Here is a 57,671-nt window from a genome sequence, read left to right on the forward strand (position 1 = left end):
AATGCTTCTTTAAGTCGACTCGTATTACGAAAATAAAGTTCACTGATGAAAGCCTTGCCTTTGAATACTGGTTTTAAAATAGAGAAATCAATAATATCAATAATAAATAGCTTTTCTGTGACTTTTTGAATAGTAATGAAGTTATTTGAATAAATTACTTCACCTTGAGTTTTGTGTTTTTTTTTCTTTAATAATACTTCTAAGAATAAAGTAGGACGATTAACAATAATAACTTTATTTTTACTGTTATCAATTGTCTGACTATAGATGTGAGCATCTCGAGTCCTAAAGCCTTCAACAAGACTTAATTTATAATCATGGAATGGGAAAAAAACAATTGGCATTATTTAATCCTCCTTTTTTTTGTATAAAACATAGCCATCTTTTATAGCTTTGAAAAATAATTTTATATTAGTAAACTTACGAGAAAATAAGAACTGCAATGAAAAAAGAGTCGTGCATATAGATAGGTTTAATAAAAAAATACTCTTTGATTTATTTCGCTTTAAACCTAACCATGTATTATTTCTAACAGAATAGTAAAGTTGCATAGTAGATGCATGACTGTAGCGATTGCTTAATAACCTAGTACCTGTTTTTAAGTGGTAGCTTTTCTCTAAATCTTCAATAGAAACCGCATCAGAAAAAATAATATCAAAACCAAACATGGTGACTAATCTATAGGTGTATTCGTAATCATCAGCGTATAAATACAATTCTTTTTTAGGAAGTACTCCAGCATCGAGCGACTTTCTATTTAATAAAAGCCCGCCGTAGGGAGCAGCTGCTAAATCACCTTGGTATATGTGTTTACCTGTTTGGAATATCGAAAAAAAGTCACGGCCTAAGAATGAGTTAGCACCGCCTATAATCGCCTCGGGTTGTTCTAAGTCCTTTACTTGTTTTGCTCGCGCTCTGTCTGAACGGTGAAAAGAATACAGTTCATTATCCTTAATGTTTAAATCACTAATTATTTTATAGCAATTTTGCGGGACTAAATTATCGTCGTCTAACAGTAAGACATAATCAGAGGTGTTATACTTAGTAACATAATCTAATAACTCATAATAGCCACCTGCAGAGCCTAAATTAGTTTCTGAAAATAATATAATGACACGATCATTTTTATACCTTTCTTTAATTTCAGTTAAGTTAGCTAAAGTCAGCCCATTACAATATACATATATATCAGAAAAATTCTGGCTTAATAGCCTATCTACTACCTGATATAGAAATGTTTTTCTTTCACCATAAGTTAATGTGGCTACTGAAACATTCAACGCCATAAAATTAAACCTTTATTGAACTTGATTAAATACAGCATTTATAAGTCTAACAGTATAAATGAAGAGAATGTTTTAGTGCTATAAGTTGATATTATCCCTAAAAGACAAACAGAAAATACAATTAAGCTTCTTATCGTTCCCGAAAAATATTTATCTAAAATATAAGAGAACATTAATACTTGTAATGGGAAAGCTAAAAACATAAACCGATAAGAGTATTCGCTAAATGAGAACAGTGCGTATACAAATTGAACTGATAAGGTAATGAAAGCCATTCTGGTCAGTATATTATCATCTTTAGCCTTTTCATTAAATTTTAAAGCAAAAAAGTAAATAGATGATAAGAAAATTGACAGTAACATAAAGTATAACTTTACAGTAAGTGACATTAGTTCTTTTTCAATAATTAGGTAGCGAATTAATCGCCCTACAGAGTTAACTTCTCTTGATGTCCCTTGAAATACTCCCATAAACGATAAGGGACTTACGACTAGCCATAAGGCAAAAAATATAAGGCTACAAATGAAAATGAACTTATTCATTTTTTGACTTGAAAAAAACTTCGTAAACAAACTAATAAAAGCAATAATCATATATGATGCGTGTATCAGGGCAGGGGAAAAATTCAATATGGCTAAGCGATTATGGTTGATCACCGTTGCTACTAGAAGAATTAACCCTAAGGATAGTGCGACCCCACCGCGCAGTCCATTGGTTATAAGGTCAAACCCTGGTACAAAGGATAGGAAAAGTACAAGAGAAAGTAATTTATTATCAATTTTTAATGTTTTAGATGATAAATAAAGGAAAATAAGCTGACTAGAGCTCAAGAAAAAAATATAAATTTCAACATTCGAAATTTCGGTAAATATATTGGTTAAAAATGTAAATCCTGGCTCAAATGTGAACTTGGGTTCTATTCTATGGTAAACATTATTAAAGTATTCATAGTATGCTGTGGTATCTACACCTGAATATCTGCTTCTAAAGCCAATAAGAATAGAAGTAACATAAATAAAAAACCACGAAAAAGGCGCATTTAACCTTTTTAGTTTATTTGACCAGCCAAATCCACTTATAAGCAACGCAAGCACTAATAGAAGTATATAAAAAAGGGTCAAAAATAAATCCAATTAACTTGTTATTGATTAAATAGTGCCGAAATATTTTAGAGTTAAAATGGGTTGCCACTAGCAAATTTTTTAACGCATTATTATGTGTTATCGGTATGTGTCTTTTATTTTATATAATACCTAACTAACACGAACAAAACAGATAAAAAGCCACCTAGTAATGTACCAACAATAACTATTAAAGCACGTTTAGGTTTAGCCTTTATTTCAGGTACTTGTGCAGGATCTATTGTTTTAAGTACATACTCGTCTCTAACGTGTGCAAGCATCATGTTTTTTGTTTGTTCTTCAATGAGTTGATAGAAAACAGTTTTCATACTGGCTAACTTGATATTTGACAGTTGTTCGTTTAAATACTCTATAGAGGCTTCAGCTTCTTTTTGATCTTGTATTTTCATAAATTCGTTAATGTCAGCCACTAACCAAGATAACCACTGTTTAGCTAATTCAGGCGAATAAAACTCTATTGCGATAGTGACCATTGATGTTTTTTCATCTTGAGAAACAGTCAATAATTCTAAAAAAGCAGTGTACGCTTCCCAATCAGAAGGAACTTGTTCTTTAGGTGGCTTAACCTGTCTGATCCATTTATTATTACTCTCATCATATACTTCAGTATTTAATACCAACTTATTGGATGAAATATTCCATTTTTCTGCTGCAATTAATGGTACTCGTAGGTCATGTTTGATAATGAATTTTTCAAGGAATGAACGAGAGCGAATTATTTGCAAGGCAAGTGCGGTATTGTCTGCGCCACCGCCACTAAGATTAATACCAGCCATACTCGCTAGCCCACCAAATTGTCCTGCTAATGCTGATAAGCCACCAGCGCCACCATCGGATGAAACAGGAGATAATAACGTAGTGGCTCTATAAATATCGGGTTTTGAAAGTGCAAAAAATATTGATGCAACCGCAAATAAAAAGCTTACTATTATGATAGTTAATTTTTTTGCCCAAATAATGCGCCACAATATTTCCTCTTCATCATACTTTGAAAGAGGTTGAGATGTTTTTTTCATAGCTTGGGTATCTAATGTATTTGGCACGGTTCGGGTACTTTCATTATGAGGGTTGTATTGGTGGTATTTTGAGATTATCTCGAAAAATAATTCCATATTATACGAATAGATAGCAGATTATGTAAAGAGTTTAGTTATCAGCAGTACCTCAATATATATTGAGGTACTGCTGATAACACCTAAGCTTGTTTGCCTTTGTTTTTATTTAGAGATATTTTAAAGAATATAACCGTTTTGGAGCTACATTTATCAATAAAACCCTAAGGGGGAAATGTTTATAACTACTTGTTTTTTTTAAGTTGTCGCGATTATTTTTGGGTGGACTACCAAAGATAAGCCTATTGTTTTTTCATTATTTCTCGTTATGATGTGTTCATAATTTTTAAACCTTGATCGTGATGAGAAAAATGACCTCTAGAATAACTAAAGCAGTAATCCCTGTGGCAGGTTTAGGTACCCGGATGTTACCTGCAACTAAGGCTATTCCTAAAGAAATGCTGCCTATTGTTGATAAACCCTTGATTCAATACATTGTCGATGAGTGTGTCGCTTCGGGTATTAAAGAAATTGTCTTAGTCACTCATTCCTCAAAAAATGCTATTGAAAACCATTTTGATAAGTCGTTTGAGTTAGAAACAACTTTAGAAAAGCGTGTAAAGCGTCAATTACTGGATGAAATTCAGGCTATTTGTCCTAAAGATGTCACTATTATGCATATCAGACAGGGTGAAGCTAAAGGGTTGGGGCATGCAGTACTAAAAGCTTACCCTATTATTGGCGATAACCCTTTTGTGGTTGTACTTCCAGATGTGATTTTAGACGATGCTAGTAGTGATTTAAAGACTGAAAACCTGTCTGCCATGCTAGGTCGTTATCATGAAACAGGCGTAAGCCAAATTATGGTTGAGCCTGTTGCTATTGAAGATGTTAGTAATTATGGTGTTACTGATTGTGGTGGAACAATGCTGTTAGCTGGCGAGTCTAAAGCGATGACGGCGGTTATTGAAAAACCGAGTATTGATGAAGCTCCGTCAAATTTAGCGGTAGTGGGGCGTTATGTTTTATCTGAGAAAATCTGGGGGCTACTTGAGCAAACAAGACCTGGTGCGGGGGATGAAATTCAGTTAACTGATGCTATTGCTAGTTTAATGGCATTAGAGCCTGTTGATGCTTTTCATATGACTGGTAAGTCGCACGATTGTGGCTCTAAATTGGGTTATATGAAGGCCAATGTTGAGTATGCGCTGCGTCATGATGAACTAGGTGAAGACTTTAAAGCTTTTTTAAAGGCGTTAATTTGAATGAGCCTAACTAAACTAAGCTAAATCAAACTAAGTTAACTTAAGCAAAGCAAAGTTAATTAAACAAAAAACGAAACCTAATTGGTTTCGTTTTTTGTTTAATTATCGCTCTCAAGTTCGTTGTTAACACTAAGGTTTTTTGAATTGAAGGGCTTAAAGCTGAAAAGCTATTTAACCTGAACTCGGTTTGAAAAATATTTAATTTATTGAAATATCAGTAAAAAAACAATTTTATGAATCGCTAGTTTGATAGTTTTTCTTTTTTCATATGATAAGCAAGGCAAATTTCCCGAATAAGTTAGGGAAAATAGCTGCTAGAGAAATATTCGTTAAGCCGAGCTCAGGTTGTTTATTGTGCTTTTAAGGTGCTGCCATTTTCTTTAATGCTGTCATCAGACATTAAATAAGCATATACAGGCATAATATCGTCAGGTGTTGCTAATAGTTCTTTATCTTCAGCAGGAAAGGCGCTTGAGCGCATACTGGTTCTGGTTGCACCTGGGTTTATGGCATTAACACGCAAAGTGGTTCCTTCATACTCATCGGCAATCACTTGCATCATACCAACGGTTGCAAACTTAGATATTGCATAAGGCCCCCAATAAGCACGGCCTTGTGAACCAACTCCCGAAGATGTAAATACCATAGAGGCATTCTCAGCCAATAATAACGTAGGTATTAACGCTTGTGCTAATAAATACTGGGCAGTAACGTTAACTTGCATAACATCATTAAAGGTTTGCTCGTGTATTTGGTTAAACGGGGTTAACTCGCCTAAAACTGATGCATTTAATAACACACCGTCTAGTTTGCCAAATTGCGCTGCGATGGTGCTCGACATATCAATATAGTTTTGCTTTGTTGCACCTTTTAAATCTAAAGGGATAATTGCAGGCTCAGCTAAGTTAAGCGCAACAATTTCATCGTATACCGCTTCAAGTTTTTTGACGGTTTTACCAAGTAGGATAACAGTAGCACCTAGTTTTGCGTAAGTAATCGCTGCACTACGGCCAATACCAGCACCAGCGCCGGTAACTAAAATTACTTTGTTGTGTAAATCTGCGTCTTTTATTGAATAATCAAACATGTTGGGATCTTTTAGGTCGGGCGTTGAATCAGAGAAAAATATATACGGTTATTCTACGCGTTGGTATTTTCATTGACGAGTAAAAGTTAAATTTTTAAGAAAAAATATGCTAATTATCGACAATATTTAAGCACAATTGTAAAAACCACTAGCGAATTAATAAATCTTACGTTAAGTTTAACTGGTCTAACAAGTGAAATTACCTAAATAAAGTGATTGATGTGCGTTAAACTAACCTACAAGTTAACTTGTTCATATATTAGGGGTAATACCATTGGGTTTTTACGCTTTTAATGCTTTACTTAAACGGTTGCAGTTAACAAACATCAAATAAAAATTAATAAAACTAATAAAATTGGGCATGGGGAAACTACATGAAAAAGCTAGCACTTAGTATTGCTATTATTAGCGCACTTGGTTTGAGCGCCTGTAATAACGAAACAATTGAAGATGTAAAACAAGAGGTAATAGATAATGGCAGTGCAGTTACGCCATTAGCTCGTATTGTGTTTGATCCCGGTGCCGATGAGCCTAGATTATCTGTGCCGAACGATTTAATGTTCTCTGGTAGCGTCGATGGTACATTAAATATACCTGTGGCCGACTCAAGTGACTTTTCTGACCCTAGTGTTTCAATTAATGGTCTTGATGGTTGGTCAAATACACACCCGTTTAAACTCGCGATAGATTACCCAGAAGGTGTGTCTTTAAATGCTGAAAGTGTTTATAACCCAGAAGCTGTGCATATTTATGAAACCTTGATGGGAGGGGATGCAAGCGACGCTGACTGTCAGAGCTTAACACGCGGCTTAGCATGTAAGGTTGTGAATAAGTTAACATTTGGTGTTGACTATATTACTCAGTTATCAGATGGCCAAATCGCTATTGTTCCTCTCAAACCGCTGAGCGGAAAAACCAGTTACGTCATCGCGTTAACTAATCATATTAAAGATAATAATGGCAACTCGCTGGCGCCAGCTATTTCTTACGAACTGGTACGTCAAGATATTACAACCGCTCCATTAGCGACCGAAAGCCAATTATTATTACAAGGCTTAACGAACAGTTATGAAAATGCTGTTGTTGCTGCTGGCGCTGATAAAGATAGCTTAATCTATACTTTTGCTTTAACTACCCAATCGACTAATGATGTTCTATTTACCGCTAAAGCATTATTAGCTGCGCCATTAGCACAAGGCGGTTTACCGCCAGTAATTGCAGTGGCTGATACTGGTATTTCAGTAGCACAAGCCTTTGAATATTCAGGTATACAGCTGCCAGATAACTTAAAAGCTTTATATTCAACCGGTAATTTATATAAGGGCAGTGTTACATTACCTTATTATTTAGGGGTGCCTTCTATTGCTAACCCTACAGCACCAGTGAACTCACGATGGAAGAGTTTATGTGACTCAGGAGCTATGCTCGCAGGTCTTGCTGCAAGCAACCCAGAAGCTATTCCTGAAGGTCCACTGAGTGAGTCTGACGCTACATGTATGGCAGTGTCTCAAAGTGCGGGTTTACCTGCTCCAGGTTTACGTGATTTAAGTTCAGTGATGCCTGTTGATGTTGAACGTCACTTAACTAAATACAGCCCAGTACCAGCACCAAGCCCGGTAAGTGATATTCCATGGATACCTGATCCGTCAGTACTTGAAGTACAAATGACTACACCAGATATTTCTCCTACTACTGATGCAGTGCGCGCAAGCTTTGGCTTACCAGCATTAACCGAAAAACCAGAATCAGGTTGGCCAGTTATTATTTTACAACACGGTATCACTTCTAAAAAAGAAGATATGCTAGTACTTACCGGTATCTTATCTGCTTTTGGCTTTGCAACAGTAGCTATTGACCACCCGTTACATGGTAGTCGTGGTTTTGATTTAGATAATGTTACCGATGAAAATGGTATGAAGCATGATGAAATTAGTGCTTCAACGGTTTCTGCAACTCACTACATGAATTTAGCGAGCTTATTAACTAACCGCGATAACTTAAGACAGTCAACAATTGATATGCTTGGTCTTCGTTTAGGCTTAAATGTCGTGGTTGGTGCTGATATAGATGCATCTAAAGTGCAAGTGGTAGGTCATTCATTAGGCGCTATTGCCAGTGTTAATTTTACAGCTTTAGCTAATACGCCACTAAACCCAGCCCTTGATGGTTTATTTAAAGTATCGAGTGCTTCTTTAGCAATGCCTGGCGCCATGATTGCAAACTTCTTAATGGAATCTGGCGATTTTAGTCCATTAATTAAAGGCAATTTAACGTATAAAGCTTCACCTGCCTTTAAAGCTATGGTTGATGCCGCTTACCCAGAAGGTGCAACAGAAGCCGAGCTTAGAGCGGCATTTAAGGCTTTCTATAGTGCGCTAACTCCTGAACAGCAAGCTGGTTTAGATGCAACTTTTGCTCAGTTTGGTTTTGCGGCGCAAACGGTTGTCGACTCGGCTGACCCTGTGAATTATGCTGGTATTATGGCAATGACTAATACACCAACTCATTTAATTGAAGTGGTAGGTAATGGTGTCGATGTCGGTAATCCTACATGTACGGATATTGCGTTAACAGATAACTGTGCTGATCAAGTGATTCCAAATAGAGTGTCAGTATCACCACTTGGTGGTACTGAAGGGGTTATTGCTTTATTAGGTTTACCTAGTGTGAGTAGTACAACACAAGGCTCTGGTGCTGTTAGGTTTGTATATGGCCACCATAGCTCTATTTTAACACCTGCAGCAGTACCTGCGGCACCTGATGCTGTTAAAACAGCGCAAGCGACACAAGAAATGCAAACCCAAGTTGCTGCTTTCTTTGCAACAATGGGACAAGCAATTACGATTACTAATACTGAATTAGTTAAGTAATTTGATATGAGTTTATAGTCACTCACCGTTTGGTGAATACTGATTAACTCATGAATAGAAACCCTCGTATGAGGGTTTTTTTTATATGTCTGATAAAAATTTTAACCTCAAAAAACGACAAGCCTGTGCAATAAACTAAATTAGTGTAAAATCTTCGATAACTTTACGATTAACTCAATTAATTTTCAGGAGCTCTTTTGGAATTTTTATATGAATACGGACTTTTTTTAGCTAAAGCGGTAACCTTTGTTTTAGCTGTTGTCGCCATTATCATTGCCATTGCTGGTGCAGCAATGAAGCAACAACACAAAAAGGGTGAGCTTGATATCACCGATCTTTCTGAACAGTTTGAAGATACAGAGCAAGATATTATTCATGCGCTATTAACGAAAGAAGAACTTAAAGAAAAAGAGAAGCAAGATAAAAAAGCGGCCAAAGAAAAAGCCAAAGCCGATAAAAAATCAGCTAAATCAGGCGATGAAGTAAAACCGAGTAAAGCTCATGTGTTTGTTGTTGATTTTAACGGCAGCATTGATGCTAAAGAGGTAAGTTCACTACGCGAAGAGATCTCAGCTATTTTATCGGTAGCCACTAAACAAGATGAAGTGTTTTTACGCCTTGAAAGTGGTGGCGGTATGGTTCACGGTTATGGTTTAGCGTCATCTCAACTTGACCGTTTACGCCAGCAAGAAATCCCATTAACAGTTTCGGTTGATAAAGTAGCGGCAAGTGGCGGCTATATGATGGCTTGTGTCGCGAATAAAATAATTTCAGCGCCTTTTGCTATATTAGGCTCTATTGGGGTTATTGCACAGGTGCCAAATTTTAATAAGCTATTAAAAAAGCATGATGTGGAGTTTGAGCAATTTACCGCAGGTGAGTTTAAACGCACAGTTACCATGTTTGGTGAGAACACTGAAAAGGGTAAGCAAAAGTTCATTGAAGAGCTAGAAGAAACCCACGTATTATTTAAAGACTTTGTTAATGAACATCGCCCAAGCCTAGACATTCAAAAAGTGGCAACGGGTGAGCATTGGTTTGGTACAACCGCGTTAGCCTTAGGTTTAGTTGATGCGATTCAAACTAGTGACGATTACCTTCAAGCGAAAAGTAAAACCCATAAAGTGGTTGCTATAAAATATGAAGTAAAAAAAGGTCTAGCTGATAAATTCTCAAAAGCTGCGTCGTTATCTGCAGAAAGCTTTATTGGAAAACTGCTACAGCGTAATCGTATATTTCCTAGTTAACCTGAGCTCGACTTAACAAATGTTTCTCTAGCAGCTACTTTTCCTAACTTCTTCGTTAAATTTACTTGCAATAGGCTAGCTATTGACGCGAAATTTGCCTTGCTTATCATATGAAAAGAAGAAAAACTATCAAGCTAGAGACTCAGAAAAGTAATTTTTACTGATATTTCAATTTGTTAAATATCTCTTAAACCGAGTTCAGGTTAGTTAGTTTGAAGGTTTGGATAACTGCTTGAATAATTACTTAGATACAGGGTAGATATACTACTTTATCTATCTTATCTATTAAAGGATGCTTTAGCAGTATCATTACAAATAAAAAATTACAAATAAAAAGGGTTAAAGCATAATGCTTTAACCCTTTTTAATTTATAACCTTTAATAAGTTAAATATTACTGTGGTTTATCTAAGTGATTGAAATCAATGTTCTCTATATTTTGCCCAGCATTAGGATCTAAATACATCTCTTCATCGAACTGATTTTCACTTTTAGCGACAATAACACTGACCATGCTATCACCCGTAACGTTAACCGCGGTACGTGTCATATCAAGTAATCTATCAACACCAATAATTAATGCTATGCCTTCAACCGGTAAGCCAACTTGATCTAATACCATTGCCAGCATAATTAAACCGACACCAGGAACACCCGCTGTGCCAATTGAGGCTAAAGTGGCAGTTAATACAACCGTAATATAATCAGTTAAAGTTAAATCTTGGTTGAATACTTGTGCGATAAATACAGTAGCAACACCTTGCATAATCGCGGTGCCATCCATATTAATGGTTGCACCCAGCGGTACGGTAAATGAGCCGATAGAGTTTTTTACACCCAATTTTTTAGTGGCGGTTTCTAAAGTTACCGGAATGGTTGCATTAGAGCTTGCGGTTGAAAAAGCGAAAATGGCAGCATCACGCATTTTTTTAATGAAAATTAACGGGTTCAAACCAGTTAATAACTTCAAAATAATAGGGTAGGTAAGTAGAGCGTGCGCAATTAATACAAAAAATACAACGCCAAAATACCAAGCTAGATTTTCTATTGTTTCAAAGGATGTTGTGGTAAATAAGGTCGCTAATAGTGCAAACACACCATATGGAGCTATATTCATTAAAATAGTTACTAAGCGCATAATTACCACGCTTAAATCTTCAAATAAAGTGGCGACACGCTCACCCGACTTACCTGATAATGCAATAGCTACTCCAAAAAGTAAGGCAAAGATAATAACTTGCAGCATATTTCCTTCTGCAAATGAAGCAAAAGGATTGGTAGGGAACATTTGAATTAATACTTGTGCTAAAGAAGGCGCTTCTCGGCTCTCAAAACTACTGCTGGTTGGCATATTGACGCCTTCACCTGGGCCAACGAGTAATGCAACAAAAATAGCTAAGCTGATGGCAATAGCGGTCGTTGCTAAATAAAGCCCTATAGCTTTACCACCAATACGGCCAAGTTTAGTGGTATCTTTGAGTGAACAAACCCCACAGACTAACGAGACAAAAACTAATGGCACCACTAGCATACGTAAGCTGGCCATAAACACTTGACCTATTACTTCAAGCACACCATCAACTAAAAAGCCTTGTAATGATAATTGGAAGAAGTAGAGTTCAAAAGTTTTATCTTTACCAGCAGGCATTAACCACTGGAGAAATGTACCGAGTAAAATGCCGCTGATCATGCCAATCACTATACGGCCAGTTAAGCTCATTTTTTTATTTTCAGCAGGAGTATTTGAGTTTGTTGTCATAAGAATAAATGCTTACTTTTATTGTTGAACGTTATATAGCACTAAGGTTACCAATAATTGCGCTTATACAAAACCACTTTATCAATAAGCCTTATGATATAGGTAATAAAAAATACCAGGTGCTATCAACGCTTATGTTCATTATTGTGTACTTGATTTTTTTCTAAAAATTTATTTTCAACTAAATGCTTATCTTTTGGCTTACTCAATAGTTAAGTAATTACAGTCTTTAACTTTTTTTAATTTAGCAGTACCTTTTTGTTATTTATCAGTTAATATGGGGGAATAATACTAATAGAAATAAACAGAGGATGCATTTATGCAGCGACTTCGAAAGTTGAGTTTTAGCCTACTACTGATGTCTTTAATGACCTTGGTAGCTTGTGGCGGTGGTGATGGAGATCTTACTGGTGGTAATGATGGTGGTGGTACTACTTCCCCTGATCTCGAAACGATAACTATTGCAATAAGTAAATCAGACGGTGATCTTTCAGGTGATAATGATATCACGTTAACGGCGACCGTAATGCAAGGAACAGAAGCGGTTGCTAGTAAATTAGTTACCTTTGAGTTAAGTGATGAGACGTTAGCGGTACTTGAAAATGCAGCAGGCACTAAATCAACCGATAGTAGCGGTGTTGCAACTATGGTGGTTAAAGCGACTAACCTAACGGGTGGTATTAATGTAACGGTTTCAATTAATGATGAAGACGTTGCCCCGGTTGAAATTGCTTTTGATAGTGTTGGTGGCGGCGCTGGTGGCTCAGTTGGCGACCCAGTAGCTGACAATATCACTCTACTTGCAAGCTCAACACAACTTGCGTCAAGTGGTGCGCAAAAAATCACCTTAACGGCAATCGCAAAAGGTAGTAATAATAACTTACTCGAGGGCGTTAAAATTGCTTTTAGAGCTACATCAGGTGATTTAGGTTATGTATTAGATGAGAGCGGCCAGGTTGATAAATCTACTACAACTGATGCAGAAGGTAAAATAAGTCGAACTTTAACGACAGAAACAGATAGTAGTAATCGTACTATCTCTATTACCATTACAAGTGGTAATGTTACTGATACTCTTAAAGTAGATGTTGTTGGTACAACCGTGTCTTTAAACGGCTCATCGGCGTTAGCTATTAATGATATTAATAACTATAACGTTAAGGTACTCGACTCTGATGGCAATGGTATTGCTAATGCAGAAGTAAATCTCTCACTTGAGGATAGTACTGCAAATGTTGAATTACCTACTAGTGTTACTACGAATAGTGTTGGTCAAGCTACTATTCCAGTTAAAGGGGTTGCTGGAGGTAGCAATACTATTATTGCCAGCTCATTAGGGGCGATGACAACTAAAAAAGCAACTATTCAATCGGATTCATTTTTATTCTCAAGCTTTAGTAATGGTACAAGCAGCGTTAATCCAGCAGTAAGCGAAATTCCTGATGTGTTACTTTCTAATGATGTGTTACTTTCTAATAATATGGCTTCAATAACGTTAACTTGGAAGCAGCTTGATGCACAAAGTAATCTTGTGCCGGTACCAGATGGCACAGTAGTTAAATTTAGCACTACACGTGGTACATTAACGACAAGTTCAGCAACAACGGTTAATGGTAAAGTAACGGCTACCTTAACTTCACAAAATGCTGGTAAATCATTAGTAACTTTTATAGGTGAAAATGGCGCAATAGAGTTATCTAATCAGCTAGAGTTTGAGTTTGTTGCTCATGAAGAACATCGGTTAATTGCTCAAGCATTTCCAAAATCTATCGGCCCTAATGGACAATCCTCCACAGTATCAGTTGTAGTTCGCGATGAAGCAGGTAACTTAGTCAAAAATAAAACTATTGATTTTAGTTTAGACGATGTTACTGGTGGTGAAATTAATCCTGCTTTTGCTATTACAGATAGTAACGGTAATGCATCAACAGTATATACCTCTAATAGCAACTCAGATCATGATGCTATTTCTATTACAGCTACCGTAAGAGGTTCAAGTCCTGAGGTTTCTGATGAGGTGAAATTAACCGTTGCGGATCGAGAAGTATTTATTAAGTTAGGTACAGGCAATACTATTTTACAAGAAGACAACAATACCTATAACAAACAATACTCTGTATTTGTGACAGATATAGATTCAAACCCTGTTTCGAATGTAACACTTACGGTTTCTGCTATACCCAAAGAATACCATAAAGGTTATTGGGTTGTGGTTGAAGATAAAGGAGAGTTCTCTCATTATGCACCTGTTTATACTACAACCTGCGCAAATGAAGATATTAATGGAAATGGTATTTTAGATGATATTGCAGTGCCGGTACCAGAAGAAGATACAAATAACGATGGCCAATTAACACCAGGTAACATTGTTAATGCTCAAGGGACAGTAACAACTAATGGGCAAGGCTTTGCAACTATTGATATTCGATACGCTGAAGTTTTTGGTTATTGGGCGAATATTGATTTAATTGTTTCAACGGAAGTTAATGGCACAGAAAGTTTTTCTCGAGCATTATTTAACTTACCAGTGAATAGTGAAGATGTTACCAATGAAGATAACGCTCCAGCAGCATTTCTTTGGCCAAGCGGCCCGTTTGGTATGTCTGCTTTCTGTACAGACCCTAACTAAGTTTTTTAATTTGATTACTTAGTTATTATAAAGTTAAGAAAGGCTCCATTTGGAGCCTTTCTTGTTTTTAATGATTTATAGTTAGTCACTATTTATTAGAATCAAGTAGAAAAATTGATTAGTCCAATATGTATAACTCGTTAGCGGTAATTATTACTTCGACATCTCTTTAAGTAGAAACGCAGAAATTTCAGCGCCAACTTGTAAAGTTTTATCACGTCCTATTTCACCTTGCCCTGAGCTATCGGTGAATGGGGCTATTTCCATCATGTCTGCGCCCGTAATAGGGTACCTTGCCGCAAGAGCTTTAAGTATTTGCATTGTCTCTGTAGGCATTAATCCACCTGGTTCTGGTGTACCAGTGGCGCTGGCAAAGCTATCATCAATGGCGTCAATATCAAAACTTACGTAAAGCTCATCAATATTTTCATTGGCTAACTGCGCCAAAATCTTGTCAATGGTTTGGTTAACACCTTGTGCTTTGATTTCATCAGCCCAGTGTTGTCTTACGCCAAAAGTACCTTCCCAGTGGCTTTTCGGCTTGCCGCTTGAGCGAATGCCTACTTGTATTAAATGATGGCGCTCATGTAAATCATCTAATATGTGAGTACACCAAGAGCCAAAACATAAGTCGATACCTAAACGCTCAACGAGTAAGTCTGTATGAGCATCAAAGTGAATAATAGCGGCACGTTTTCCTTGTTTTTTCTTTGCTTGTAAATAGGCTTTAGTGAGTGGGTAACTTACGCTGTGATCACCACCAATACCAAAAATACCTTTGTCAGGAAATTCAGCATAAAAGTCATGTAATACATCTTCAGTAATGCTTAGCGGGCTAACGCAGTATTCGCTATTTTCATTGTGATATAGCGCTTTTCTACAGTTTGCTAGCGTGCTTTCGTTGAGGTATTTATCGCTTAATAAGTGCGGAATAACTCTTACATCACCTAAGTCAAAAGCCGTCAATTCTGGATATTGTGTTAATAAACTTGAACGTAAAAATAGTGGTCCCCAGTTAGCGCCACGTAAAATGCCGCCACCACAGTCTGAGGCAACACCTAAAATAACTGCTTTTGGAGCCTTAGGCAGTTCATGTAAATAGGCTTTCCATAAATCATCAATATTAGTGGTTTGACCGAAAATAGTTTGGTGTAGTTGCTCTTTACGCTCTTTAGCGGTATTAACCGTAAAAACGCCATTTCCCGGAGGGCATAGGCATTGTTCTAACTTGTGTTGAAAGTTTGAAGTAAGTGTACTCATTGGTTATCCCGATGGTTAAATTGTGTTGTTTTAATAAGTTATACCAACCAGACCAATTAATTGCTCATTTAGTGAGAGTTAAAAGGTTTAGAGGCAGGCATTGATTGAAGAGAATGGTTAATCCCTTGTCACAACCAATACCTCAGCATGTAGGCCTTTTAAACTCACCCTTTGGTAGTTCATCAGCAAGCGAGTAACAGCACAAAATGAATGAAATATAGCGTAACTATGTTTAACTCATCTCGTTTGTTCTAAGCTTGCTAATGTCGCTCTAAAGTTGGTCAATTAATTAATCCACTTGGTATTAATGAATTAAGTGACGACTGCATGTGAATTATTATATTTACTCTTTTTCACGATCAGCCCTTATGTTTTTCGGTAAAGTCTATTATGATTGCCGCTAAAAATAGGCTAAATCTGATTATTTGTCATTAGATAGTAAATAAAGCCTTATTATAGCTAAAATGAGCAAATGGGTGAATAGCGTCAGCTCATGATGAGCTTTATATAAAAAGAATTACTTGTCAGCTTGCATATTTATAGATATACCTATAAATAGTTATGCGTTTGTTTTTTTCATATTTTATTGTTTTTTTTATTGCTAGCTAAGTCATTATAAAGAAGCTCGCACTTTTTTAACTTAATTTAGTATTTGAATAAAAAGACAATAAAAAAAATTGTCTTTATCGTAGGATTAAAAATTTTTATGGCAAAATCATTAGTTATTGTCGAATCGCCAGCCAAAGCGAAAACAATTAACAAATATTTAGGTAAAGACTTTATTGTAAAGTCGAGTGTGGGTCACGTACGTGATTTACCTCACAGTAGCACCGGCAAAAAGGTTGCCGCTAAGTCGCCTGCTGAGGTGCGTAAAATGGCACCTGAAGCAAAAGCCAAATATAAAGCTAAACGCGATAAACAAGCACTTGTTAACCGTATGGGTATTGATCCAGAAAATAATTGGGCAGCTAATTATCAAATATTACCCGGTAAAGAAAAGGTCGTAACCGAGTTAAAAAAACTTGCCGATAATGCTGACACTATCTATCTCGCAACCGATTTGGATCGCGAGGGAGAAGCGATTGCTTGGCATTTAAAAGAAATTATTGGCGGTAGTGATGATAAATTTCGCCGTGTAGTTTTTAACGAAATAACCGAAAGCTCTATTCAACAAGCTTTTGCTACACCGGGTGAGTTAAGTATGCCTGGGGTTAACGCACAACAAGCTCGACGGTTTTTAGATCGCGTTGTTGGCTTTATGGTAAGCCCGCTATTATGGAAAAAAGTAGCGCGTGGTTTATCTGCTGGGCGTGTGCAATCTGTTGCAGTAAAACTGGTTGTTGAAAAAGAGAGAGAAATTAAAGCGTTTGACCCTAAAGAATTTTGGGAAATTAGCGCTGATACTCATGCGAGTACAGGCGAAGTTTTAGCGCTTGATGTTACCCATGAAAACGGTAAAGCGTTTAAGCCAACTAATGAAGCGGACACCAATAAAGCATTAGCGGTTTTACAGCCTGCCGATTATTCGGTAACTAAGCGCGAAGACCGACCTTCTAAAAGTACGCCGTCAGCTCCTTTTATTACTTCAACACTACAACAAGCCGCTAGTACTAAACTCGGTTATGGCGTTAAGCGTACTATGGGCCTAGCACAGCGTTTGTATGAAGCTGGTCACATTACTTATATGCGTACCGACTCAACTAATTTAAGTAAAGATGCTGTAGAAATGTGTCGTAATTTTATTAGTAACAGTTTTGGTGACGACTACTTGCCAGAAAAACCGAAAACTTATGGTTCTAAAGCGGGCGCGCAAGAGGCTCATGAAGCTATTCGTCCATCTAATGTTAAACTTGAGGCCGCTTTACTTGAAGGAATTGAACCAGATGCGAAAAAACTCTATGAGTTAATTTGGCGTCAATTTGTTGCCTGTCAAATGACTGCTGCGCGTTATACTGTGAGTACATTAACTATTGGTGCCGCGCAGTTTGAATTAAAAGCGAAAGGCCGAGTGATGCAATTCGATGGTTGGACAAAAGTTCACCCTCAATTAAGTAAAGGTGATGATAAACACTTACCTGACTTACAAGTTGGCGAAAAAATTATTCTCGACAAGCTAGAGCCTACTCAACACTTTACTAAGCCACCTGCACGTTATGGTGAAGCTTCATTGGTAAAAGAGTTAGAAAAACGCTCTATTGGTCGCCCATCAACCTACGCATCTATTATCTCAACGATTCAAGATCGAGGTTATGTTCGTTTAGATAAAAAACGCTTTTATGCAGAAAAAATGGGTGAAATTGTTACCGATAGCCTTTCAACCAGTTTTGAAAAGTTAATGAGTTACGACTTTACGGCAAACATGGAACAAGAGCTTGATGGCATTGCCGAAAATAAGCTTAATTGGAAAAGTGTATTAGATGATTTCTATAAGAGTTTCACTAAAAAGTTAGCGCTTGCTGATACTGGTGTTGAAGATGGTGGTATGCCAACTAATGATCCGGTATTAACGGATATTGATTGTCCAACGTGCGGTAGAAAAATGGGTATTAGAACAGCTACAACGGGTGTTTTTCTGGGCTGTTCAGGTTATGCCTTACCACCTAAAGAGCGTTGTACTACCACCATGAACCTAACGTCAGGTGAAGAGGCTGTTAGCGTTTTAGCGGAAGATCAAGAAACCGAAGCTCTGCGCGCTATGCATCGCTGTAAAAAGTGTAATACTGCCATGGATAGTTACTTAATTGATGAAACACGTAAACTGCATGTTTGTGGTAATAACCCTCTTTGTGACGGCATTGAAGTTGAAAAAGGTGAGTTTAAGATTAAAGGCTATGATGGTCCAATTCTAGATTGTGACCGTTGTGAATCGCCAATGGAGTTAAAGTCAGGTCGCTTTGGTAAGTACTTTGACTGTACTAATAGCGAGTGTAAAAATACGCGTAAGCTGTTAGCTAATGGTGAAGCCGCGCCGCCAAAAGAAGATCCTGTTCATCTACCAGAGCTCGAGTGTGAAAAATCTGAAGCGTATTTTGTATTACGTGATGGTGCGGCGGGTATTTTCTTAGCAGCTCATACTTTTCCGAGATCTCGTGAAACTAGGGCACCTAAAGTTGCTGAATTGAAGCGCTTTAAAGATAGAATTTCAGAGAAGTTTTATTATTTAGCGGATGCACCTGAGCAAGATAATGAAGGTAACTTAGCGGTTGTTCGTTATAGTCGTAAAACTAAAGAGCAGTATGTTATGACTGAGCTAGAGGTTGATGGTAAGGCTAAAGCAACCGGTTGGACTGCGAAGTATATAGACGGCAAGTGGGTTGAAGATACTCCTAAAAAGAAGCCTGCTAAGAAGAAAGCTGCGGTAAAGAAAACCGCTACTAAAAAAGCACCAGCTAAAAAAACAGCAACGAAAAGTAAAGATTAATACTTCTTAAAGTGCTTAACAAAAAAACCGTTGCAATGAGGTTGTAACGGTTTTTTTTATAATCAATTCTTTATAGTTAATAAGTTAATAAGTTAATAAGTTAATAAGTTAATAAGTTAATAAGTTAAAATTAAAGTACACTTTTACTTAATCTAATCCTTCTAGCTCATCTATTACCCTTCTTGCTTGAGCAAGCGTGCAGTCTGTTAAGGCGATTAACTTAGTTACCGTATTGATGTTTTGACGTGCGGCCAAAGCCATTAAGCTAGCGTGATTGAGTTGCTGGTATTGTTGCTTTAAATGTTTAGCTAACCATAGCCAACTCGCTTCATTTTCCGATTCGATGAAGTTAACGATATTATGCAGCTGTTCGGTGTTTGCGGTAAGTAACCAATTTCTAGACCTACCTTGGCGTTGTAAGACACAGCCTTGCTCTCTAATCATGGCCTTGAGTGCATATGCTCTCAAGGTTCGTCGTAAAAATGAGGGTAAAGCAATGGTTTTATCTACGTCCACAATATTCCCTATCTAATCTGAACTCGGGTTATATATTTCAAAATAAAAAAACCAGCATCTGCTGGTTTTAAGTAAAGTATTGTAATAAATAGCTACCACTTCTTTTTTGGCTGAAACAGCATATCAAGCTCGTCTTCTTCATTCTTAGCTTTTTTAGCGGCATCTTTTGCATTGGTATTTTTCAAGGCACTAGTAATTTCTTCAAGCTGTTGAGTAACTTCCTCTTGCTTAGTTGTAACGTACTCTGTTTTTATCGGACTATTTGCCAAACTCTGCAGTGCTTTTTCAAAATACTGTCTTGCTGAGCCAAGCATTTCTTTACTGTAGGCTTGGTTGCCGCGTTTAACTAAGCTTTCTATATTAATTTTTAACTGCATCGCAGCCAAACGCTGCTCTTCTTGAGTAAAGGTTTGAGCATCTAATGCACCTTTAGCTTGCTCAGACTTTAATACCGCACGAATTTTTTTGATGCACTGTAATATGCCAACGAGTTGTTGCTCATTATCCGGTAAGACAAAAGCCTCTTCACTAGGAGGCTGATTTGCTAACTCTTCCGAGGCCGTTAATCGTGATTTGAGTTCTTGCACTCTATTTTTAATGCCTTTTACGTCAGGCATTAATTGTTGCATTGCTTTAGCCGCATTCAAACTACGCTTATTTAATATTTTAATTATATTAGGGTTACTAGGTAGGTTGGCTAAATTCAATATCAATTCTTCACTTTCATCGATAATTGCTTTTTGTTTTGCAACCTTAATACGCTTTTCTGTTTCAAGCTTTTCTTTATGTTGTTGAATAGAGCTAACCACTACAACAAAAATAATTAAGGCGATGATTAGACCAATAATAATAGCTATCATGTAAAGTTCTCTTGGTTTTACTGGTGAAGTAAAATAAATCGTTTTATGCAGTCTACAAAAAATGCTTTGTTTAGCATAGAGCTAGTTGTCATTTTGCTAAATTATTCCTGTAAATGAGTAAAGTATAGTGAAATATAACTAATACGAAAAAGTTATTAGTGGTTTTATTTGTAAGTGTTGAAATTTATTTACAAAAAAGAAAAAAGGTTATGGAATAAATGCTCGATTAAGTATATTATTTTGATATAAGAAACCGTGTAAATTAAGTCCTGTTTATGAAATTACAACAACTGCGTTATATTGTCGAAGTATTAAATAATAACCTTAATGTTTCAGCCACTGCTGAGGCTTTGTATACTTCCCAACCGGGGATATCTAAACAAGTAAGGATGCTTGAAGATGAATTAGGTATTCAAATTTTTGGCCGAAGTGGTAAGCATTTAACTCATGTTACCTCTGCGGGACAAGAAGTTATTAATATTGCAACGGAAATACTGTCAAAGGTTGAAGGGATTAAAGCCGTTGCTCGTGAGCACACTCAACCCGATGAAGGTAAGCTACGTATAGCCACAACGCATACTCAAGCAAGGTATGCTCTACCTGAAGTTATTCAAGGTTTTGTTAAAAAGTACAATAAAGTGTCTTTGCAAATGTCACAAGGAACGCCTGCACAAATCAGTGATGCTGCAGCTAAAGGTGAAGCTGACTTTGCTATTGCAACGGAGTCGCTACATTTATATAACGATTTAGTGATGCTGCCATGTTACTACTGGAATAGAAGTATCATTGTTAAGGCTGATCATCCGCTTGCTAAAAAACAAAATATCACGATTAGTGACATAGCTAAGTATTCGTTAGTGACTTACGTTTTTGGTTTTACTGGTCGTTCAGAGTTAGATGCTGCTTTTGAGGCGGAAGGGGCAACACCTAAAATTGCGTTTACGGCAACTGATGCTGATGTTATAAAAACTTATGTGCGTTTGGGGGTTGGCGTTGGCGTAATTGCATCGATGGCAATTGACCCGCGCATTGATAGTGATTTAGTCGCCATTGATGCGAGTCACTTATTTAAGGCTAGCACTACTAAGATAGGCTTTAGACGCGGAAGCTTTTTACGTGGCTACATGTATGACTTTATTGAACGCTTTGCACCACACTTAACTAAAGATATTGTTACCCGTGCCATGCTATTAAAAAATAATACCGAAGTAGATGAATTACTTGCGGATATAGACTTACCTACGCGTTAATGTATTTTTAGGGGAGCTAATCTTTAGTATAAAAACGCCAATTAATCATTAATTGGCGTTTTTGTAGCGAGTTACTCATTAAGCTAAGCGCTACTCAATCATATTATACAAATTGATAAATTTATTGAGTAATTGAGAGTGTGTTTCTCTGTGGTTTTCATCAGGCTTAACACTGTCTATTGGGCAAACATTAACACAAGTTGGTGCATCATAATGACCAACACACTCAGTGCAGTTATCACTATTTATTTCATAAATCTCTGCACCTAATGTAATCGCTTCATTAGGACACTCTGGCTCACACATATCGCAATTAATACAGGTATTTAATATTTTTAATGCCATAGCTTTCTCTTACGCTACTATTTTACTGAGTTATTTACTGAGTTATTTACTGAGTTATTTACTGAGTTATTTACTGAGTTATTTACTGAGTTATTTACTGAGTTATTTACTGAGTTATTTACTGAGTTAGTGATTGATTTAGTAAAGTAATAGTCATTTAATCCGGTTGTTGGAAAGGCTGCCTTGTTGTTCCTTTTTCTGATAAGTAGCGCATAATAATTGCAAAAGATAAATCAATAGAGCATTCAAGGGCAATTAGTACTTTATGCCCCGAGCCTTTAGCATCTGTTATAACTTCGTTATTTTTTGCATTAAGCATATGGCTTAATGTAAATGTATGATTACCTGTGGGAGTCATTAGTTCAAGCTTATCGCCAACTAAAAACTTATTCTTTACATCAATTTCAACTAAACCTGTTGTCTGGTTTCGTCCTATGACTTCACCAACAAATTGCTGCGTATCACTTTTTGAATAACCATAATCATAATTTTGAGTATCACCATGGCGATGACGCTTAAGAAAGCCTTCGGTATAGCCGCGGTGAGCTAGGTGCTCTAAATCGTTATTTAACTTAGGGTTAAAGGGCTTATTTGTCATGGCGTCGTTAATTGCCTGTGCGTATACCTGTGCTGTTCTTGCACAATAATAAAAAGACTTAGTACGTCCTTCAATTTTAAGCGAGTGTACTCCCATATTGACTAATCGTTGTACATGTTCAACTGCACGTAAATCTTTAGAGTTCATGATGTAGGTGCCGTGCTCATCTTCAAAAGCCGGCATATATTCGCCAGGCCTACCTTGCTCTTGTAATAAAACAATATCATCTATTGGGTTATTTTGAGTTGTTTCTATTTTGTTCGAAGGAAGGTAAATACCAACATCGTTAATACTTGTTTCTATTTCGTTGGCTGGGGAGCAAGCGATAATATCACCTGTTTCAGTTTCTTTAGCTTCGTGGGTATCGTACTTCCAGCGACATGAATTAGTACAAGTGCCTTGGTTAGGATCTCGTTTATTAATATAACCAGATAGTAAACAGCGACCCGAGTAGGCCATACATAATGCACCGTGAACAAATACCTCTATTTCCATTTCGGGGCAGTGTATGCGAATATCTTCTATTTCATCGAGTGATAGTTCACGCGACAATATAACCCGCTCAACCCCTTGTTGCTGCCAAAACTTAACCGTTGCCCAGTTAACCGCATTAGCTTGTACAGAGAGGTGAATAGGCATATCGGGAAAATTTTCTCGCACCAGCATAATTAAGCCTGGATCTGACATAATTAAGGCGTCAGGCTTCATGGCAATTACTGGTGCGATATCTTTTAAGAAGGTTTTTAATTTTCCGTTATGTGGCGCTATATTATTAACAAGATAAAACTTTTTCCCTAATGCATGCGCTTCATTAATACCTATTTGAATATTCGGTAGAGTAAATTCGTTATTACGTACCCTTAAAGAGTAACGAGGTTGTCCTGCATAAACAGCATCAGCTCCATAAGCAAAAGCATAGCGCATATTTTTAAGGCTACCCGCAGGGGACAGAAGTTCGGGTTTCATCATTGCGTAACTCGTTAATAATAGTGAGGAGGAAAAGTAGGGCGCGAATTATACTGGTAATAGCGGTTGGCAACAATTTAAAGGCGACGATGTGATGATCTAGATCAATGTTTTAGTAAGGCTCTCAATACCCCAAGTAGGTCAATAAAGACCTTATAGAACATTGCCTTATTTAGTTGAAAAATATTATAAAAAAAAACTAGGATTACATTATTTTGTGCTACTTTTAAAAGTAAGGATAATAAAAATAAAGGTGAATTCATGGCAGCATCAAATGCTTTATATACAATTTTAACGGAAAAAATTAATCAAGATACTTTAGTCTTACCGACATTACCTGAAGTCGCCTTAAAAGTCAGAGCTGCAGCAGATGATCCTGAAATTAATTTAAGTCAGATGAGTGATATTATCGCACAAGATCCTGCGTTATCTTTAGGGATGCTCAAAGTCGCTAATAGTGCCATTTTAGGACGGAGCGTTAAGGTTGAAACGGTGCCTCAAGCAGTAACTCGTATCGGTTTACAACAAATTAAAAGTATTGCTACAGCAATGGCGTTAGAGCAAGTTTTTGTGTCAGATAATGATATTGTAAAGCTGTATATGAAAAAATCGTGGGCAAAAACGATTGATATCGCATCGGTTGCCATTAGTCTTATGACATTATATTTAAAAGAGAATAAACGTACTTCATTAAGCTTAGACACAATAACTCTTGCCGCGTTAGTTCATAATATTGGTGTTTTACCTATTTTAACCGAAGCTGAAAATCATCCTGATGTTTTTGCTAATCCAACGTTTTTACAACAAGCGATCATTAAATTGTCTGGGAGAATAGGCGGAGCTATTACAAGGGCTTGGGGGTTTTCTGATGAATTTACGTTACTTGCAGAAAGCTGGAGTGATTTAACCATTTTACCAAACGAAGTTCATTATTTAGACTTTATTCGTGCTGGTGCTATTTACCATGACGTATTCAAAAACGAAACAACGAAAGAAGCATTACTTGCGAATTATACTAAAAAGGGGATTTTACCTGAGGTTGACTATATGCAGTGTGATGAGTTTTCAGCTATGTGTGCTGAAGTGAAAACGATGTTTACTTAATGAGTAAGCGTTAATCTACGGCTGAGTTAAAGTGAATTGGATTGAGTCAAGGTAACGAATAAGTAAAAGGGAAGTCATAACTTCCCTTTTTTAATAACTCAGCAACAGTTTAACAATAACTAATCTTTATCTAAATAGTCAGTCGTTTTTAATGAGAACTCAGCAAGCAAATCAGTAATAAAGCGGTTTAGCTCTCCTGACATTAGAGCAAAATCTGCGTCAAGTTTTGCAAGTATGTCATCGCTATCGATATCATCATTTTGCTCTTGTAGTACATCGTAAAACTTAAGGCGCTTAACGGCTAAATCGTCACATAAAATAAATGATAATGACTCATCCCATTCTAAAGACACTTTAACAACGTATTTATCAGCATCTAAATGGGCATTTATTTCATCGCTGGTTAAGTCTTGGTTTTTAACACGTACTACAGCGCCATCATCACCTAATGCATTAAATTCAGCTTCCATTCCTAATTGAAAATTAGCACCTAGATTGCGCTCAGTTAACCAATCAGTCATGGTTTCATCAACGCCTACTTCAGGTTGAAAGCTTGTTACTGGCAGTGTACCTAATACTTTTCTTAATAAAGCTAATAAATCTTCAGCTTTACCGCGAGAGCTAGAATTAATAACGATAATATTATTCGCAGGGCTTATATAAGCATGCGTGTCGGTAATACGTGAAAAAGCTCGAGGTAAAAGTTCAAAAATAATATCTTCTTTAAATTGCTCTTTTTCTTTCTTGGTAGCACCGCGGCCTTGTTCTTGTTCTAATAGGTTTACTTTTTCTTCTACCATATCTTTAATAACGGGGGCAGGTAAAATTTTCTCTTCTTTACGTGCGCAAATCAAGAAGTTACCGTTAGCATGATGTAGTACTGAGTCACCATGTTTTCCTAAGGCATTTACCCAACCAAAGTGCGCTATTTCAGTTGACCCTAATGGGGTGAATAGGTGTTCTGATAAGTGCTTTTCTAAATCTTGCTCAGACCATTCAAATGGGCGAGTGAATGCAAAAAAGTATAGGTTTTTAAACCACATATATAATTCCTAGGGAATGAAAAGACATTTTGGCGAATATCATACCTGAAAAATATTTTTCAGGCATTACTTTTGCCATAATGCCTATGGGAGTCGGTGATAATTACGAGTAGCGCATATCAGGTAATTCAATATGATAATGTAACCCGCCGCTGGTTAGGTTTTTAGCCGTTATAGTGCCATTAAGTGTATTAAGAACAAGGTTTTTAATAATATGAGTACCTAAACCTGTACCACCTGACTCTGCTTTAGTTGTGTAAAATGCATCAAATAGTTGCGGTAATTTTTCTTCGGGTACTCCACAGCCATTGTCTTGGTAATCAATAGAGAGTCGTTGTTCATTTAAATTAACCGCGATAATTATTTTTCCATGCTCAATATGCTCTAGACCATGAAGTATTGAGTTCATTATTAAGTTAATAATGATTTGTGCTATTGCACCAGGGTGGCTATATAATTCTATAGACTTGTCGCACAGTATATCAATGGTGTGCTGAGTTTTCTTTAGTTTAGGGTGTATGGATTGAATTATTTCATCAATATACTTTGCCACATTAATCAGTCTAACTTTATCGTTGGCTTGATCAACGGCAACTTGCTTAAAGCTGGCAATGAGGTCTGAGGCTCGATGTAAGTTACCTAATAATAGTTCAGTGCTATTATTCGCCTGCTCAATAAATCCTTCAATTGAACGTTTTGATATAGTTTTTGCCTGAGTTTCTTTTTCTAAATTATGTATCAAATCTAATAAGCAGCTTGCCGAGGTAATACTTACGCCGATAGGCGTGTTAATTTCATGTGATACTTCAGCGCTTAATAACCCTAGCGATGCCATTTTTTCAGACTCAAGTAGCCGATCCTGTGCTTTACTTAGCTCTGTAATTGAGTTTTTTAACTCATTGTTAGTTAACATTAAGGTACTTTCGGTTTTACTACGGCGTGTATTTTCAGCTTGTAGTTGCTCTTGCTGTTGAAACATTTCTTTTTGTTGTCGTTCCATTTTCAGCATCATACTACTTAATGATGAAGTTTTTTTAGCGACTTCTTGCTCTAGCAACAAATTTTGTTCATCAAGTTTATCATTGGCGGTATTGGTTTCACGTTGTGATAGAGCAAGTTTATCTTTAAAGTCGATTAATTCATCAATAAGGTTGTTATAAGCATCTTCAAGAATATTCAACTCGTTTTTTTCATAATTCATTGTATGTAGCTTTGATACTTCAGGGTCGTTAATATCAAGTTGCTTTATTTGTTCTGTAAGCTCTTGCAAAGGTTCAGTTAAAAATTTATTGAATGCTAATAAAAATAAAAAAACGAGAAAGGCTGTTTTAAGCATGGCATTACCAATTAAAAAGTAAATACCTACCTCAATACGACTAAAAATAACGTGGTTACTCGATAATAGCGTTACGGTACCAACGGTTGTGGTTCTACCTGAAAATTCAAATATTAAAGGAAATGAATGACCAAATAAACCTTGGCTTAGTGAGTTAATGCTTTGATGTTCATTTTTTACTTCGCTATCACCATTTTCAGACGGGGTGTTTTCAGGCAGTATTTCACCGAGCTGAGTAATAATATTATTAGACTCATCGGTAACCGTGATCCCTTTAATCATTGGGATTGCAATTAACCCTTCAGAGATATCAATTGCTTGTTGAGTATTAAGCTCCCAAACCGCGCGAGTTAAGCTACCACTAATGGTTTTTTGTAGTGTTAATAGCTCGCTGTTGATATGGCTTTTTGTATTAAAGTATTCAGCAATAATTTGAATGCCAGTAACGCTGACCGTTAAGACAAAATAGACCGATAAAACTCGGGTTAATAATTTTCTCGAAATGCTAGTTACTTTCATTGAGTTTACTTACTTCTCTGATCTCATTTAAGTTGTACTAATTTTAGCTAGTTTTCATTAATAATGCGCGAAAATAAAAACAATGGTCTAAAATTCTTTAAGTAACCACTGTACTTGATCCAAATGTTATTGAAAACATATTGATAGCGATAATTTATGTCTCTATTTTTAGATGTGCAATAAGATTAATTAATACGGTGTCATATTACTGTAATGAAACAGTCATAAAATCATTATTAATTAGTCATCTTTACTTAATATTTGATGAGTCAACAAGTAAAATAGTTAGTATAATTAAGGTATAGCGTATGAAATTATTAAAAAAGTATATGGTATTAGCGATGAGCTCAGCTCTTTCTCTTTCGGCAATTGCAGCTGAAAAAGAACAAGAAGAAGAGATCATTGATTTTTACGGTAAGTTAAATATTTCTATTCAGGCAACAGAAGAAGGTGATGATTCTTTTAATGAAATGAAAAGTAATGCCTCGCGAGTTGGTGTAAAGGGGCAATACACATTAGATCACGGCCTAACCGCTATTTATCTATTAGAATGGCAAGTGAATGTTAATGATGATGATAAAGATACCTTAACGGCAAGAAACCAATGGGTTGGTATTAGAGGGAGCTTTGGTGAGTTAACCGTAGGTCGTTCTGATACCGCGTTGAAAGTGTCACAAGGTAAGTTTGATTTATTCAATGACTATGAGGGGGACTTAAAGCATTTGTTTATTGGTGAAAATAGAGTATCCGATGCAATTACTTATAAGTCACCCGTTTTTAGTAAGCTGCAGTTTTTAACGAGTTATATTATTTCAGATGATCGTGATGCTGATGACCCTTATTCAGTTGGTGTTTTTTTTGGTGATCTTAACTTGAAAAAAGATGATTTCTTTTTATCAATTGCCCACGATGAAAATATGCCCGTTGGCTTTAAACGTACAGATGGTACAAAGTCAACAGAGGCATTAGCGAATACGCGTATTACAGGTATGTATCAATTGGGCGATATGCGCCTTGGTGCTATGTTTGTTGATAGTGAGGTTGGCTCAACAGGTAAGGCTGAAAACGGTTATGCCGTGAATGCCTCGTACAAATTAGGTAAAGTTCTGGCGAAAGTAGAGTATCAGGAATTTGCTGGCGCAGACTCTATTAGTGTGGGAGCAGATTATAAACTAGGTAAAAATACTAAGGTATATGCTTGGTATACTGATAGAGAAGGCAATAATTATCTCGCCGATGATGGTTTTACTTATGCTTTGGCTGAAGAGGGAACGTATTTCGCGATAGGTATGGAACAAAAGTTTTAATGATACTGATGTAAGTATGAGATCTTTGTTTATTTGAATCGTTAATAACATTGTTATTAACGATTTTTATATTTTACGGGCGAGTAGAAATTTAATTCTTGCTAGAAAGCATAAAGTTTTACTTTTGTCATAAAAGTGTCATCTAGTTTTTGCACAATGTTATTACTAAGCTACTACCAAGTTATTATGTTAACGGGTTAGACCAGTTATACTAAACATATTAAAGTATAGCCAACTTACTCGTACGGTAATATTTATCAGGATGTGTATATGAGTCGTCAAATTTTAGTTGTGGAAGATGAAACCCCGATCAGGGAAATGATCACTTTTGTGCTTGAACAAAATGGTTTTAATGCGATTGAGGCGTGTGACATTGACCAAGCCTTACAGAAAGTAAATGAGCCCTACCCAGATCTAATTTTACTCGATTGGATGCTGCCAGGGGGGACAGGCGTAAAATTAGCTAAAAAATTAAAACAAAGTGAGTACACCCGTAATATTCCTATTATTATGTTGACCGCGAGAGCAGATGAAGATGATAAAGTTGCAGGGTTTGAAGCGGGAATTGACGATTATATTACTAAGCCTTTTTCACCGAAAGAGCTTATTGCGCGTATTAAAGCGGTAATTCGTCGTGTATCCCCAACCTCATTAGAGGAAGATGTTGAGTTTCATGGTTTGAAGCTAGACCCCGTTGCTCATCGCGTTGCAATTAATGATGAGCATTTAGACTTAGGACCAACTGAATTTCGTTTATTGCACTTCTTTATGACACACACTGAGCGAGTTTATTCTCGTGAACAATTACTTGATAATGTTTGGGGGACTAATGTTTATGTTGAAGATCGTACCGTTGATGTGCATATTAGACGCTTAAGAAAAGCCATTTCTGGTAATGGTCATGAAGACTTTATTCAAACGGTACGTGGTGCTGGTTATCGCTTTTCTGGAAAGCTCACTAAAACAGCGTAGTTGTAATTCACAACGCTGTTTTACTTTCACTCAATAAGATAACCTTTAGGCAACTATGTATTTCCGTTTATCTATGCGTCGTATTGTTTTACGACTAATTTATCTCTTTATTATTAGTGCCGCTCTTGGTTATCTTATTGGGCATACTTTACTGGTAATGCTATTGGCAACTGTCTTTGTATTAACATGGCATTACCATCATCTCTTTAAACTGATTAATTGGCTATGGCAGTCAAAGGCTATTTCTCCTCCGCAATCTCAAGGGATATGGGGCGTTATTTATGACGGCTTATACCGACAAATTAGGCAACAAAGAGCTAAACAAAAACAACAAAATGAAAAAATACGCCGTTTTCGTGATGGTGCTGAGGCATTGCCTGATGCAGCTCTCATGTTGACACAAGAGTTAACTATTGAGTGGGCAAATAAAAAGGCTCAACGAATTCTTGGAGTTCGTTGGCCAAGTGATTTTGGGCAACGTATTGATAACTTACTACGAGCGCCAGAGTTTGCTGATTACTTAAGTAAGGCGTCTTTTGATTCACCTTGCTTGGTTGTGTCTCCTGTAAATGCTGAAGTGCAACTAGAAATTCGATTAATGGCCTATGGTAGCGAAAATATTTTGTTACTTGCTCGAGATATTTCAAATATTCATCGCTTAGAGCAGATGCGTCGTGATTTTGTTGCTAATGTTTCACATGAGTTAAAAACCCCACTAACGGTTGTTCGTGGTTATGTAGAAATGATCCAGTCATCGGAAGAGGACTTTGACGCACATTGGCAAAAAGCGTTTTCAACCATCGAGGGGCAAGTATCTCGAATGGACCGACTTGTTGAACAGTTGCTTAACTTGTCTAAAGTTGAAAATAATAATGATGATGAGAAGCAGCCAGTTAATATGGCGTATTTAATTAGTACGCTCGTTGATGATGCTAAATGGCTTAATCAAGAAAAACAGCATAAAATCACGTTAAATATAGCGACTGATGTTGCCGTTATGGGAATCGAAACCGAGCTTAAAAGCGCATGTTCTAATTTATTATCTAACGCTATTGCCTATACGCCTCCTCATGGAGAAATAGCGGTCAGTTGGGAAAAAGAGGGTAATAAAGCGAAATTTTCAGTGAAAGATAATGGCGATGGGATAAAGCCAGAGCACTTAAACCGACTAACAGAGCGCTTTTATCGTATTGATCGTTCTCGCTCTCGCGATACCGGTGGCTCAGGTTTAGGCCTTGCGATAGTTAAACATGTTTTACACCATCATCAAGCAGAGTTGGTGATTAATAGCCATTGGGGACAAGGTAGTGAATTTACGATTTTTTTTGATCCTAGTACACTTACCGCTACTAATAAAACCAAGTAACTATATTACCTATTCTTAATGCTGGGCATGCCGTTCAGTATCGTTTTTACTTAAGAGTAACTTAAAGCCAACCAGCACTAAGTTACTCGTCTATTTATTATAAAAACAACATCTCGTCATATTAGTGTCATATTGTTTAAATATAATTGTCACATAAAGTTCTTATAGTGTTGTTAATCAAGACATAGAAAATTCTTATTGGAGATAACCATGGGTTTAAAGAAAATATTTACTGCAATGAATTTGGCAGCAATGACATTAGCAAGTAGCGTAAGTTTATCAGCAGCTGCCTTAGATGAAGCTTTACCTGAATATAAAAAAGTAAGCGGTATTTCTGGCAATGTATCATCGGTTGGCTCTGACACATTAGCGAATATGATGACTTTTTGGGCAGAAGACTTTAAACGTATATATCCAAATGTAAATATACAGATTCAAGCGGCTGGATCATCTACTGCGCCACCAGCCTTAACTGAGGCTACATCAAACTTAGGCCCAATGAGTCGTAAAATGAAGTCGCGAGAAATAGAGGCATTTCAAAAGCGTTACGGTTACAAGCCAACTCGCGTCAGAGTTGCCATTGATGCTCTGGCAGTTTTTGTACATAAAGACAATCCATTAGAAGGTTTGTCGATAGCACAAGTTGATGCCATTTTTTCAAATAATCGTAAATGTGGTTTAAATGAGAGTGTTGAACGCTGGGGAGATTTAGATTTAACTGGTGCTTGGGTTGGCAAAGATATTCAATTGTATGGTCGTAACTCAGTATCAGGTACATACGGATATTTTAAAAAGAAAGCACTATGTAAAGGTGACTTTAAAAATAATGTTAATGAACAACCTGGCTCAGCTTCTGTAGTACAGTCTGTTTCGGCATCACTTAACGGTATTGGGTATTCAGGTATTGGTTATAGAACATCAGGCGTAAGAGCACTACCTTTAGCTAAAAAAGGCGGTGAATTTATTGAGGCAACGACAGAAAATGCGGTTTCAGGTAAATACCCATTATCGCGTTACTTATATATTTATGTAAATAAACACCCTAATAAACCATTAGCACCAATGGAAGCTGAATTTTTGAAGCTGATTTTATCTAAGTCAGGTCAAAAAATAGTTGAAAAAGATGGCTATATTCCTTTGCCTAACTCAGTGGTAGAGAAAGAGTTCAAAAAATTAGGGCTAACACTTTAAGTTTAGTAAAGTAAGTTTATTAATAAACTCACTCTACTAAAAAATGCCACGTATTAACGTGGCATTTTTGTTGGTCAATCACTTAAATAATGCGCTAAATTAATGGAAGCTATTAATAGAGCCTATAGGTGAAGCTAGCGGCTGATGTCTACCATTAAGTCATCTGCAGTATCTTCTAGGGCACTAATTAACGGATCTATATCATGCTCAGCTAAAGCTATTTTTACTTTCGCTTTGAAGATGGCTTGTCCAGTATGGGGAGCGTTATCTTGTGCGCTAACTAATTTTAATAAATTACCACCGTTATGGTGAATTACTGAAGAAAGCTCTTGAATAATACCTGCTCTATCATTGGCAGTAATATCAAGCACTAAGTTACTTTCAACGGTTGGAATATTAGGCTCTGCAAGCTCAATTTGACATGATAAGCCCGGTATTGCTTTTAACGCTAAAGTTAATGCTTCGCTATATTGCTGCTCTACTGCCACTTCGATAACACCAGCAAAAAAACCAGAGAGGTGATGTAAACTACTGACCTGCCAATTACCATGATTTTCACGGACTATTTTAGATAAAGTATCAACTAGACCGGTTTTATCTGGGCCAATACAAGAAATGATAAGGTGATTCATTCAGTGTCCTTAATTATTTGAGAGTATATTCTTTGATAAGTGATTGTCTGATAAATTAATTGTCAGGTAAACGTGATAATTGGCTTAGCTCTCTACTCAGTTGTTCATCATTACCTAAATTGAGCTCTACTAAGCGTCTTAAGTGCGTGACGCTGTCAATATCGATAGCGTTGCAACGTATGCCTGTTTCGTGTTCATGCTCATGAACAACGGCAATGTGCATGGTTACTTTAGACTCACCATCAGAAAGGAAGAACTCTAAGGTGCCAAGTTTACCTTTTAAAACATCACTTGAGTCTTTAACCGTAACTAATGCGCCATTAAGTGATATATCATGAAGCGCTACTTCATAAACCCTGTCTTCAATGTGTAGCGCTGCTTTGATCGAAAATAATATTCGTGTAAATTGTCGTCTATTTTCCATTGAAACCAATACATACTAAGGAAGTGTGTATTTAGCATAGCTGGCTTTTATTAAAAAGTAAAAATTAAAAAGGCAGGTAAAATAATGATTTTACCTGCCTTTTTATCGGTTTTATTGAGCTATATTATGCGCTGATTTTTTTATACTTTATTCTGTGCGGTTCAGTTGCTGCAGGGCCTAATGTTTTCTTTAACCATGCTTCATAATCGGTAAAGTTACCTTCATAGAAGTTAATTTTACCTTCATCGCGGTAGTCTAAAATATGTGTGGCGATACGGTCTAAGAACCAACGGTCATGAGAGATAACCATTGCACAACCAGGGAACTCGAGTAATGCTTCTTCAAGTGCACGTAACGTTTCAACATCTAAGTCGTTGGTTGGCTCATCAAGTAATAATAAGTTACCACCGGTTTGTACAAGCTTTGCTAAATGAACACGGTTACGCTCACCACCTGATAAATCACCAATGATCTTTTGTTGATCGTTACCCTTAAAGTTAAAACGACTTACATAAGCACGACTTGGAATTTCAAAGTTACCAATTTGTAAAATATCGTGGTCTTGAGAGATTTCTTGGTAAACTGTTTTGCTATTATCCATGTCATCGCGGAACTGATCAACGCTGGCTAATTTTACGGTATCACCTAAAGTTACTTCACCTGAGTCTGGTTTTTCAGCGCCTGACATCATTTTAAATAAAGTTGATTTACCCGCGCCATTTGGTCCAATAATGCCAACAATCGCCCCTTTAGGGATACTAAAGCTTAAATCGTCGATAAGCACTCTATCACCGAAAGATTTAGTTAAATTCTTAACATCTAAAACTTTATCACCTAAACGTGGGCCAGGTGGAATATAAAGTTCATTAGTTTCGTTACGTTTTTGATGATCTTGGCTATTAAGTTCTTCAAAACGATCCATACGCGCTTTACTTTTAGATTGACGAGCTTTTGGATTTGAACGTACCCACTCAAGCTCTTGCTTAATGGTTTTTTGTAGAGCACTCTCTGCTTTGCTTTCTTGTTCTAAGCGAGCATCTTTTTGTTCAAGCCATGATGAGTAGTTACCTTCCCATGGAATACCATGGCCACGGTCAAGCTCTAAAATCCAACCCGCAACATTATCTAGGAAATATCTATCATGGGTAATGGCTACCACAGTTCCAGAATAATCGTGTAAGAAACGCTCTAACCAAGCAACAGACTCTGCATCTAAGTGGTTGGTTGGCTCATCAAGTAATAGCATGTCGGGTTTTTGCAGTAATAAGCGACAAAGTGCAACACGGCGACGCTCACCACCACTAAGTACCTTTACTTGCTGTTCCCAAGGCGGCAAACGTAATGCGTCTGCAGCACGCTCTAATACGTTGTCAATATTATGGCCATCTTGAGTATTAATAATGTCTTCAAGCTCACCTTGTTCTTTTGCTAAAGCGTCAAAGTCAGCGCCTTCAGCTGCATACTCGTTATACACTTCATCAAGGCGTTTTAAGGCATTTTTTACCGTAGCAACGGCTTCTTCGACAATTTCACGAACTGTTTTTTCTTCGTCTAAAACCGGCTCTTGAGGTAAATAACCAATGTTAGTACCGCTTAGTGCTTTAGCTTCACCTTCAAAATCGGTGTCAACACCAGCCATAATGCGAAGTAGGGTAGATTTACCTGAGCCATTTAAGCCTAAAACACCGATTTTAGCGCCAGGGAAAAATGATAACGAAATGTCTTTTAAAATAGTACGTTTAGGAGGCACCACTTTACTAACGCGGTGCATCGACATTATGAATTTGTCTGGTAGTGGCTGAGCCATAAAAAACCTTTTACTTATCTAAGTTATTGTTGCGCTCATTTTAGATTAGTTAAGGTGATATAAGCAAATTGATTTGTTGTAAGTTGTTAAGAAGATTAACAACCGTTAGCTAATTATTTACTGATGTGGTTATTGCTTAAAAGCTATAAACCAAAACGGCTGCGGTTTGTGTGTCAGTATTTTCTTTTTCGTCATCAACTTTTGAGTTGTAATCAATAATAAAACTAAGCTTTATTTGTAATGAGTCGATGAGTTTACTGGTGATTGAAGTTTCGGTTTTATATAAACTATTTTCACCCTTTTCAATAGCATGTTTTGCGATAACTAATTGCTTAAACTCAATATGCTCATTAATCTTTCTAATATACAGGGCTTGTGCTTGTAACATTAAGGTATCACGCGTTTCACTATGTAAACCATTATCAAGCTCTTCTTGACTAATTCTTGTGACATCTCGTTTAAAGCCTGGGCCTATATCGGCATCTAAGCTTGCTTTACTGGTTTCAAACCAACGTCGCCCCCAGCCTGTTGATAATGACGCCTGTGATTTAAAACTAGAAAAGCGATTATCTTCATAAGATAAGTTACCGTAAAGGTAGTTGCGTTTTGCGGTATTGATAGTGTAGTTAGTTTGCGTGACTATGCTCCACTTGTTGTCGGTAGTTTCAAAGTTTTTACCCCCTTCGCTGTCGGTGCTTTCTGTTTTCTTTATTAATGAGTCAAATGAGACCAAGCTACGCCATAAGTTTTTTTCAAAGCGAAAATCAACACCGGCTTTCATATCGGCGCTGCGAGTATTGCCCGTTAAATAGAGAAAGCCTAGTTGCGCAGATGCGGAGAAAATAGGAGCGACTTTGACCGGCTGTTGTTGTGCTTTTTCTAAACTTGATAAAATGTCTGCCGTTGTTGCAATACTTGCATGATTACTTTTTATGGCCTTCGATGACTTAGAATAACCTTTAGCGGCAATAGGTGTAGAAAGTAAGCTAATGAAGGTGAGTGATATTAGTGATAATGCAATACGGAACATAAGACTTCTAATTAGTGTTTTTATGGTTTTAATAAATGGCTATTTTAAGCGTGGAGTTAAACGGTTAATTTTTAAGTATACCTAAGAGGCATTTAACAGTGCAATGGCACGTAATGATAAAAGTGATTAATTTCGATGAAGTACAATAATATTACGTTGTAGTGTTAAATAATAACATTTGCTTAACAATTTTGAGGGAGTAGTGTTGAGTTAGCTAAAGATAAAATAAAGGCAACTCGTTAAGCTGCCTTTATTTTTTATTTCTTTCTTTAATAAGAAACTAAAAGCCTTTAATCAGTGGCTTTAATTTTCCTTGCTGGTAAAGATCAAACATACTGTCTAAGTTGATAGGTTTAATTTTACTTGCATGACCCACGGTATTGAAAGCTTCATAACGCGCTTTACAAATATCATACATAGCATTGGTTGATACTTGTAAGAATTTTCTCGGATCAAATTCGCTAGGGTTTTGTGCTAAAAATTGTCGTATAGCGCCTGTCGCTGCTAAGCGTAAATCAGTATCTATATTAACTTTACGAACGCCATTTTTAATGCCCTGTTGGATTTGCTCAACCGGTACACCATAGGTTTCAGGTATTTCACCGCCAAACTCATTAATGATAGCAAGCCACTCTTGTGGAACAGAAGAAGAGCCATGCATAACTAAGTGAGTTTGTGGGATACGCTGATGAATTGCTTTAATGCGATCAATCGCTAAAATGTCATCGGTAGGTGGGCGAGTAAATTTGTACGCGCCATGTGATGTACCACAAGCAATAGCTAAGGCATCTACTTGTGTTTTATTAACAAAGTCAGCAGCTTCTTCAGGGTTAGTAAGCATTTGCTCTTTAGTTAATACACCCTCAGCGCCAACGCCATCTTCTTCGCCGGCTAAACCTGTTTCAAGTGATCCTAAGCAGCCTAATTCACCTTCTACTGAAACGCCACAAGCGTGAGCCATTTCAACAGTACGACGCGTTACTTCAACGTTATAGTCGTAACTACTTGGTGTTTTGCCATCTTCCATTAATGAACCATCCATCATTACTGATGAAAAGCCTAGTTGGATTGAGCGTTGGCATACGCTAGGAGAAGTGCCGTGATCTTGGTGCATTACTACCGGGATATGTGGAAACTCTTCAATAGCCGCTAAAATTAAATGACGTAAAAAAGGAGCACCAGCGTATTTTCGTGCGCCAGCTGAGGCTTGTAAAATTACTGGGCTATCAGTATCACTTGCGGCAAGCATTATCGCACGTACTTGCTCTAAGTTATTTACATTAAATGCTGGAATGCCATATTCATACTCTGCTGCATGATCTAGCATTTGACGCATTGAAATTAAAGCCATTGAGATACTCCTAAGTATTTTGAGGTGGTCATTTTTGATGGTGGTGTTGAAAGTTTTTATTTGTACGGTCAAAATTATATCAGAATACGAATATTTCTGTCAGCGCTATTTTTCATAAATTTGCATTTTAAACGACTGTGCTACTGTTGGGTTGTTTTTTGTTCGAAACTTACAATAAATACAAACAAATATCCTGCTCTTTGGTTTTTTTACTGTTTTATTTGTGAAAGTTAACAACATAAGTCGGTTTGTTGTTTTGAAATGTTTTAGTTGCTATTTTAAGGGTAGACTAGGTTTGGAGAGTAAGCGTAGATTATTAGGTTAATATATTGAACGGTAGGTACTATTTTTCTCTAGCTAATAGCTATAACTCTTGGCGCTATGATCTTCGTAGGCATAATAAATCACCTATAAAAAAGCGAGCTTATAAGCTCGCTTTACTAAATTTAGCACCAAAGCTTTGCAAGATAAGAGCTCGCATGAAGTACTATTGGTTTACTGCATTGTTATTTAGCGCTGGCGCGTTGCTCTAAAATTTCAACAGCAGGTAGCTTTTTACCCTCTAAAAACTCTAAGAAAGCACCGCCGCCTGTTGAAATATAAGAAACTTTATCAGCAATATCATACTTATCAACAGCCGCTAAAGTGTCACCGCCACCAGCGACAGAAAAGGCGCTGCTTTGTGCGATAGCGTGTGAGATAGTTTCGGTGCCTTTAGCAAATGCATCAATTTCAAAAACCCCTACAGGGCCATTCCATAAAATAGTGCCTGCACCCTTAATGATCTCAGCAACTTTAGCCGCTGTTTCTGGACCGTAGTCAATAATGTCATCTTGTGCGTCAACCTCTGATGCTTTTTTAATTGTTGTGGCTGAATCATGTTTCCAGTCACTAAAGCCATCGCGGGTGACCGTAACATCACTAGCAAAAATCACATTAGTTTGTGCGCATAAACGTTGTGCTTCAGGAATTAAGTCGGCTTCAAATAAAGAGTTACCTACTTCGTTACCTGCTGCGGCAACAAAAGTATTTGAAATACCGCCGCCAACAACAATGGTATCTGCTATTTTAGATAATGAATCTAGGACGGTAAGTTTAGTTGAAACTTTTGAGCCACCAACAATCGCAACTAATGGGCGTGCTGGACTTTCAATGGCTTTTGCTAGTGCGTCAAGCTCTGCTGTTAATAGTGGACCAGCACAGGCTGTTGGAGCATATTTTGCTACGCCATGAGTACTTGCTTGTGCGCGATGTGCGGTGCCAAAAGCGTCCATAACAAATACATCACATAGTGCCGCGAGTTTTTTAGCTAAACCGTCATCATTTTTCTTTTCACCGACATTAAAACGAACGTTTTCAAAAATAACCAACTCGCCTGCGGCAACGTCAACACCCTCTAAATAGTCGCTTACTAATCTTACTGGGTAGTTAAGTGCTGCACTTAAGTAATCAGCAACAGGTTGTAATGAAAACTCTTTTGCTGGCTCGCCTTCCGTTGGACGCCCTAAGTGTGACATTACCATGACTTTTGCGCCTGCTTCTAAAGCAAGTTTTAGTGTAGGTAAGGCGGCGCGTAAACGTGCATCAGAGGTGATTTTACCGTCAGATACTGGAACATTTAAATCTTCACGAATAAGTACGCGTTGCTCGGCAAGGTTTAACTCAGACATTTTAATAATCGACATTCTTATCTCCAATAGGTTTTGACACTAGTGTATTAACTATATTTTTAGTTTATGGCTTAAAGTTTACTCTTCTAAATTTTTATTCTGGCTATATTATTTGGCATTACCAATAGCGCTGGCGTTAGACATAGCTTGTGCGGTATCTAACATACGGTTGGCAAAGCCCCATTCGTTATCACACCAAATAAGCATTTTGACCAAGCGTTTATGACTCACTCGTGTTTGATTGCCATCAACAATACAAGAGTGAGGGTCGTGATTAAAGTCAACGGATACTAAAGGCTCTTCGGTATAGGCTAACACTCCTGCTAGATCAGTGTTGTTATTACTGGCTGATTGAATAGCCTGATTAATATCATTAATCGTAACGTCGGTATCAACACTAATACTTAAATCCATCGCGGTTACGTTGACCGTTGGTACGCGTACGGCAATCGCTTCAAAACGGCCTTTAAATTTAGGCATAATGCGCTCTATACCTGCGGCAAGTTTTGTATCGACAGGAATAATGGATTGACTTGCGGCACGTGCACGGCGTAAGTCACTATGATAAGCGTCAATAACTTGCTGATCGTGCATTGATGAATGTATGGTGGTAATAGTGCCACTGTTGACACCAAAGGCTTCATCAAGGGCTTTTATTACTGGCACTATACAGTTAGTCGTACATGAGCCATTAGAAACAACCTTATCATTAGCGGTTAATGTGTGGTGATTAACACCAAAAATAATGGTGCTATCAACATCATTAGTACCAGGGTGTGAAAACAATACTTGTTTAGCGCCTTGTGCTAGGTGCTCTTTGCCATCGGCTTGTGTTCCGTATTTACCCGTACAGTCAAGTACAATATCAACTTGATGGGCTTGCCAAGGTAACTCGCTCAGGTTGTCTATATGCGTTAACGCAATATCGTCATTATCTATGGTGAGGGTATTATTGTTTTGAGAAACTTTATGAGCAAAACGGCCATGAGCGGTATCGTATTTTAATAAGTGCGCGATACCTTCTGGCTCGGCAAGTTCATTTATAGCCACTAGGGTAAAAGCGTCAGTTTTATTGCTCTCATAAAGTGCTCTTACAACACTGCGGCCAATGCGGCCAAAGCCATTAATGGCGATTCTTATTGTCATTTAGGGATATTTATACTTAAAACTTAAGAAGGTAATAAAAGGAGAGACTATTACGCCTCTCCTCAGTTAGCTATTGTTGAGCCAAGTTATTATGGCTCAACAATAGCTAGTTTGTTGTTAATGGTTACAGTGCATTCACAGTGTTAACAACATTATCAACAGTAAAGCCAAAATGCTCTAGTAATACATTACCTGGAGCTGACTCACCAAAGGTTGTCATGCCAACTACCGCACCACTTAAGCCAACATATTTAGCCCAAAAATCTACATGGGCAGCTTCAATGGCAACACGTTTAGTTACGGCTGCTGGTAAAACGGCTTCTTTGTACTCTTTTGATTGCAGATCAAACACATTAGTGGAAGGCATAGAAACTACACGTACTTGAGTTCCTTGCTCTGTTAATGCTTTAGCTGAGTCAACTGCTAAGCCTACTTCTGAGCCTGTTGCAATTAAAATAACCTCTGGCGTACCTGAGCAGTCTTGTAAAATATAGCCACCTTTGGCTATTTCACTTAGCTGTGCTTGACTGCGAGTCATCGCAGGTAAACCTTGGCGAGAGAAGATTAACGCTGAAGGTGCTTTTTGGTTTTGCACTGCCGCTTTCCAAGCAACAGCTGACTCTGTTGCATCACACGGACGCCATGTTGTTAAGTTTGGCGTAGTACGCAAGTTAGTTAATTGTTCTATAGGCTGATGTGTAGGACCATCTTCACCTTGACCAATAGAGTCATGGGTATAAACAAAAATATTTTGAATACCCATTAATGCTGACATTCTCACTGCGTTACGTGCGTATTCCATGAACATCATGAAAGTTGCGCCGTAGTTAATAAAGCCGCCGTGCAATGAAATACCATTCATAATACCGCTCATACCAAATTCACGTACGCCGTAGAAAATGTAGTTACCGGCAGGGTCTGTTTCTATACCTTTTGAGCCAGACCATAGTGTTAAGTTTGAGCCAGCTAAATCTGCAGAGCCACCAAGCATTTCAGGTAATACGCTACCAAAGGCTTCAATAGCATTTTGTGACGCTTTACGTGACGCTATGTTTTCAGAAGCAGTATGACATTGTTCAATAAATGCGTTGGCTTTTGCTTCAAACTCTTGTGGTAATTCACCTTTAATAACACGGCGTTCGTATTCTGCTGCAAGCTCTGGGTGCGCGGCTTGGTATGCTGAGAACTTTTCAGTCCAGCTAACTTGGCTTGCTTGACCTTTTTCTTTTTGATCCCATTGAGCGTATACGTCACTAGGTACATCAAAAGGTGCATGAGGCCAGTTTAAAAATTCTCGTGTTGCGGCAATCTCATCATCACCTAATGGTGCGCCGTGACAATCGTGAGTACCTGACTTATTTGGTGAGCCAAAACCAATAATTGTTTTACAGCAAATCATGCTTGGCTTATCAGTAACGGCTTGTGCTTGAGCAATGGCGTTGCTGATAGCTTCAGGGTCATGACCGTCAACACTGATCACATGCCAGCCGTATGATTCAAAACGGGCAGGGGTGTTGTCAGTAAACCAACCTTCAACATGGCCATCAATAGAAATGCCGTTGTCATCCCAAAAAGTAATTAACTTGCCTAAGCCTAAAGTACCAGCAAGCGAGCAAACTTCATGTGAAATACCTTCCATTAAACAACCGTCACCTAAGAAGCAATAGGTAAAGTGATCAACAATGTTATGATCTGGGCGGTTAAATTGTGCCGCTAAAGTCTTTTCGGCAATAGCCATACCTACCGCATTAGAAATACCAGCGCCTAAAGGGCCTGTGGTAGTTTCAACACCAGGGGTGTAGCCATATTCAGGGTGACCTGGTGTTTTTGAGTGTAATTGACGGAAGTTTTTTAAATCATCAATAGATAAGTCGTAGCCAGATAAATGCAATAATGAGTAGATAAGCATAGAGCCGTGACCGTTAGAAAGAATAAATCGATCACGATCAACCCAATTAGGATCAGTTGGGTTATGCTTTAAAAAATCACGCCATAACACTTCGGCGATATCGGCCATACCCATAGGGGCTCCAGGGTGACCAGATTTTGCTTTTTGTACAGCATCCATACTCAAAACACGAATGGCATTTGCCAGTTCTTGACGCGACGACATATTTGCTCCAGATTATATTGTGACACAAGGGCTGATTGAACAGCTTGTTTTTTTGAATAATTGAATAGGCATTTTCGCTTAGCTAAGCGAGCAGCGCAAATTTAATTACGTTATTTTTTATATTATTTACATTGTAATTAAGTATTCGGCGAATATAGTGCTAGTATGGCGTGCCAAACACTTTATTAATCAACCTGCAATCAGCTCAGCAACCTATTATTATGCAGCATAATTTACAGCGTTTTTTTATTGTTTCTCTGCTTTACTTTTGTCTTTGTATTAGCGCAATGTTAATTATTAAACCTTTGTCTATTATTAACTTTATTGCACCTGCTGCGGCATTATTTAGCGGTTTAGTTATTATTTGGGGGAGCATTGCTTTTATTGGTATTTTATGTACCACGCCATTTATTGCAGGTTTTTTCTATTATGGTTTAGAGCTCAATCCCACAGTAGCAATCATGTCTATCGCTTTATTAGCGATAACCTTACAAGGTGTGTTAACTAAACAATTAGCATTTAGATTGGTTTATCAAGCCAAGTGGCTGAAATCAAGGCGTTTACTTTTAATTTTTTTATTACGTATTGGTCCTTTAGCCAGTTTAATTTCAGCAACAGCAGTATTAATTGTTTCAATACTAGATAACCAAACCATACAAGGAACATTTCTATATACCTTTGTTTCTAGCTGGGTTACCAGCATGTTGTTTGCTGTATTTTTTATCCCACTTTTGCTGCTGAGCAAAGAGAAAACACTTTTTAATATTCGTAAACGCTTCTTTGTAACTCTAACTTCTATATTAGGTGCAAGTGCCATTTTTACGTTGTTTATAACCTCGCAAAATGAACAACAAAGCTACCGGCTTGATAAGTTCGTTCAAACTAAACAAGAAATAACACAAGATATAGTGCAAGAAATTGATAATGTCGTCATGCAGGTTGAAAGTATGTCGGCATTATTTTATGCAAGTGAACATGTTGAGTCAGATGAGTTTATGTTGTTTAGTGAGCGAATATTTTCGCATAGTGATAGTGTTATTGCTTTAAAGTGGGCTCCTTTAGTTCACAGAAATATGAAAACAGAGTTCGAGCACTTTGCATCCAAAGAGCTGCAAAAGACCTATAATATTAAGGAAATGCCCGATACGTTGAAAAGTAATGCGCCTTCGTTAAAGTCTATCTACGCGCCGTTACTCTACATTTATCCTAAAAGTGATGCGCAGTTATTAGGGGTTGATGTTTATGGTATGTTTCAAAAGTCACTATTAACGTCTTCACAAGCCTCAGGTATCTTTGCTAGTGAGCCTTCATTAGTAGAGCAAGATAACTTTGCTAAACCTAGTATTTTCTTTAGTACCGCAGTACCTCACCTGACTCCCGTCGCGCTGAACCGTTACGGTAATTCAAAGCCTCAGCCAGCACTTTTGAGTCAAATGCAAGGCTTTGTCGTGGCAGTGGTACAATTTGAATCTTTTTTTGATTCGTTAACTAAAAAGTACAACCCAAAAATTTCTATTAATATAGAAGATATTAGTGGCAACACACCTTATTTGATATATGGCCAAGGCGTTAGTGGCATTAATCGGCATATCGACTTTAGTGAAATATCAGTACACTCTAGGCAATGGCGAATTAGTATTAGTGAATATAAGCCATGGCTTATACAAGAAATGAATGCCCATACTTGGTATGTTTTGTTGGGGGGGGCAATAGGAGCATTACTTTTTCAATTATTAGTACTCATTACCGTGGCTTACTCGAGTGAACTAAATCAGCAGGTCGAATTAAAAACTCGTGCGTTGAGGCTTGATAAAAGTAAGTTCGAAAAACGGAGTATCGCTAAAACATACTTTTTAGAAGCGTTTAATGATGAGTTGCGCATGCCACTACAGGTGATTAAAACCTTTGTTGAACAATTGAAACAACGAGGGATTAATAATAAGCAAGTATCGGGTATTTATCATGCCAGTAATACCATTGGACAATTATTGAATACCATGGCTGACCTTTCTGAAATAGAGCTAGGAAAAGTGAGTGTTAAACACGATACGTTTGATTTATATGGTTTATTAAATAGAGAAGAGTTGATACTTAAAGGCGAAAAGCTGAATGAAAATAAAACGATTTATTTTTTAATTGATAGTGAAGTGCCACACTTTATTAATAGCGATGAGTTACGTATTCAAAAATTACTTGGTCTACTGATTAAAAGCGCTCAACAATTGTTCGGTGAAACACCGCTGCGGTTAGCGGTAAAGTTACACCAGCACAAAATGGATAGTGCGACACTCTTTTTTATTTTTTCAAATCAAGGTGATGTTTTTACACCGTATAGCAGAGAACAATTTAATATTGCAACAAGTAAGGACCTTGGCTCTTACAGTACATCAATGGCAATTATCAAAGAAGTTTGTCAATTATTACACGGTAATGTCAATGTTGGCTTTTTAGCTTCAGGTGACGGTGTACTAAGTGCTTCGGTAAAAGTTTCAATAACAACACTAGAGCAACAAAAAGCTCATCAAGCAAAATACTTTGATGAAAATCGGTAGTCAATGCGCTTAACTTAACTTGATTACTTTGATTTTTACGTTAAGTAGTTTAAAGAGTAATGCGGGGAAAGCGGAAGTATTTATAATTTCCTTATATAATCACTTGAAAAACAGTCATTAATCGTTTAAGTTTTAATCGCTTTGCAAGAAGTATAATAATTAAGCAATAAGTATACAATAAAGGTAAATAATGAAGAAGCCATCCTCTCGAGGCTGTAAGCTGTCTTCGGTTATTTTAGCTGTATTGATAATGACCGTGTCAGCGATACTAAGTAATGCTTCAGTAGCAGACAACATGGATGTAGAAATAACGCAATCGAGTAAATAGCGTGTGTATACGCTATCATTGCACAAGGAAATTCAAGCTTCGACTTACCCGTAAATGTAGTGTCGGAGCTTTACCTCATAAGTATTCAGCACAATAAGCCTTTATATAAGTGCACTTTTAAGAGAAGACAATACAACTGCTTCATTAACTCAGCAGGATAGAGTGTCTCCCTCCTAAGGAGAAAGTCGCAGGTTCGACTCCTGCATGAAGCGCCAACTCCCTTCTTGTTTTTATGCCCGTGAGGTTATTTTAATACCTGACCGCAAAGTCATTAATTTGAATATTGCCAAATAGGCTGTTATCTGGAGTGTGTGCTATAGCCGTGCCTCGGGTGAGCTGAGTTACTTTTACTTTATAAGGACTGATATTGAAGCCGGAATAGCGTTTTCCCTCATTACTGTTAAAGTCTTTAGCATGTAATAATGTAAATTCATCACCAATTTTCACGCCATGATCTCGGCCTAAGTTAAAAGTAATTTTATTACCATTCACTTGTAATATTTTACCTTTGCTAGGCTCACACATAACATTCTCGTCAATATCTTTGGTGACTTGAGTCAACATATTATTAATCATGGAGCCATATTCACTCTGCCAAAAAATAATGCTATTAACATCAATAGTTTTGCGCTTAGTAAAAGACCAGATTGCCGTATCTTGATAATCTTTCTGCCACACTAAATCACCACTAAAGCCACTATAAAGATAAAAGCTTAATGATAGGGTTCTAGGATAAATTCCTTGCTGCCAAAACTGCCATGAGTTTGTCGCTTGATCTTCAAAAGAAAGATCATTAATTTCGCTAAATAAAATATACTGGCTATCAGTTGAGCCACCTAAAGAGCGTACAAGGTCCTTTATCCGTTCACCTTCTAAACTATTATTTAATCGAGAGAATTCAGTTTTACTGTTAAAAATACTACGACTGTAAGTGAAATTACTATCGGCCGTTAAGTGCTTTTCTAACTTTTTTATAATTGCGGTATCAATAGGATAAATTTTGCCGATATTAGCCTGTTCGCGATTCACTAAGTGACTTTTAGTCAACAACAATGACTTTTTAAAGTTAACGGCGAAGCACTTTTTTTCTTGTGGAAATATATCGGCACGAATAGTCACGGTAATTAAATTGCCAGAATGTAACTCATCAACAAGTTCAATAGCATTAACACTACCACTCGCACGAATACTTATTTGATCTTGTGTTAAGAGACCATTAATCACTTGTTGAACGCTCGATACACTAGCTCCTGCAACTAATAGTGCTTTTTTTAACGCATTTTCAACAGCTTTATTACGTGCTACAGCAATGTCATCATCGTCAATCGAGGCGTGACCTTGAGTTTCATACCACTGGCTTGAAGCTGAGGTGCTGGTAAAAGTCAGCGATAATAGAAGGCTTGCTATAATAAAAGAGTAAAACCAATGGCGCATAATGATATATCTCGTCGAGGTTAATTAGTGTAACGCTATTATTTTAAACCATGCATTTATTATGCCTAATAAAATTTGTCGTTATTAAGTTGTCTGTGTTGGCTTGAAATATGCATTTATTTCTATTATTGGTTTTATATTGAATTATTTCTAACGTAATAAGCTATAAATGATTACGTTTTAAAAGGGGAATACCATGAAAAAATGGCTAATACCATTATTTATACCTGCACTGTTTTCATGTGGAGTAACATCGAATGATGATTTTTATCAAAAAAATCATGTCGATAAGGCCGAAATAGATAGCTTTAACTTACCTCGGCACGCCATTAATGATGTGGTTAAGGGCTTGGCTTATCAAATGTTAGAAAGTAGCAGCTTTGTTAATGCTAAAACACCTGTTGCAGTAACTTCCTTTGTTAAACTTGATGATTTAGAAACAACAAATTGGTTAGGGAACCAACTAGCTGAAAGCTTTGTGCATGAGTTACAACGCCATGGCTTAGTAGTGATTGATTTTAAAACCACAGGCCATATTAGAGTCACAAAAGAAGGTGACTACGTCTTTAGTCGCGACTGGAAAGAGTTACCTGAGCGCCAGATAATTGACTACGTGGTTGCTGGTACTATGGTAGAGCAAGAAAACGGTATTTTAGTCAATGCTCGCATGATAGGTATTCAATCTAAAGTGGTTGTTGCTACAGCCCAGTCATTTATCCCACAGTGGGTTTTAGGCGATGAAATGAACCCAAACGAAAAAGTTAAAATGGTCGATGGCATGATTATTCGCAGTGACAATATGCTCATTAATGAGCAACGTGCAGTGAGTATTCAAGAATAACAGTATCTGACTTAATTTCGGGTGCAAGTTAGGGCTATGAAAGTTAAGTAAAATAGAGATAGGAAGTAGTGATAATGAATATTAAACAAGTAACCAGAGCTGTCTTTATCAGTACCACGCTTTTTTTGAGTTTAGCCTGCTCTAGTATTTATGATAAGCATGTACAGTGGCAGTCAGTAAAACCTGAGAGTTTTCCTGTTTTAAATGCGGTAGGCTATGCGCCAATTAGTTTGCAGCAGTCATCACATGAGACGCAGCGTATGCTAATGGCAATAAAGGCTTCTAAAATTGCGGCTTATGCAGAGTTAGCTGAGCAAGTTTACGGGCAAAAAATTGAAGGGCAAACAACAATGGCTGATTTGTTGATCAACGACAGTCAATTAAAGTCTTCGGTTCAAGGTGTTATTCGCGGAGCTAAAGTAGTTAAAAGCTACCCTGTTGGAGACACATACGCGACCGAGTTACAATTAGACTTTGAAGACGTTTATAAAATATACGAAGTAAATAACCCTCGCCAAGAAGTCAAAGAAGTGTCTTACTTTTAACGACGATTTAGCTTTTTAATATCTTTATCTTGGTCGTAAGATAAAGATATTACTTAAGGTTTAAGCTTTTAGGCTTTTAAACCAATACTACTTAATCCAGCACTTTTCTTACCTTTACTATCATAAGTAATCGCGCTTTTATTGTGCTTTTCTAATAAACTTGTTTTCATTCGTTCAACTGCAAGTTGCGATTGTTGAATGATTTGACCATTAACTTGGTTTTGTTGTTGGCAGCGTTCTAACGTTACCGTGATCTCTGCAAGTACAGAGTCTAACTTACCAGCAGCTTTATCTGTGGTGAAATCTGGGTGTTGTACAATGCTTTGATCGAGTGTTTGAATATCGAGGAGAAATTGGTTTTTCTCTTGGCTTACTTGTAATAGCTCATCAGGCTGGTGTTTTTGTAGTATTTCTTTTTCTTTGGCAATAACTTGTTCAAGCAACAGCAACTGCTGATACTGTTGTGTGAGTAATTCTAATAAATTGGGCATATGCAAGCCTATTAATGTTAGCTATATTATTGCGTTTATCATTAAACGTTGACTCGTGAAAATCAAGTTAAATTAGTTCAAACTCAAATTTAGCAATACTTGCAGCAAGCTTTTCTGGATCAACTTTATATTCTCCAGAGCTAATGGCTTTTTTCAACTCATCAATCTTTTTTTGATCAACAGCTGGTCCATCACTCGCTTTTTTCTGCATCTCATGCAGTTGTTTTGCTTGTGGAGTAATTGAAACTGAATCTTGATTAGGTGATTTCGGTTGAGCATTACTCGTTGCTACCTGCGCAGATTGTTGTTTAACTTGTGCTTGTTTATTTTGGGTAACTTGGTTGTTGTTACTCAAGTTGTTGATATTTATAGCCATAACAGTATCCTTTGGCAATTGTGTGGTAATCGTGTATTTGCTTATACAGGTATTATCGACAAATCAGCAAATAACTTTAGTAAAATTATAGGTTAATTACTACCGTGTTAATAGCTTTAACTGTGGCGGTAATTATTTTATTAGAACGACTATTTCTGACTTGAATTTGCTCTTGGTTATTACCTGAACTTAAAGCCTCACCTCGAGCTTTTATGCTGAAATTTTTACCTGATGCAATAATAGTTACTATATCCCCTTCACAAACTAAACAAATATTGCGAGGGTTAAAGGCTCTTCCTTTAGCAATACGTTTTTCAGCTTTTGCTCCTATAACTAGTGCCTCGTTATTTACGATAGCTCCTCTGATTTTTGTCGCTGAGAGGTAAACCTTTTCAATATGATCTGCTGTGATAACACTACCTTTACCAATTGTTTTTTTGGCGACAATAACAGGGAGGGTAACTTCTACTTTTGCAGGTAAATAAATATTCCAGGGGGTTGAATCATCACAACTTATTTTAACATTTACGTTTCTACCTGAGCTATTTTCAGGTATATTCGCTTCAAGTGGTATTTGGCACGTTTGTACCTTAATTCTAGGATCAATCGAGGCGACGGTGATTGATACTTTCTCGTTATCTTCGGCGGGATAATATGCTTCTAAGGCGCTTTTAGCTAACTCCTCAATATAAGCATGGTCATAGGATGTAGCGAAAGATTTCGCTAAAGCGAATTGTCCAAATAATAAAATGTAGAAAAAAAGTTTCATATAACTCATATATTTTGTTATCTACCTATAGGTAAATGTGAATTGTCGTCTATGCTTAATTTAAGTTATTAGTATGAAAGACAATAAGAACAAGTGTCAATAATCAGACGCTTAATGGCGTTTTTTGTATTATTAACTGTATACTTCAAGAAATATGCCTTTGTGCAGTAATACTGATGATATACATTAATTAAGTTGTTCATGCTTTCTAAGCAATACTAAAAATACAGTGCAGATTTAAATGAGGTTTTTATGGCAGGTATACTAGATTCAGTTAACCAACGAACACAGCTTGTTGGTGAGAATAGACTCGAACTTTTACTTTTTAAACTAATAGGTAGACAGCGTTTTGGTATCAATGTTTTTAAAGTACGTGAAGTCATGCCATGTCCTAGATTAACAATGCTACCTCAGCAAGACTCTTTTATTAAAGGTGTTGCTCATATACGTGGTCAAACTATTTCGGTTATTGATTTAAGTAAATCTACCGGTGGCCCTGCTATTGAGCAAACAGACGAAAGTTTTATTATTATTGCTGAATATAATCGTAGTGTACAAGGTTTCCTTGTAGCGGGGGTTGAACGAATTGTTACTTTAAGTTGGGCTGATGTGATGCCGCCGCCTGAAGGGGCTGGTAAATCAAGTTACTTAACTGCGGTGACTGAAATTGACAATGAAATGGTGTCAATTTTAGATGTAGAGAAAATACTCAACGAGATTAGTCCTGTTTCTACCGATGTCAGTGAGGATATCATTGATACAAGTGTCGGGGAGAGCATTGGTGAAAAATTAGTGATGATTGCTGATGATTCCACTGTTGCTCGAAATCAAGTTAAGCGAGCTTTAGAGCCTTTGGGTATTAATATGATTTTGGCTAAAAATGGTCGGGATGCGTTAGATCAACTTAAAGCAATAGAAGCAACCTGTGAAAATAGTATTACTGAAAAAGTCGCTTTAATGATCTCTGATATAGAAATGCCTGAAATGGATGGCTATACCTTAACGGCTGAAGTGAAAGGAAATGAACGTATGGCTAAAATGCCCATTATTTTACATACTTCATTAAGTGGTGTTTTTAACAATGCCATGGTTGAGAAAGTAGGAGCTGAAGACTTTATTCCTAAATTTCATCCAGATGAACTTGCTACCGCCGTTAAAAAATGGTTGAAACTTGATAGTTAACCTGAACTCGGTTTAAGAGATATTTAACGAATTGAAATATAAAAAATTATTTTTCTGAATCTCTAGCTTGATAGTTTTTCTTCTTTTCATATGATAAGCAAGGTAAATTTCGCGTCAATAGGGAGCTATTGCAAGTAAATTTAACGAAGAAGTTAGGAAAAGTAGCAGCTAGATAAACATTTGTTAAGCCGAGCTCAGGTTCGTTAGTTATAAATAGGTAAAGTATCGCGTCATTTGTTACGCTTAAATTGAGCTATAAAATATAGCGATAAGTAGGAATTAATAGTGCCAGAAAAACAACTTGATGAAAGAAGTTATAATCAATTTAGAGCTTTTTTAGAGCAACAGTGTGGAATTGTACTAGGTGAAAGTAAGCAGTACTTAGTGAAAAGCCGTTTAGCTCCTCTTATGGCAAAATTTGGTCTTAGTTCTTTAAGTGAATTAGTAACGCGAACGTTAGCGCCAACAGAACGGCAACTTCGTGCCGCAGTTATTGATGCGATGACAACTAACGAAACCTTATGGTTTCGAGATGACTACCCGTTTAAATTATTAAAAGATAAGCTATTGCCCGAATTTGCAGACCGAAGAACACCTGTTAAAATATGGTCTGCGGCAAGTTCATCAGGACAAGAGCCATATTCTATTGCGATGTCTGTACTCGAATATCAACAAAAAAATCCTGGCGCGTTTCCTCGTGGTGTACAAGTTATTGGTACGGATATCTCTAGTACTATGCTTGAACATTGTAAATATGGCCATTACGACAACTTAGCCTTAGCAAGGGGGTTGTCAGCAGAGCGTAAAAAGCAATTTTTTGAAGCGGGTGATAATGGCATGCTGAAAGTGAAAGATCATGTCAAAAAAATGGTGAGTTTTAGACCCTTAAACTTACTTAATAGCTATAGTTTGATGGGAAGGTTTGATATTGTTTTTTGTCGCAATGTGCTCATTTACTTCTCACCTGAAATTAAAGCGCAGATCATTAGTCAAATACATGGCGTATTGAATAATGACGGTTATTTGTTTTTAGGTGCCTCAGAGTCTTTATCAGGACTTAATCAGAACTTTTCTATGTTACGTTGCAATCCTGGTATTGTTTATCAAAAGCAACAGTAATGTGAATAGGGTACAAATTGTACCCTATTTATCAAACATCTATTTTTATTTAGCTACTTGAATCGCGCTCTTCTGAGTTAAGCTTTATTGCTGCATCACTGACCTATACATATTGTTTTTTATATACTTGTTTAGTTCTCGCTACCTTCTCCCCCCTGGTTACAATTTAGTTTTTAACCCTGAATAATAAATCAAGCACTACTAATTAACCTGAACTCGGTTTAAGAGATATTTAACAAATTGAAATATCAGCAAAAATTACTTTTATGAATCGCTAGCTTGGTAGTTTTTCTTCTTTTCATATGATAAGCAAGGCAAATTTCGCGTCAATAGCTAGCCTATTGCAAGTAAGTTTAACGAAGAAGTTAGGAAAAGTAGCTGCTAGAGAAACATTTTCTAAGCCGATCTCAGGTTAATTAAGTGACTCAATTGAGCACTTATAACGATAACCTGTATTGTTAACCACCCATCATTTTATAACTACGATTGAGAGCATAACCTTATTTTATTCACTTGTGGCATAATAATTGAATGTTTTATGAGTAATGTAAAATAGAAGGTGAGGCTGTTATGGCTATAGGTTTTGATAAGGGTTTTGAACTTCACTCTCAAGGGATGTTTATTCGTTCTCAGCGAGCTGAAGTTATTGCAAGTAATATTGCCAATGCAGACACGCCTGGTTATAAAGCTAAAGGTCTTGATTTTCAACAAGCTCTTGCTCAAGCCTCACAAAAGCAAAAAATGAGTATGTCTCGTACTAATGAAAAGCATTTTGACGTTCGTAGTGAGCTTAACAGTAGTGCTCAATATAGAGTACCGAATCAGCCAGATACTGGTGATGGGAATACGGTTGATGTACAAGTGGAACGAAACTTGTATCTTAAAAACTCAATAGAGTATCAAGCGAGCGTGCAGTTTCTTAATGGTAAAGTTAAATCATTGAAAAAAGTAATTAGCGGAGGGCAGTAATTATGAGTCTTTTTAACGTATTTGATATCACAGGCAGCGGCATGAGTGCGCAGTCTGTTCGTCTTAATACTACGGCGAGTAATATAGCAAATGCCGACAGTGTTAGTAGTAGTGCAGGTGAAACTTACCGTGCAAGGCACCCTGTTTTTGCCGCCGCAATGCAAAAAGCTGCCGCTGGGCAAAGTTCGGCTGACGGCAGTGGTGTTGGTGTTGATGTGTTAGGCATTGTCGAGAGTGATAAACCCTTAAATGTTGAGTATGCACCAGCTCACCCTATGGCCGATAAAGACGGTTATATTTATAAGCCTAATGTTAATGTGATTGAAGAAATGACTAATATGATTTCAGCATCACGCTCGTATCAAACCAATGTCCAATTGGCTGAGTCAGCAAAGAATATGTTGAATAAAACCTTAACGCTTGGTCAAAGGTAATAAAGCTTTGGCCAGTGAATGACTTAAATTACATAGTGAATACTGCGTCACGTTTATATTCAGTCACTGCAGTTGCTTAGAAAGATATTGAATCCAAGGCTGCAGCTTGGCAAGTAATTAAAAAGGTGGAAAGGAAATGCAATCAATAAGTGGTACTAACCCATATACAGCTTTAACCTTAGATGAAAAGCAAGAAAAAATAAGAGATAGCTTAGCTAAACAAGATATTAAAGAGTCTGATGGCAAGCAAGGCATGTTAACACAAGCTGATTTCTTTGCTTTATTGACGCAAGAGCTGGCTAACCAAGACCCAACTAAGCCTGTTGATAATAATGAAATGATCTCACAGATGACATCATTCTCAACCACTGATGGCATTAGTAATCTTAATAATAAGTTTGAAGCGTTTGCGACATCTATGAATTCTAGTCAAGCGCTACAAGCCTCGTCATTGGTTGGTCGTAGTGTTTTAGTTGACGATAATATTTTTGGTATGGGAGCAGGCGAAGAAGTCAAAGGTAAGCTTGTAACTGATAGTGCCGCAAGTAAAGTTACCATTTATGTTGAAAATACTAAAGGTGAGGTTGTTCAAACGGTACCTGTAGGCGATGTTAAGAAAGGTGAGTTTGGCTTTACATGGAATGGTCAAACATCGAGTGGTGAAGATGCAGCTACTGGCGCTTATCGTTTTAGAGTCGTTGGCTTAGTAGAAGGCAAGGCCTCAGAGTTACAAACGATGACCTACCGGAAAGTTGATAGTGTTACGCTTTCTGGGGCTGGTGGTAACATTATGCTTAACCTTAATGGTGGTACACAAATGGCATTAGTAGATGTTGTTGAAGTATCAGAAGCATAAGCACTGCACTTGGTTTTGCATGAGAGAAAAGAAATTTTAAAGAGGGTTAAATTATGTCATTTAATATCGCACTAAGCGGGTTAAACGCTGCACAGAAAGATCTTGATGTTACATCAAATAATATTGCCAACGTAAATACGGTTGGTTTTAAAGAGTCCCGTGCTGAATTTGTTGATGTTTATGCATCATCATTACTAGCCGCTGGCAAAACTAAAGTGGGCGATGGTGTTTTGACATCTGATGTTGCGCAACAGTTTTCTCAAGGTAGTATTCAGTTCACCACCAATGCGCTCGACTTGGCTATTACAGGTAACGGGTTCTTTGCCACAGTCCCTGAGTTAGGCTCTTTAGAAACCTCTTATACGCGCGCAGGTCAATTTAAACTAAATTCGGATAACTTTGTTGTAAACTCAGGTGGTGGGCACTTATTAGGTTTTCCTGTGGGTACAGACGGCAGTTCTGAGTCAGTTAGTTTAAGTACCGCAACGCCTATTCGTATACCTACCTCATCAGGGGCGCCAACAGCGTCAAGTGAAGTTGATATTCGTATGAACTTACCGGCAGGCGATGTACCGCCAGCCAATCCGGTATTTGATCCTACCGATCCGCTAACCTTTAATAATTCAACATCAGTCACTATTTTTGATTCATTAGGCGATAGCCATATTATGACTTACTATTTTGTCAAGTCAGCCGCAAATGAGTGGAACATGTTTACTGCTGTTGACGAACAAATGGTTGATATCCCTGTTGCAGCCCAAAACCCAGCAGCCCCTGTGCTAACTCAACCTACAGGGGCCGGTGTTACGGGAGCTGTTTTAATGTTTGATACTAGTGGTGACTTTATCGCCCAAAAACCAGGCACTATACAAACAGCTCAATTCGGCGCTGGTATTTTAAGTAACGGCGCAGATCCTACTCAGCAAATGATCATTGACTTTAATTTAGATACTAATGGACCTAATCCAAATGAACCAACGCAATTTGCGTCTAACTTTGAAGTTACCGCTTTAAAACAAGATGGTTTGGCGGTTGGACGCTTAACAGGCATTGACATTGATACTGATGGCTTGGTGAGAGCAACATATAGTAATGGTACTTCAGAGCCATTGTCACGTATCGTTTTGGTTAACTTTGCCAATGAGCAAGGCCTAACCCAAATCGGCGGTACTAACTGGAAAGAAAGTATTGTTTCTGGTGAGGCGTTAGCCGGGGAAGGTGGCTCAGGTACTTTTGGTACTATTAACTCCTCAGCACTAGAACAATCTAACGTTAACTTAACCACAGAGTTAATTGATTTAATTTCAGCGCAACGTAACTTCCAAGCGAACTCGCGTTCATTAGAAGTGGATAACCAATTAAATCAGACCATATTGCAAATTAGATAGTAACTTCATATTAATCCTCTTTAAATATCATCAAAGCGAGCTTGACATAAGGCTCGCTTTTTTATTTGTACGCTAGTTACTCCCTCGTAAAAAAACACTCAATCGTGAATAGTGTCTATCTTCTGGCATTGTAATTGCATTTATTAGGTATAACCTTTTTTTTGAGAAGTTCATCATGGATAAGTTGCTTTATATCGCCATGAGCGGTGCTAAACAAAATATGAATGCCTTGGCAGTTAATGCTAATAATTTAGCCAATGCCAAAACCACTGGCTTTAAAGCTGACTTAGCCCAAGCGCGCAGTATGCAAGCTTATGGTGAAGGTATGGCAACACGAGTATTCTCTATGACAGAACGTGCTAGCCAAAATTTTGACTCTGGCGCATTACTTACTACAGGACGCTCACTTGATATAGCCATTGGTGGTGAGGGTTTTTTTGCTGTTCAAGGTAAAGATGGTCAAGAAGCTTATACCCGTGGTGGTCATTTACGTGTCACCGAAACAGGTGCTTTAGAGACAAATGATGGTGAATTAGTAATTGGTGAGGCTGGACCAATATTCTTACCGTTACCGGTAAATAATATTCAAATAAGTCGTGACGGTACCATCATGGTTCAACCAGAAGGTGCGCCAAGTACAGTTCAAGAAGAGGTTGCACGTATTAAATTGGTAAACCCCGATGTGCGTTTAATTGATAAAGGTAATGATGGTTTATTTCGGGCAAAAGATGGCCAAGTGCTGCAGGCTGATATTAATGTGCAAGTACAAGGCGGAGCTTTAGAGTCAAGTAATGTTAACCCCGTAAACGAAATGACAGAAATGATTGCCTTGCAACGTCAATTTGAAATGCAATTAAAAATGATGAAAACAGCAGAAGAAAATGACAGCAGCGCATCTTCCTTATTAAGAGCGTTCTAGTTAATTTTTGAGTGAACAATATTTTGCTATGTCGGTTGGTATAACCGCTGAAGCTAATAATTTATAGAGGTGATTTATGAACCCAGCATTATGGATAAGTAAAACAGGTTTAGATGCGCAAACGAAAGATATTGCGGTAATTTCTAACAACTTAGCTAACGCAAGCACTGTCGGGTTTAAAAAGAGCCGAGCCGTATTTGAAGATTTACTGTATCAAAACATTAACCAACCCGGCGGACGTAGTGCACAAGACACTGAAATGCCTTCAGGCTTAATGTTAGGGGCGGGTACTAAAGTTGTTGCTACTCAAAAAATTCATACTCAAGGTGACATGCTTACTACAGATAACTCGCTTGATCTTATGATTCAGGGGGAAGGTTTCTTTGAAATATTAATGCCTGATGGTAGCTCAGCGTATAGCCGCAATGGTCAGTTTACGATGGACGAAGAAGGCAACATGGTTACTCCAGGAGCTGGGTATTTACTACAGCCGCAAGTAACTATACCTGAAGATGCTCGCAGTATTATTGTTTCCCAAGATGGTGAAGTATCCGTGATGTTACAAGGGCAGGCAGAGCCAGCTGTTGTTGGACAAATTAACCTGATTAACTTTGTTAATCCAAGCGGTTTAGAGCCAATAGGACAAAATTTATATACTGAAACTGCCGTCAGTGGTGCTCCTCAAGAAGGTGTTCCCGGTTTAGAAGGTTACGGTATGTTAGTACAAGGTGCGTTAGAAACATCGAATGTTAATACCACCGAAGAGTTAGTAAACCTTATTGAAAGTCAACGTGTTTATGAAATGAACTCAAAGGTTATTTCTGCAGTTGACCAAATGCTAAGTTATATCAATCAGCAATTGTAGTTACTTGAATTATTTAGCTGTATTTAGTTTTTAGAAAGTT

At 37.4% G+C, this 57,671-nt stretch carries 48 protein-coding genes and 1 tRNA gene (1 of these 49 only partly in view); 24 read left to right on the forward strand and 25 right to left on the reverse strand.

From position 1 onward, the window contains the following. The 4 genes from ABD005_RS06745 to ABD005_RS06760 form a co-directional block, all read right to left on the reverse strand. On the reverse strand, nucleotides 1-344 hold the beginning of the coding sequence (locus ABD005_RS06745; protein ID WP_343816519.1) for a glycosyltransferase. The gene continues 835 nt to the left of window position 1, outside the view; only the first 344 of its 1,179 coding nucleotides appear in the window; it begins with the start codon at nucleotides 342-344; its stop codon lies beyond the left edge, outside the window. Nucleotides 345-347: 3 nt separating this feature from the next. Further along, nucleotides 348-1,286 carry a glycosyltransferase gene (locus tag ABD005_RS06750; RefSeq protein ID WP_343816521.1) on the reverse strand — a complete coding sequence of 313 codons (939 nt, stop codon included), beginning with the start codon at nucleotides 1,284-1,286 and terminating at the stop codon, nucleotides 348-350. Nucleotides 1,287-1,324: 38 nt separating this feature from the next. Beyond that, on the reverse strand, nucleotides 1,325-2,419 hold the full coding sequence (locus ABD005_RS06755) for an EpsG family protein (RefSeq protein WP_343816523.1): 1,095 nt from the start codon (nucleotides 2,417-2,419) through the stop codon (nucleotides 1,325-1,327). Between the two features lie 104 nt (nucleotides 2,420-2,523). Further along, the gene (locus ABD005_RS06760; RefSeq protein ID WP_343816524.1) at nucleotides 2,524-3,540 is read right to left on the reverse strand and encodes a Wzz/FepE/Etk N-terminal domain-containing protein; all 1,017 of its coding nucleotides are present in this window, start codon (nucleotides 3,538-3,540) and stop codon (nucleotides 2,524-2,526) included. A gap of 311 nt (nucleotides 3,541-3,851) precedes the next feature. Here ABD005_RS06760 and galU point away from each other — a divergent pair, with 311 nt between their 5' ends. After that, on the forward strand, nucleotides 3,852-4,745 hold the full coding sequence (gene galU, locus ABD005_RS06765; protein WP_343816526.1) for a UTP--glucose-1-phosphate uridylyltransferase GalU: 894 nt from the start codon (nucleotides 3,852-3,854) through the stop codon (nucleotides 4,743-4,745). A gap of 349 nt (nucleotides 4,746-5,094) precedes the next feature. Here galU and ABD005_RS06770 read toward each other — a convergent pair whose 3' ends face one another. Beyond that, the gene (locus ABD005_RS06770; protein ID WP_343816528.1) at nucleotides 5,095-5,832 is read right to left on the reverse strand and encodes a YciK family oxidoreductase; all 738 of its coding nucleotides are present in this window, start codon (nucleotides 5,830-5,832) and stop codon (nucleotides 5,095-5,097) included. Nucleotides 5,833-6,206: 374 nt separating this feature from the next. Between ABD005_RS06770 and ABD005_RS06775 the strand changes: the two genes are divergently transcribed. Continuing rightward, nucleotides 6,207-8,702 carry a VolA/Pla-1 family phospholipase gene (locus tag ABD005_RS06775; protein ID WP_343816529.1) on the forward strand — a complete coding sequence of 832 codons (2,496 nt, stop codon included), beginning with the start codon at nucleotides 6,207-6,209 and terminating at the stop codon, nucleotides 8,700-8,702. A 197-nt stretch (nucleotides 8,703-8,899) separates the two neighbouring features. Further along, a complete protein-coding gene (gene sohB / locus ABD005_RS06780) occupies nucleotides 8,900-9,949 on the forward strand; it encodes a protease SohB (RefSeq protein ID WP_343816530.1) in 1,050 nt (349 codons plus the stop codon). A 393-nt stretch (nucleotides 9,950-10,342) separates the two neighbouring features. On the opposite strand, the gene ABD005_RS06785 is transcribed toward sohB, so the two are convergent. Next, nucleotides 10,343-11,707 (reverse strand): dicarboxylate/amino acid:cation symporter, encoded by a 1,365-nt coding sequence (locus ABD005_RS06785; protein WP_343816531.1) that lies wholly within the window; start codon nucleotides 11,705-11,707, stop codon nucleotides 10,343-10,345. A gap of 319 nt (nucleotides 11,708-12,026) precedes the next feature. Between ABD005_RS06785 and ABD005_RS06790 the strand changes: the two genes are divergently transcribed. Beyond that, nucleotides 12,027-14,336 carry an Ig-like domain-containing protein gene (locus tag ABD005_RS06790; protein WP_343816532.1) on the forward strand — a complete coding sequence of 770 codons (2,310 nt, stop codon included), beginning with the start codon at nucleotides 12,027-12,029 and terminating at the stop codon, nucleotides 14,334-14,336. Between the two features lie 153 nt (nucleotides 14,337-14,489). Here the strand turns inward: ABD005_RS06790 and ABD005_RS06795 are convergent, their stop codons facing one another. Further along, a complete protein-coding gene (locus tag ABD005_RS06795) occupies nucleotides 14,490-15,596 on the reverse strand; it encodes an arginase family protein (protein ID WP_343816533.1) in 1,107 nt (368 codons plus the stop codon). 706 nt (nucleotides 15,597-16,302) lie between these two features. On the opposite strand from ABD005_RS06795, the gene topA reads away from it, so the two are divergent. Then, complete coding sequence (topA, locus tag ABD005_RS06800) at nucleotides 16,303-19,017, forward strand: type I DNA topoisomerase (RefSeq protein ID WP_343816534.1); 2,715 nt, start codon at nucleotides 16,303-16,305, stop codon at nucleotides 19,015-19,017. A 147-nt stretch (nucleotides 19,018-19,164) separates the two neighbouring features. Here topA and ABD005_RS06805 read toward each other — a convergent pair whose 3' ends face one another. Further along, on the reverse strand, nucleotides 19,165-19,533 hold the full coding sequence (locus ABD005_RS06805; protein ID WP_215978542.1) for a ribosome recycling factor family protein: 369 nt from the start codon (nucleotides 19,531-19,533) through the stop codon (nucleotides 19,165-19,167). Nucleotides 19,534-19,625: 92 nt separating this feature from the next. Beyond that, nucleotides 19,626-20,393, reverse strand: a complete 768-nt coding sequence (locus ABD005_RS06810) for a hypothetical protein (RefSeq protein WP_215978541.1) — start codon at nucleotides 20,391-20,393, stop codon at nucleotides 19,626-19,628. 275 nt (nucleotides 20,394-20,668) lie between these two features. Here ABD005_RS06810 and cysB point away from each other — a divergent pair, with 275 nt between their 5' ends. Continuing rightward, nucleotides 20,669-21,643 (forward strand): HTH-type transcriptional regulator CysB, encoded by a 975-nt coding sequence (gene cysB / locus ABD005_RS06815; RefSeq protein WP_215978540.1) that lies wholly within the window; start codon nucleotides 20,669-20,671, stop codon nucleotides 21,641-21,643. Nucleotides 21,644-21,733: 90 nt separating this feature from the next. Here the strand turns inward: cysB and ABD005_RS06820 are convergent, their stop codons facing one another. Together ABD005_RS06820 and trhP are read right to left on the reverse strand one after the other, a co-directional pair. Continuing rightward, complete coding sequence (locus tag ABD005_RS06820; protein ID WP_343816537.1) at nucleotides 21,734-21,988, reverse strand: YfhL family 4Fe-4S dicluster ferredoxin; 255 nt, start codon at nucleotides 21,986-21,988, stop codon at nucleotides 21,734-21,736. A gap of 157 nt (nucleotides 21,989-22,145) precedes the next feature. Beyond that, nucleotides 22,146-23,555 (reverse strand): prephenate-dependent tRNA uridine(34) hydroxylase TrhP, encoded by a 1,410-nt coding sequence (gene trhP, locus ABD005_RS06825; RefSeq protein ID WP_343816539.1) that lies wholly within the window; start codon nucleotides 23,553-23,555, stop codon nucleotides 22,146-22,148. 258 nt (nucleotides 23,556-23,813) lie between these two features. Between trhP and ABD005_RS06830 the strand changes: the two genes are divergently transcribed. Beyond that, the gene (locus ABD005_RS06830) at nucleotides 23,814-24,656 is read left to right on the forward strand and encodes an HDOD domain-containing protein (RefSeq protein WP_343816540.1); all 843 of its coding nucleotides are present in this window, start codon (nucleotides 23,814-23,816) and stop codon (nucleotides 24,654-24,656) included. A gap of 119 nt (nucleotides 24,657-24,775) precedes the next feature. On the opposite strand, the gene rdgC is transcribed toward ABD005_RS06830, so the two are convergent. After that, the gene (rdgC, locus tag ABD005_RS06835) at nucleotides 24,776-25,699 is read right to left on the reverse strand and encodes a recombination-associated protein RdgC (protein ID WP_343816541.1); all 924 of its coding nucleotides are present in this window, start codon (nucleotides 25,697-25,699) and stop codon (nucleotides 24,776-24,778) included. A 103-nt stretch (nucleotides 25,700-25,802) separates the two neighbouring features. Continuing rightward, nucleotides 25,803-27,554 (reverse strand): ATP-binding protein, encoded by a 1,752-nt coding sequence (locus ABD005_RS06840; protein ID WP_343816542.1) that lies wholly within the window; start codon nucleotides 27,552-27,554, stop codon nucleotides 25,803-25,805. Between the two features lie 308 nt (nucleotides 27,555-27,862). Between ABD005_RS06840 and ABD005_RS06845 the strand changes: the two genes are divergently transcribed. The 4 genes from ABD005_RS06845 to ABD005_RS06860 all read left to right on the forward strand — a co-directional run bounded on the left by ABD005_RS06845 (nucleotide 27,863) and on the right by ABD005_RS06860 (nucleotide 32,390). Next, nucleotides 27,863-28,861, forward strand: a complete 999-nt coding sequence (locus ABD005_RS06845) for a porin (RefSeq protein ID WP_343816543.1) — start codon at nucleotides 27,863-27,865, stop codon at nucleotides 28,859-28,861. A 270-nt stretch (nucleotides 28,862-29,131) separates the two neighbouring features. Further along, nucleotides 29,132-29,833: a phosphate regulon transcriptional regulator PhoB gene (gene phoB / locus ABD005_RS06850; protein WP_215978533.1), complete on the forward strand. Its 702-nt coding sequence runs from the start codon at nucleotides 29,132-29,134 to the stop codon at nucleotides 29,831-29,833. Between the two features lie 55 nt (nucleotides 29,834-29,888). Next, the gene (gene phoR / locus ABD005_RS06855; protein WP_343816545.1) at nucleotides 29,889-31,199 is read left to right on the forward strand and encodes a phosphate regulon sensor histidine kinase PhoR; all 1,311 of its coding nucleotides are present in this window, start codon (nucleotides 29,889-29,891) and stop codon (nucleotides 31,197-31,199) included. 210 nt (nucleotides 31,200-31,409) lie between these two features. Beyond that, entirely contained in the window at nucleotides 31,410-32,390 is a 981-nt protein-coding gene (locus ABD005_RS06860) for a PstS family phosphate ABC transporter substrate-binding protein (RefSeq protein WP_343816547.1), read from the forward strand. Between the two features lie 134 nt (nucleotides 32,391-32,524). Here ABD005_RS06860 and ABD005_RS06865 read toward each other — a convergent pair whose 3' ends face one another. The 8 genes from ABD005_RS06865 to tkt all read right to left on the reverse strand — a co-directional run bounded on the left by ABD005_RS06865 (nucleotide 32,525) and on the right by tkt (nucleotide 42,563). Continuing rightward, nucleotides 32,525-33,022, reverse strand: a complete 498-nt coding sequence (locus tag ABD005_RS06865) for a glycine cleavage system transcriptional repressor (protein WP_343816549.1) — start codon at nucleotides 33,020-33,022, stop codon at nucleotides 32,525-32,527. 55 nt (nucleotides 33,023-33,077) lie between these two features. Beyond that, complete coding sequence (locus ABD005_RS06870; protein ID WP_215978529.1) at nucleotides 33,078-33,446, reverse strand: PilZ domain-containing protein; 369 nt, start codon at nucleotides 33,444-33,446, stop codon at nucleotides 33,078-33,080. 124 nt (nucleotides 33,447-33,570) lie between these two features. Then, a complete protein-coding gene (gene ettA / locus ABD005_RS06875) occupies nucleotides 33,571-35,253 on the reverse strand; it encodes an energy-dependent translational throttle protein EttA (protein WP_215978528.1) in 1,683 nt (560 codons plus the stop codon). 136 nt (nucleotides 35,254-35,389) lie between these two features. Then, entirely contained in the window at nucleotides 35,390-36,283 is an 894-nt protein-coding gene (locus tag ABD005_RS06880) for a DUF481 domain-containing protein (protein ID WP_343816551.1), read from the reverse strand. A gap of 280 nt (nucleotides 36,284-36,563) precedes the next feature. Then, nucleotides 36,564-37,634 carry a class II fructose-bisphosphate aldolase gene (fba, locus tag ABD005_RS06885; RefSeq protein ID WP_215978526.1) on the reverse strand — a complete coding sequence of 357 codons (1,071 nt, stop codon included), beginning with the start codon at nucleotides 37,632-37,634 and terminating at the stop codon, nucleotides 36,564-36,566. Between the two features lie 506 nt (nucleotides 37,635-38,140). Then, nucleotides 38,141-39,319, reverse strand: a complete 1,179-nt coding sequence (locus tag ABD005_RS06890) for a phosphoglycerate kinase (RefSeq protein WP_215978525.1) — start codon at nucleotides 39,317-39,319, stop codon at nucleotides 38,141-38,143. A 93-nt stretch (nucleotides 39,320-39,412) separates the two neighbouring features. After that, nucleotides 39,413-40,450, reverse strand: a complete 1,038-nt coding sequence (gene epd, locus ABD005_RS06895; protein ID WP_215978524.1) for an erythrose-4-phosphate dehydrogenase — start codon at nucleotides 40,448-40,450, stop codon at nucleotides 39,413-39,415. Nucleotides 40,451-40,574: 124 nt separating this feature from the next. Next, nucleotides 40,575-42,563, reverse strand: coding sequence for a transketolase (tkt, locus tag ABD005_RS06900; protein WP_343816555.1), 1,989 nt, complete (start codon nucleotides 42,561-42,563; stop codon nucleotides 40,575-40,577). A 170-nt stretch (nucleotides 42,564-42,733) separates the two neighbouring features. Here tkt and ABD005_RS06905 point away from each other — a divergent pair, with 170 nt between their 5' ends. The 3 genes from ABD005_RS06905 (at nucleotide 42,734) to ABD005_RS06915 (ending at nucleotide 45,658) form a co-directional block, all read left to right on the forward strand. Continuing rightward, nucleotides 42,734-45,115 (forward strand): CHASE domain-containing protein, encoded by a 2,382-nt coding sequence (locus tag ABD005_RS06905; RefSeq protein ID WP_343816557.1) that lies wholly within the window; start codon nucleotides 42,734-42,736, stop codon nucleotides 45,113-45,115. Nucleotides 45,116-45,305: 190 nt separating this feature from the next. Beyond that, on the forward strand, nucleotides 45,306-45,443 hold the full coding sequence (locus tag ABD005_RS06910; protein WP_215978521.1) for a hypothetical protein: 138 nt from the start codon (nucleotides 45,306-45,308) through the stop codon (nucleotides 45,441-45,443). Between the two features lie 138 nt (nucleotides 45,444-45,581). After that, a tRNA-Arg gene (locus ABD005_RS06915) sits at nucleotides 45,582-45,658 on the forward strand. Nucleotides 45,659-45,692: 34 nt separating this feature from the next. Here the strand turns inward: ABD005_RS06915 and ABD005_RS06920 are convergent. Continuing rightward, complete coding sequence (locus ABD005_RS06920; RefSeq protein WP_343816559.1) at nucleotides 45,693-46,877, reverse strand: flagellar assembly protein T N-terminal domain-containing protein; 1,185 nt, start codon at nucleotides 46,875-46,877, stop codon at nucleotides 45,693-45,695. Between the two features lie 196 nt (nucleotides 46,878-47,073). Here ABD005_RS06920 and ABD005_RS06925 point away from each other — a divergent pair, with 196 nt between their 5' ends. Together ABD005_RS06925 and ABD005_RS06930 are read left to right on the forward strand one after the other, a co-directional pair. Further along, on the forward strand, nucleotides 47,074-47,718 hold the full coding sequence (locus ABD005_RS06925; protein WP_215978519.1) for a FlgO family outer membrane protein: 645 nt from the start codon (nucleotides 47,074-47,076) through the stop codon (nucleotides 47,716-47,718). Nucleotides 47,719-47,792: 74 nt separating this feature from the next. After that, entirely contained in the window at nucleotides 47,793-48,263 is a 471-nt protein-coding gene (locus ABD005_RS06930; protein WP_343816561.1) for an LPP20 family lipoprotein, read from the forward strand. A 68-nt stretch (nucleotides 48,264-48,331) separates the two neighbouring features. Here the strand turns inward: ABD005_RS06930 and flgN are convergent, their stop codons facing one another. The 3 genes from flgN to flgA form a co-directional block, all read right to left on the reverse strand. Beyond that, the gene (gene flgN, locus ABD005_RS06935) at nucleotides 48,332-48,754 is read right to left on the reverse strand and encodes a flagellar export chaperone FlgN (RefSeq protein WP_343816563.1); all 423 of its coding nucleotides are present in this window, start codon (nucleotides 48,752-48,754) and stop codon (nucleotides 48,332-48,334) included. Nucleotides 48,755-48,821: 67 nt separating this feature from the next. Next, nucleotides 48,822-49,130, reverse strand: a complete 309-nt coding sequence (gene flgM / locus ABD005_RS06940) for a flagellar biosynthesis anti-sigma factor FlgM (RefSeq protein WP_343816565.1) — start codon at nucleotides 49,128-49,130, stop codon at nucleotides 48,822-48,824. An 85-nt stretch (nucleotides 49,131-49,215) separates the two neighbouring features. Beyond that, a complete protein-coding gene (gene flgA / locus ABD005_RS06945; protein WP_343816567.1) occupies nucleotides 49,216-49,899 on the reverse strand; it encodes a flagellar basal body P-ring formation chaperone FlgA in 684 nt (227 codons plus the stop codon). 252 nt (nucleotides 49,900-50,151) lie between these two features. Here flgA and ABD005_RS06950 point away from each other — a divergent pair, with 252 nt between their 5' ends. The 8 genes from ABD005_RS06950 (at nucleotide 50,152) to flgG (ending at nucleotide 57,631) form a co-directional block, all read left to right on the forward strand. Next, nucleotides 50,152-51,081, forward strand: a complete 930-nt coding sequence (locus tag ABD005_RS06950) for a chemotaxis protein (protein ID WP_215978514.1) — start codon at nucleotides 50,152-50,154, stop codon at nucleotides 51,079-51,081. A gap of 285 nt (nucleotides 51,082-51,366) precedes the next feature. Continuing rightward, on the forward strand, nucleotides 51,367-52,200 hold the full coding sequence (locus ABD005_RS06955) for a CheR family methyltransferase (protein WP_215978513.1): 834 nt from the start codon (nucleotides 51,367-51,369) through the stop codon (nucleotides 52,198-52,200). Nucleotides 52,201-52,770: 570 nt separating this feature from the next. Beyond that, nucleotides 52,771-53,169 (forward strand): flagellar basal body rod protein FlgB, encoded by a 399-nt coding sequence (gene flgB, locus ABD005_RS06960; protein WP_343816570.1) that lies wholly within the window; start codon nucleotides 52,771-52,773, stop codon nucleotides 53,167-53,169. Between the two features lie 2 nt (nucleotides 53,170-53,171). Beyond that, entirely contained in the window at nucleotides 53,172-53,603 is a 432-nt protein-coding gene (gene flgC, locus ABD005_RS06965; RefSeq protein WP_215981525.1) for a flagellar basal body rod protein FlgC, read from the forward strand. Between the two features lie 136 nt (nucleotides 53,604-53,739). Further along, a complete protein-coding gene (locus ABD005_RS06970; protein WP_343816573.1) occupies nucleotides 53,740-54,459 on the forward strand; it encodes a flagellar hook assembly protein FlgD in 720 nt (239 codons plus the stop codon). Between the two features lie 53 nt (nucleotides 54,460-54,512). Beyond that, nucleotides 54,513-55,847, forward strand: coding sequence for a flagellar hook protein FlgE (gene flgE, locus ABD005_RS06975; RefSeq protein WP_215981523.1), 1,335 nt, complete (start codon nucleotides 54,513-54,515; stop codon nucleotides 55,845-55,847). Between the two features lie 175 nt (nucleotides 55,848-56,022). Continuing rightward, nucleotides 56,023-56,766, forward strand: coding sequence for a flagellar basal-body rod protein FlgF (flgF, locus tag ABD005_RS06980; protein WP_343816576.1), 744 nt, complete (start codon nucleotides 56,023-56,025; stop codon nucleotides 56,764-56,766). Between the two features lie 76 nt (nucleotides 56,767-56,842). Beyond that, on the forward strand, nucleotides 56,843-57,631 hold the full coding sequence (gene flgG, locus ABD005_RS06985; protein ID WP_343816578.1) for a flagellar basal-body rod protein FlgG: 789 nt from the start codon (nucleotides 56,843-56,845) through the stop codon (nucleotides 57,629-57,631). The last annotated feature ends 40 nt before the right edge of the window (nucleotides 57,632-57,671 follow it).

Origin of the sequence: Colwellia asteriadis, assembly GCF_039523295.1 — a bacterium.
Taxonomy (GTDB): domain Bacteria; phylum Pseudomonadota; class Gammaproteobacteria; order Enterobacterales; family Alteromonadaceae; genus Colwellia; species Colwellia asteriadis.

Bases quoted from the DNA above. Each gene is read 5' to 3' on its own strand.
- phoR (WP_343816545.1), top strand. From the start codon at position 29,889: ATGTATTTCCGTTTATCTATGCGTCGTATTGTTTTACGACTAATTTAT.
- ABD005_RS06920 (WP_343816559.1), bottom strand. From the start codon at position 46,877: ATGCGCCATTGGTTTTACTCTTTTATTATAGCAAGCCTTCTATTATCG.
- galU (WP_343816526.1), top strand. From the start codon at position 3,852: ATGACCTCTAGAATAACTAAAGCAGTAATCCCTGTGGCAGGTTTAGGT.
- ABD005_RS06970 (WP_343816573.1), top strand. From the start codon at position 53,740: ATGCAATCAATAAGTGGTACTAACCCATATACAGCTTTAACCTTAGAT.
- ABD005_RS06845 (WP_343816543.1), top strand. From the start codon at position 27,863: ATGAAATTATTAAAAAAGTATATGGTATTAGCGATGAGCTCAGCTCTT.
- tkt (WP_343816555.1), bottom strand. From the start codon at position 42,563: ATGTCGTCGCGTCAAGAACTGGCAAATGCCATTCGTGTTTTGAGTATG.
- flgC (WP_215981525.1), top strand. From the start codon at position 53,172: ATGAGTCTTTTTAACGTATTTGATATCACAGGCAGCGGCATGAGTGCG.
- ABD005_RS06795 (WP_343816533.1), bottom strand. From the start codon at position 15,596: ATGAGTACACTTACTTCAAACTTTCAACACAAGTTAGAACAATGCCTA.
- rdgC (WP_343816541.1), bottom strand. From the start codon at position 25,699: ATGTGGTTTAAAAACCTATACTTTTTTGCATTCACTCGCCCATTTGAA.
- ABD005_RS06890 (WP_215978525.1), bottom strand. From the start codon at position 39,319: ATGTCGATTATTAAAATGTCTGAGTTAAACCTTGCCGAGCAACGCGTA.
- ABD005_RS06810 (WP_215978541.1), bottom strand. From the start codon at position 20,393: ATGATAGCTATTATTATTGGTCTAATCATCGCCTTAATTATTTTTGTT.
- ABD005_RS06770 (WP_343816528.1), bottom strand. From the start codon at position 5,832: ATGTTTGATTATTCAATAAAAGACGCAGATTTACACAACAAAGTAATT.
- ABD005_RS06750 (WP_343816521.1), bottom strand. From the start codon at position 1,286: ATGGCGTTGAATGTTTCAGTAGCCACATTAACTTATGGTGAAAGAAAA.
- topA (WP_343816534.1), top strand. From the start codon at position 16,303: ATGGCAAAATCATTAGTTATTGTCGAATCGCCAGCCAAAGCGAAAACA.
- ABD005_RS06865 (WP_343816549.1), bottom strand. From the start codon at position 33,022: ATGAATCACCTTATCATTTCTTGTATTGGCCCAGATAAAACCGGTCTA.
- ABD005_RS06950 (WP_215978514.1), top strand. From the start codon at position 50,152: ATGGCAGGTATACTAGATTCAGTTAACCAACGAACACAGCTTGTTGGT.
- flgM (WP_343816565.1), bottom strand. From the start codon at position 49,130: ATGGCTATAAATATCAACAACTTGAGTAACAACAACCAAGTTACCCAA.
- ABD005_RS06840 (WP_343816542.1), bottom strand. From the start codon at position 27,554: ATGAAAGTAACTAGCATTTCGAGAAAATTATTAACCCGAGTTTTATCG.
- flgB (WP_343816570.1), top strand. From the start codon at position 52,771: ATGGCTATAGGTTTTGATAAGGGTTTTGAACTTCACTCTCAAGGGATG.
- ABD005_RS06925 (WP_215978519.1), top strand. From the start codon at position 47,074: ATGAAAAAATGGCTAATACCATTATTTATACCTGCACTGTTTTCATGT.
- ABD005_RS06870 (WP_215978529.1), bottom strand. From the start codon at position 33,446: ATGGAAAATAGACGACAATTTACACGAATATTATTTTCGATCAAAGCA.
- ABD005_RS06760 (WP_343816524.1), bottom strand. From the start codon at position 3,540: ATGGAATTATTTTTCGAGATAATCTCAAAATACCACCAATACAACCCT.
- flgE (WP_215981523.1), top strand. From the start codon at position 54,513: ATGTCATTTAATATCGCACTAAGCGGGTTAAACGCTGCACAGAAAGAT.
- flgN (WP_343816563.1), bottom strand. From the start codon at position 48,754: ATGCCCAATTTATTAGAATTACTCACACAACAGTATCAGCAGTTGCTG.
- cysB (WP_215978540.1), top strand. From the start codon at position 20,669: ATGAAATTACAACAACTGCGTTATATTGTCGAAGTATTAAATAATAAC.
- epd (WP_215978524.1), bottom strand. From the start codon at position 40,450: ATGACAATAAGAATCGCCATTAATGGCTTTGGCCGCATTGGCCGCAGT.
- ABD005_RS06820 (WP_343816537.1), bottom strand. From the start codon at position 21,988: ATGGCATTAAAAATATTAAATACCTGTATTAATTGCGATATGTGTGAG.
- flgF (WP_343816576.1), top strand. From the start codon at position 56,023: ATGGATAAGTTGCTTTATATCGCCATGAGCGGTGCTAAACAAAATATG.
- ABD005_RS06910 (WP_215978521.1), top strand. From the start codon at position 45,306: ATGAAGAAGCCATCCTCTCGAGGCTGTAAGCTGTCTTCGGTTATTTTA.
- phoB (WP_215978533.1), top strand. From the start codon at position 29,132: ATGAGTCGTCAAATTTTAGTTGTGGAAGATGAAACCCCGATCAGGGAA.
- trhP (WP_343816539.1), bottom strand. From the start codon at position 23,555: ATGATGAAACCCGAACTTCTGTCCCCTGCGGGTAGCCTTAAAAATATG.
- ABD005_RS06790 (WP_343816532.1), top strand. From the start codon at position 12,027: ATGCAGCGACTTCGAAAGTTGAGTTTTAGCCTACTACTGATGTCTTTA.
- ABD005_RS06930 (WP_343816561.1), top strand. From the start codon at position 47,793: ATGAATATTAAACAAGTAACCAGAGCTGTCTTTATCAGTACCACGCTT.
- ABD005_RS06785 (WP_343816531.1), bottom strand. From the start codon at position 11,707: ATGACAACAAACTCAAATACTCCTGCTGAAAATAAAAAAATGAGCTTA.
- fba (WP_215978526.1), bottom strand. From the start codon at position 37,634: ATGGCTTTAATTTCAATGCGTCAAATGCTAGATCATGCAGCAGAGTAT.
- ettA (WP_215978528.1), bottom strand. From the start codon at position 35,253: ATGGCTCAGCCACTACCAGACAAATTCATAATGTCGATGCACCGCGTT.
- ABD005_RS06860 (WP_343816547.1), top strand. From the start codon at position 31,410: ATGGGTTTAAAGAAAATATTTACTGCAATGAATTTGGCAGCAATGACA.
- ABD005_RS06830 (WP_343816540.1), top strand. From the start codon at position 23,814: ATGGCAGCATCAAATGCTTTATATACAATTTTAACGGAAAAAATTAAT.
- ABD005_RS06880 (WP_343816551.1), bottom strand. From the start codon at position 36,283: ATGTTCCGTATTGCATTATCACTAATATCACTCACCTTCATTAGCTTA.
- flgA (WP_343816567.1), bottom strand. From the start codon at position 49,899: ATGAAACTTTTTTTCTACATTTTATTATTTGGACAATTCGCTTTAGCG.
- flgG (WP_343816578.1), top strand. From the start codon at position 56,843: ATGAACCCAGCATTATGGATAAGTAAAACAGGTTTAGATGCGCAAACG.
- ABD005_RS06775 (WP_343816529.1), top strand. From the start codon at position 6,207: ATGAAAAAGCTAGCACTTAGTATTGCTATTATTAGCGCACTTGGTTTG.